The sequence below is a fragment of the Aeromonas sp. Y293-4 genome (genome assembly GCF_027705905.1).
In the GTDB taxonomy this organism is placed as follows: Bacteria; Pseudomonadota; Gammaproteobacteria; order Enterobacterales; family Aeromonadaceae; genus Aeromonas; species Aeromonas veronii.
The window spans coordinates 1-56,226 of sequence record NZ_JAPDCI010000021.1; the positions used below are offsets into that span (position 1 = coordinate 1).

Annotated in this window: 47 protein-coding genes; 24 read left to right on the forward strand and 23 right to left on the reverse strand. The window is 58.5% G+C overall.

The window, feature by feature from the left end; genetic code table 11:
• Window positions 1-274 precede the first annotated feature (274 nt).
• Window positions 275-2,098: a hypothetical protein gene (locus OKC31_RS18750; protein WP_270657392.1), complete on the forward strand. Its 1,824-nt coding sequence runs from the start codon at window positions 275-277 to the stop codon at window positions 2,096-2,098.
• Between the two features lie 70 nt (window positions 2,099-2,168).
• Here OKC31_RS18750 and OKC31_RS18755 read toward each other — a convergent pair whose 3' ends face one another.
• The 6 genes from OKC31_RS18755 to OKC31_RS18780 all read right to left on the reverse strand — a co-directional run bounded on the left by OKC31_RS18755 (window position 2,169) and on the right by OKC31_RS18780 (window position 9,661).
• Entirely contained in the window at window positions 2,169-2,813 is a 645-nt protein-coding gene (locus OKC31_RS18755; protein ID WP_270657393.1) for an MBL fold metallo-hydrolase, read from the reverse strand.
• Window positions 2,814-2,835: 22 nt separating this feature from the next.
• Window positions 2,836-3,951, reverse strand: coding sequence for a tRNA 2-selenouridine(34) synthase MnmH (mnmH, locus tag OKC31_RS18760; protein WP_270657394.1), 1,116 nt, complete (start codon window positions 3,949-3,951; stop codon window positions 2,836-2,838).
• Window positions 3,948-4,985, reverse strand: coding sequence for a selenide, water dikinase SelD (selD, locus tag OKC31_RS18765; RefSeq protein ID WP_270657395.1), 1,038 nt, complete (start codon window positions 4,983-4,985; stop codon window positions 3,948-3,950). Before selD ends, mnmH begins: the two co-directional genes overlap by 4 nt.
• 409 nt (window positions 4,986-5,394) lie before the next feature.
• The gene (locus tag OKC31_RS18770; RefSeq protein ID WP_247822759.1) at window positions 5,395-6,579 is read right to left on the reverse strand and encodes an acyltransferase family protein; all 1,185 of its coding nucleotides are present in this window, start codon (window positions 6,577-6,579) and stop codon (window positions 5,395-5,397) included.
• A 344-nt stretch (window positions 6,580-6,923) separates the two neighbouring features.
• On the reverse strand, window positions 6,924-8,117 hold the full coding sequence (locus tag OKC31_RS18775) for a class I SAM-dependent methyltransferase (protein ID WP_270657396.1): 1,194 nt from the start codon (window positions 8,115-8,117) through the stop codon (window positions 6,924-6,926).
• 113 nt (window positions 8,118-8,230) lie between these two features.
• The gene (locus OKC31_RS18780) at window positions 8,231-9,661 is read right to left on the reverse strand and encodes a methyl-accepting chemotaxis protein (protein ID WP_247822760.1); all 1,431 of its coding nucleotides are present in this window, start codon (window positions 9,659-9,661) and stop codon (window positions 8,231-8,233) included.
• A gap of 82 nt (window positions 9,662-9,743) precedes the next feature.
• On the opposite strand from OKC31_RS18780, the gene OKC31_RS18785 reads away from it, so the two are divergent.
• Window positions 9,744-10,016 (forward strand): acylphosphatase, encoded by a 273-nt coding sequence (locus tag OKC31_RS18785; protein ID WP_194496408.1) that lies wholly within the window; start codon window positions 9,744-9,746, stop codon window positions 10,014-10,016.
• A 27-nt stretch (window positions 10,017-10,043) separates the two neighbouring features.
• Entirely contained in the window at window positions 10,044-10,790 is a 747-nt protein-coding gene (locus tag OKC31_RS18790) for a CHAD domain-containing protein (RefSeq protein WP_247822761.1), read from the forward strand.
• A 109-nt stretch (window positions 10,791-10,899) separates the two neighbouring features.
• On the opposite strand, the gene metG is transcribed toward OKC31_RS18790, so the two are convergent.
• The gene (metG, locus tag OKC31_RS18795) at window positions 10,900-12,933 is read right to left on the reverse strand and encodes a methionine--tRNA ligase (protein ID WP_201932064.1); all 2,034 of its coding nucleotides are present in this window, start codon (window positions 12,931-12,933) and stop codon (window positions 10,900-10,902) included.
• Between the two features lie 186 nt (window positions 12,934-13,119).
• On the opposite strand from metG, the gene apbC reads away from it, so the two are divergent.
• The 4 genes from apbC (at window position 13,120) to OKC31_RS18815 (ending at window position 17,448) form a co-directional block, all read left to right on the forward strand.
• On the forward strand, window positions 13,120-14,202 hold the full coding sequence (apbC, locus tag OKC31_RS18800; RefSeq protein ID WP_124929465.1) for an iron-sulfur cluster carrier protein ApbC: 1,083 nt from the start codon (window positions 13,120-13,122) through the stop codon (window positions 14,200-14,202).
• 110 nt (window positions 14,203-14,312) lie between these two features.
• Window positions 14,313-14,957 (forward strand): uridine kinase, encoded by a 645-nt coding sequence (udk, locus tag OKC31_RS18805; protein ID WP_005345570.1) that lies wholly within the window; start codon window positions 14,313-14,315, stop codon window positions 14,955-14,957.
• Between the two features lie 63 nt (window positions 14,958-15,020).
• Window positions 15,021-15,602, forward strand: a complete 582-nt coding sequence (gene dcd, locus OKC31_RS18810; RefSeq protein ID WP_005336719.1) for a dCTP deaminase — start codon at window positions 15,021-15,023, stop codon at window positions 15,600-15,602.
• Window positions 15,603-15,978: 376 nt separating this feature from the next.
• A complete protein-coding gene (locus tag OKC31_RS18815; protein WP_019445142.1) occupies window positions 15,979-17,448 on the forward strand; it encodes an inorganic phosphate transporter in 1,470 nt (489 codons plus the stop codon).
• Window positions 17,449-17,580: 132 nt separating this feature from the next.
• Here the strand turns inward: OKC31_RS18815 and OKC31_RS18820 are convergent, their stop codons facing one another.
• Window positions 17,581-17,832, reverse strand: coding sequence for a DUF1289 domain-containing protein (locus tag OKC31_RS18820; protein ID WP_005336715.1), 252 nt, complete (start codon window positions 17,830-17,832; stop codon window positions 17,581-17,583).
• A 150-nt stretch (window positions 17,833-17,982) separates the two neighbouring features.
• On the opposite strand from OKC31_RS18820, the gene mltA reads away from it, so the two are divergent.
• A complete protein-coding gene (gene mltA, locus OKC31_RS18825; protein ID WP_021230068.1) occupies window positions 17,983-19,134 on the forward strand; it encodes a murein transglycosylase A in 1,152 nt (383 codons plus the stop codon).
• 119 nt (window positions 19,135-19,253) lie between these two features.
• On the opposite strand, the gene yfaE is transcribed toward mltA, so the two are convergent.
• The 5 genes from yfaE to ubiG all read right to left on the reverse strand — a co-directional run bounded on the left by yfaE (window position 19,254) and on the right by ubiG (window position 25,090).
• Entirely contained in the window at window positions 19,254-19,577 is a 324-nt protein-coding gene (yfaE, locus tag OKC31_RS18830; protein WP_005345363.1) for a class I ribonucleotide reductase maintenance protein YfaE, read from the reverse strand.
• Entirely contained in the window at window positions 19,574-20,707 is a 1,134-nt protein-coding gene (nrdB, locus tag OKC31_RS18835; RefSeq protein ID WP_005336708.1) for a class Ia ribonucleoside-diphosphate reductase subunit beta, read from the reverse strand. Before nrdB ends, yfaE begins: the two co-directional genes overlap by 4 nt.
• An 80-nt stretch (window positions 20,708-20,787) precedes the next feature.
• On the reverse strand, window positions 20,788-23,055 hold the full coding sequence (gene nrdA / locus OKC31_RS18840) for a class 1a ribonucleoside-diphosphate reductase subunit alpha (protein WP_019838757.1): 2,268 nt from the start codon (window positions 23,053-23,055) through the stop codon (window positions 20,788-20,790).
• 623 nt (window positions 23,056-23,678) lie between these two features.
• Window positions 23,679-24,374, reverse strand: a complete 696-nt coding sequence (locus OKC31_RS18845) for an HAD family hydrolase (protein ID WP_270657397.1) — start codon at window positions 24,372-24,374, stop codon at window positions 23,679-23,681.
• Window positions 24,374-25,090: a bifunctional 2-polyprenyl-6-hydroxyphenol methylase/3-demethylubiquinol 3-O-methyltransferase UbiG gene (gene ubiG / locus OKC31_RS18850; RefSeq protein WP_270657399.1), complete on the reverse strand. Its 717-nt coding sequence runs from the start codon at window positions 25,088-25,090 to the stop codon at window positions 24,374-24,376. Before ubiG ends, OKC31_RS18845 begins: the two co-directional genes overlap by 1 nt.
• 198 nt (window positions 25,091-25,288) lie before the next feature.
• Here ubiG and gyrA point away from each other — a divergent pair, with 198 nt between their 5' ends.
• The gene (gene gyrA / locus OKC31_RS18855; RefSeq protein WP_270657401.1) at window positions 25,289-28,036 is read left to right on the forward strand and encodes a DNA topoisomerase (ATP-hydrolyzing) subunit A; all 2,748 of its coding nucleotides are present in this window, start codon (window positions 25,289-25,291) and stop codon (window positions 28,034-28,036) included.
• 107 nt (window positions 28,037-28,143) lie between these two features.
• Here the strand turns inward: gyrA and OKC31_RS18860 are convergent, their stop codons facing one another.
• Entirely contained in the window at window positions 28,144-29,541 is a 1,398-nt protein-coding gene (locus OKC31_RS18860; RefSeq protein ID WP_247822772.1) for an alpha-amylase family protein, read from the reverse strand.
• 262 nt (window positions 29,542-29,803) lie between these two features.
• On the opposite strand from OKC31_RS18860, the gene OKC31_RS18865 reads away from it, so the two are divergent.
• Window positions 29,804-29,959 (forward strand): hypothetical protein, encoded by a 156-nt coding sequence (locus OKC31_RS18865; RefSeq protein WP_005345370.1) that lies wholly within the window; start codon window positions 29,804-29,806, stop codon window positions 29,957-29,959.
• A 158-nt stretch (window positions 29,960-30,117) separates the two neighbouring features.
• On the opposite strand, the gene OKC31_RS18870 is transcribed toward OKC31_RS18865, so the two are convergent.
• Window positions 30,118-31,173 (reverse strand): PA0069 family radical SAM protein, encoded by a 1,056-nt coding sequence (locus OKC31_RS18870; RefSeq protein ID WP_247822773.1) that lies wholly within the window; start codon window positions 31,171-31,173, stop codon window positions 30,118-30,120.
• A gap of 173 nt (window positions 31,174-31,346) precedes the next feature.
• Here OKC31_RS18870 and OKC31_RS18875 point away from each other — a divergent pair, with 173 nt between their 5' ends.
• The 14 genes from OKC31_RS18875 (at window position 31,347) to OKC31_RS18940 (ending at window position 48,299) form a co-directional block, all read left to right on the forward strand.
• Entirely contained in the window at window positions 31,347-31,934 is a 588-nt protein-coding gene (locus tag OKC31_RS18875; RefSeq protein WP_270657402.1) for a tetratricopeptide repeat protein, read from the forward strand.
• Between the two features lie 233 nt (window positions 31,935-32,167).
• Window positions 32,168-34,096 carry a threonine--tRNA ligase gene (gene thrS, locus OKC31_RS18880; RefSeq protein WP_005336690.1) on the forward strand — a complete coding sequence of 643 codons (1,929 nt, stop codon included), beginning with the start codon at window positions 32,168-32,170 and terminating at the stop codon, window positions 34,094-34,096.
• Window positions 34,097-34,117: 21 nt separating this feature from the next.
• Entirely contained in the window at window positions 34,118-34,648 is a 531-nt protein-coding gene (gene infC / locus OKC31_RS18885; RefSeq protein WP_196783562.1) for a translation initiation factor IF-3, read from the forward strand.
• 86 nt (window positions 34,649-34,734) lie between these two features.
• Entirely contained in the window at window positions 34,735-34,932 is a 198-nt protein-coding gene (gene rpmI, locus OKC31_RS18890; protein ID WP_005336688.1) for a 50S ribosomal protein L35, read from the forward strand.
• Window positions 34,933-34,947: 15 nt separating this feature from the next.
• The gene (gene rplT / locus OKC31_RS18895) at window positions 34,948-35,304 is read left to right on the forward strand and encodes a 50S ribosomal protein L20 (RefSeq protein WP_005336687.1); all 357 of its coding nucleotides are present in this window, start codon (window positions 34,948-34,950) and stop codon (window positions 35,302-35,304) included.
• A 379-nt stretch (window positions 35,305-35,683) separates the two neighbouring features.
• On the forward strand, window positions 35,684-36,667 hold the full coding sequence (gene pheS, locus OKC31_RS18900) for a phenylalanine--tRNA ligase subunit alpha (protein ID WP_005336686.1): 984 nt from the start codon (window positions 35,684-35,686) through the stop codon (window positions 36,665-36,667).
• Window positions 36,668-36,679: 12 nt separating this feature from the next.
• A complete protein-coding gene (gene pheT / locus OKC31_RS18905; protein ID WP_270657403.1) occupies window positions 36,680-39,067 on the forward strand; it encodes a phenylalanine--tRNA ligase subunit beta in 2,388 nt (795 codons plus the stop codon).
• A gap of 3 nt (window positions 39,068-39,070) precedes the next feature.
• The gene (gene ihfA / locus OKC31_RS18910) at window positions 39,071-39,367 is read left to right on the forward strand and encodes an integration host factor subunit alpha (protein WP_005300715.1); all 297 of its coding nucleotides are present in this window, start codon (window positions 39,071-39,073) and stop codon (window positions 39,365-39,367) included.
• A gap of 15 nt (window positions 39,368-39,382) precedes the next feature.
• Window positions 39,383-43,372 carry a response regulator gene (locus OKC31_RS18915; RefSeq protein ID WP_270657404.1) on the forward strand — a complete coding sequence of 1,330 codons (3,990 nt, stop codon included), beginning with the start codon at window positions 39,383-39,385 and terminating at the stop codon, window positions 43,370-43,372.
• Window positions 43,359-44,603 carry a response regulator gene (locus tag OKC31_RS18920; protein ID WP_247822775.1) on the forward strand — a complete coding sequence of 415 codons (1,245 nt, stop codon included), beginning with the start codon at window positions 43,359-43,361 and terminating at the stop codon, window positions 44,601-44,603. Before OKC31_RS18915 ends, OKC31_RS18920 begins: the two co-directional genes overlap by 14 nt.
• Window positions 44,604-44,606: 3 nt before the next feature.
• On the forward strand, window positions 44,607-45,248 hold the full coding sequence (locus tag OKC31_RS18925; RefSeq protein WP_164536856.1) for a GNAT family N-acetyltransferase: 642 nt from the start codon (window positions 44,607-44,609) through the stop codon (window positions 45,246-45,248).
• Window positions 45,249-45,308: 60 nt separating this feature from the next.
• Complete coding sequence (gene cobB, locus OKC31_RS18930) at window positions 45,309-46,082, forward strand: Sir2 family NAD+-dependent deacetylase (RefSeq protein WP_270657405.1); 774 nt, start codon at window positions 45,309-45,311, stop codon at window positions 46,080-46,082.
• Between the two features lie 91 nt (window positions 46,083-46,173).
• Window positions 46,174-46,650, forward strand: coding sequence for a hypothetical protein (locus tag OKC31_RS18935; RefSeq protein ID WP_270657407.1), 477 nt, complete (start codon window positions 46,174-46,176; stop codon window positions 46,648-46,650).
• Window positions 46,650-48,299: a GGDEF domain-containing protein gene (locus tag OKC31_RS18940; protein WP_270657409.1), complete on the forward strand. Its 1,650-nt coding sequence runs from the start codon at window positions 46,650-46,652 to the stop codon at window positions 48,297-48,299. Before OKC31_RS18935 ends, OKC31_RS18940 begins: the two co-directional genes overlap by 1 nt.
• Window positions 48,300-48,385: 86 nt before the next feature.
• On the opposite strand, the gene OKC31_RS18945 is transcribed toward OKC31_RS18940, so the two are convergent.
• From OKC31_RS18945 to OKC31_RS18980, 8 genes are all read right to left on the reverse strand, one after another.
• On the reverse strand, window positions 48,386-49,390 hold the full coding sequence (locus tag OKC31_RS18945) for a substrate-binding domain-containing protein (RefSeq protein ID WP_270657411.1): 1,005 nt from the start codon (window positions 49,388-49,390) through the stop codon (window positions 48,386-48,388).
• A complete protein-coding gene (rbsK, locus tag OKC31_RS18950; protein ID WP_247822780.1) occupies window positions 49,390-50,322 on the reverse strand; it encodes a ribokinase in 933 nt (310 codons plus the stop codon). Before rbsK ends, OKC31_RS18945 begins: the two co-directional genes overlap by 1 nt.
• A 108-nt stretch (window positions 50,323-50,430) precedes the next feature.
• The gene (gene rbsB / locus OKC31_RS18955) at window positions 50,431-51,306 is read right to left on the reverse strand and encodes a ribose ABC transporter substrate-binding protein RbsB (RefSeq protein ID WP_041207819.1); all 876 of its coding nucleotides are present in this window, start codon (window positions 51,304-51,306) and stop codon (window positions 50,431-50,433) included.
• A gap of 35 nt (window positions 51,307-51,341) precedes the next feature.
• Window positions 51,342-52,310: a ribose ABC transporter permease gene (rbsC, locus tag OKC31_RS18960; RefSeq protein ID WP_041207818.1), complete on the reverse strand. Its 969-nt coding sequence runs from the start codon at window positions 52,308-52,310 to the stop codon at window positions 51,342-51,344.
• On the reverse strand, window positions 52,307-53,836 hold the full coding sequence (gene rbsA, locus OKC31_RS18965; RefSeq protein ID WP_247822781.1) for a ribose ABC transporter ATP-binding protein RbsA: 1,530 nt from the start codon (window positions 53,834-53,836) through the stop codon (window positions 52,307-52,309). Before rbsA ends, rbsC begins: the two co-directional genes overlap by 4 nt.
• A 35-nt stretch (window positions 53,837-53,871) precedes the next feature.
• Window positions 53,872-54,291, reverse strand: coding sequence for a D-ribose pyranase (gene rbsD / locus OKC31_RS18970; RefSeq protein WP_247822782.1), 420 nt, complete (start codon window positions 54,289-54,291; stop codon window positions 53,872-53,874).
• 207 nt (window positions 54,292-54,498) lie between these two features.
• Window positions 54,499-55,116: a glutathione S-transferase family protein gene (locus OKC31_RS18975; protein ID WP_270657413.1), complete on the reverse strand. Its 618-nt coding sequence runs from the start codon at window positions 55,114-55,116 to the stop codon at window positions 54,499-54,501.
• Window positions 55,117-55,312: 196 nt separating this feature from the next.
• Window positions 55,313-56,125, reverse strand: coding sequence for an SIR2 family protein (locus OKC31_RS18980; protein ID WP_270657414.1), 813 nt, complete (start codon window positions 56,123-56,125; stop codon window positions 55,313-55,315).
• Window positions 56,126-56,226: the final 101 nt, after the last annotated feature.

Consider the following 56,226-nt stretch of genomic DNA (forward strand, 5'->3'; position numbering starts at 1 on the left):
AGAAGCGTACCCTAACTGGTAGTTGACCGCCTCTCTCCTATGCACCATGGGCATTGCACTTATTATCTGAATTCACGAAACAGCCTTACCTTATTTTCTGGATGAATTCCAACAACTGCTCCGCGATGCACTGGATCTGCAGCGTGAACTGAATGATGCCAGCGAGTATCAAGACTTTTCTTATTTTGTATTGCCTTCTGTTGCTCTATATGACTCCCATAGTGGCCACTATGACTGGCTTGTTCTTGTTGAATTACTGCGCGAAGCTTGGTTAATGGTACTGAAAAGTGATCGAGTACAAGCAATCAATATTGCGCAGTCTTGGTTCTCGTTACCTTATCCCCTCTTTAAACGTTTAGCCTTATTTGCAGCCAGCCAGGATAACTGCATCTCATCTGAACTGTGGTCGGAATGGCTACGCTCTGATAATGGACGGTGGCTTTGGGCCAGAGATACTGAATCCGAGCTCTTCAACCTATTTGAAACGCAAGGACTGTTACTGACAGGAAATGCTCAAATACAGCTGGAGGCGGCTATTTTGGCTGGGCCACCATCTGAGTTGGAATCAACACGAATATATATAGAATACGCCATTTGGCAGCTATTGGCAAAGTTGAATGATTCAGGGCTTGTGTTGGGAAAAGAGGCAGCAGAACACTTCGCCATGCTATCCGACATTCATCCCGAATGGGGGGCGGAGGAATGTAATAGTTTCACTGGTGATAGCAGAGATGATGATATTGTTCCCCGAAAGCGTAAGTTATTGGTCGACTGGCTGAAGCAACAATCATCTGGAAGGACCGATTCTTATCGAGATGGATGGTACGATGTGTGCCGTACCCGTTTCTTTCACAGCCTGTTAGCCCTGTATGACCTTTCGCAAGAGGGGGAGTGGCCTGTCGACCGATGGCGAGTCGCTCTGCAATGTTGGTCTGATGAAAAAATGCTGCTTCGTTCATGGCGATTCGTTGCTCCATTAGTGCTAACAATGCCCGAGCCTGTGTTGCTACAAATAATCCATGCAGTAACTTGGTGGATAGAGAGGGCAAGCACCCAAGAGCATAACGACAAATCCATCATTGCCATTTGTCGTCGTATATTGGTGCTTCCAATGGAGGTCGATGCTGGGAGTCGTACCATTCGTAATGGAATTGAGGTTGATGATCCACTTGGTTCTGCCATTAACCATCCCGTTGGGCATATTACTCAAGCATTATTGAACCAGTGGTTTAAACAGCAGCTGAACGATAATGACGGACTGCCTGCCGATTTGGCTCCAATATTTACAGAGTTATGTGATACCACTGTTGCGGTTTTTCGTCATGGTCGCATAGTACTCTGTTCTCGATTGATTACATTTTTCCGTGTGGATCAAGAATGGACGACTCAAATCCTGTTGCCTCTGCTTGATTGGGAGAATCAAGCTGATGCCAATGCATATTGGCAGGGTTTTCTCTGGTCACCCCGTCTTTACCTTCCTTTATTAATGGCCTTTAAACCACATTTGCTCGCCTGTGCTGGCCATTACAATCAACTGGGCGAACACAGTCAGCAATTCGCAACATTTATGACGTATGTCGCCTTGGCACAAGCTGATGGTTATAAACCAGAAGAGTTCCGTGCAGCGATTGAAGTTATGCCACCTGAGGGATTCCAAAGTGTTTTGCATGCACTGGTTCAAGCGCTTGATGGCGCGGGTGAGCAGCGTGAGGAGTACTGGATAAACCGAGCCAAGCCTTTTTGGCAAAATATCTGGCCTAAATCTAACGCATTCTTCACGAGTACAATCGCTGAAACTTTGGCCAGATTGGTCATTGCCGCTCGCGGTGAGTTTCCGGATGCATTAACGACAGTTCATGCTGGATTACAGCCGATTCAAAACACTCATTACGTTATACACCTTCTGCATCAATCAGGCTTATGCAAACAATTCCCTACACATGCATTGTCTTTGCTGAACGCTATTATCGCTGAGCCGCAGTGGGTATCAGACGAGTTGGGTTTATGTCTGACAGCGATTGTGCAAAGCGATCCGCTTCTTGAGGAAAATCGTGATTACCAGAGGCTTCTCGGTGTCGTCCGGATAAAGACATTGTGAGTGATACGCACCGGGAGATTGCAGCGTAACGAATTGAAAAGGCAGCGGCTAATACCGCTGCCTTTTTTGATCACCAGATAGGCTGGGTCAGGTAGGGGTTGCTCACCTTCTCGCGACCGAAGGTGGAGCTGGGGCCGTGGCCCGGGATAAAGACGATCTCGTCGCCAAGGGGCAGCAGGGTCTCGGTGATCGACTTTATCAGCGTCCCGTGATCGCCACGGGGGAAGTCGGTGCGGCCGATGCTGCCGGCAAAGAGCACGTCGCCAACCCAGGCGAGCTGCTCGGCTTGGGAGAGCAGCACGATATGGCCCGGGGTGTGGCCGGGGCAGAAGTAGACATCCAGCTCGCACTGGCCAAGCTGCACCTTGTCACCCTGCTCAAGCCAGCGATCCGGCGTGAAGGCGGGGGTATGGGCGAAGCCGAACATCTGGCTCTGCTGGGGCAGCATGTCGAGCCAGAAGGCATCCTCTTTGTGGGGGCCCGTGATGGCGACGCCGGTTTTTCCCCGCAGCTCGGCGGCGGCACCGACGTGATCCAGATGACCGTGGGTCAGCAGGATGTGGGTCAGGGTCAGGCCGCGCTTGGCGATGGCGGCCAGCAGTTTGTCCGCTTCGCCGCCCGGATCGATCAGGGCCGCCTGATGGGTCTCGTCACACCAGATGAGGGAGCAGTTCTGGGCGAACTGGGTGACCGGGATCACCTCGAATTTCAACATAGAGTTCCTCTCTTGGGATGGGTCAACCGTGCAGTGCGCTGGCATGCTGCTCGGCGAAATAGTCGAGGCAGGCCTGCTTGTCACCGCGAAACACGATGCGCTCCTGCTTGTTGCCAAGCTGGTAGAGATACATGGGGTCGTAGTAGCGGGTCAGCAGCAACGTGATCCAGGCCAGATGCAGCGCGGTATCGCCGCTCTTTTCCTGCTCGGTGAGGGCGGTCTGCATCAGGGCATCCAGCTCGCGGTGGGCCTGATCGCCAAGACGGCGCTTGAGGCGGGCCAGCGCATCGGTGAGGTAGGCAGCAAACAGCGGCCAACCGGCTTCCTGGCCATACATGGCTTGATAGCGCAGCCAGAGATCGTGCACGTAATCTTCGCGGATTTGCTCGGCCCGATCGATTTGCGGAACATCCACCACCACCAGCGGTGCCTGACTCATTGCCTCATGGAGGGAGAGGGGTAGACAACAGCGGCCAATCAGGCGGCTCTCATCCTCGACCACGAAGGCGTGTTCGCCGCGATGGCGGCGCTTGAGCAGTTCGATGGCGAGGTTGTTTTCAAAGTTGATGTTGCTGGGCTGGCCGCCGGGCAGTTGACCGAAGGAGGAGCCCCTGTGATGGGCGTGCCCCTCCAGATCCACCGCCTGGGTCACCTGATCGAGCATATGGGTCTTGCCGGAGCCGGTCATGCCGGTCAGCACGCTCCAGTGACACTCGGCAGAGGCCTTGTCCTGGGTGTCGATCAGAAAACGGCGCAGCTCCTTGTAGCCACCGGCGACGCGGGGGCGAGTCACCCCCGCTTCAGCCAGCCACTGTTGTACGGTTTGCGAGCGCAGGCCGCCGCGAAAGCAGTAGAGCAGGGCATCGGGCTGCTGGCGCAACTGCGCCAGCCAGCCTTCGAGTCGCTCGGCACGTACTGCTCCCCCCACCAGCTTGTGTCCAAGCTCAATGGCGGCGGCCTGACCCTGCTTCTTGAAGCAGGTCCCCACCTGGGCGCGCTCATCGTCTGTCATCAAGGGCAGATTGGTCGAGCAGGGGAAGGCCCCCTCCTTGAACTCGATGGGGGCGCGCACATCAATCAACGGCACATCGTCCAAAAAGAGTTGGGCGTAGTCCGTGGCCAGTGGCAATTCACTCATTGGACAATCTCGATAAAGCGGGAGCCCTCAAGGGGCTTGATCTGGCCGATGGGCGAGAGCGCAAGGCCAGCTTCGCGCGCGATGGCGAGCAGCTCGGCTTCGCTCTCTTTCCCCACTGCGACCAGCAGGCCGCCACTGGTTTGCGGGTCGCACATGATGTTGCGGGTGCGATCGTCCATGGCATCGAGCTTGTGGCCGTAGGAGTCGTGATTGCGCAGGGTGCCACCCGGTACGCAGCCCTCGGTGAGGTAGTAATCCACCTCGTCCAGCAGCGGCAGCGCCTTGAAGTCGAGGCGGGCGCTGACATTGGATCCTTCGCACATCTCCAGCAGATGACCCGCCAGACCAAAGCCGGTGACGTCGGTCATGGCGTGGACACCCGGCAGCTCGGCAAAACGCTGGCCGATCTTGTTGAGGGTGCACATGGCGTTGGGGGCCAGTTGCTCGTGCTCGGGCTTCAGCTTGCCCTTCTTCTGGGCGGTGGTGAGGATACCGATACCGAGGGGCTTGGTCAGATAGAGGGTGTCACCCACCTTGGCGGTATCGTTCTGCTTGATGGCATCCAGAGGCACGATACCGGTGACTGCGAGGCCGAAGATGGGCTCGGGGGCATCGATACTGTGACCACCGGCCAGCGAAATCCCCGCTTCGTGGCACACCTGACGGCCGCCGTCGATCACCTGCTGGGCCACTTCGGCGGGCAGGGTATTGATGGGCCAGCCGAGGATGGCGATGGCAACGATAGGCTTGCCGCCCATGGCGTAGATATCGCTGATGGCATTGGTGGCGGCGATGCGGCCAAAGGTGAAGGGGTCATCGACGATGGGCATGAAGAAGTCGGTGGTGGAGACAATGCCCTGACCGTTGCCGATATCGACCACGGCCGCGTCATCCTTGCTGCTGTTGCCAACGATCAGGGTCGGGTCGTTGAAGCCCGGGATCTGGCTCTTGAGAATGGTGTCGAGCACCTTGGGAGAGATTTTGCAGCCACAGCCAGCGCCGTGGCTGTATTGGGTCAGACGAATGGAAGACATACTTACCCCTTGTTTGTGCACCGTGTGCAGAGGCTCTGTGGGAGCCATCTTGGTCAATGCGCGGCCATCTACCGTCATGTAAAGAGCCGCAAAAATAGGTGGCCTTGGCTGCTTCTGGAAGCAGTGATGTCAGGCAGTCACGCAGGGCTGCCGGGTAGGACGGGGAAGAAGAGGCGACAGATGCGCCAACACAGCCCCGCCAAGGGCCACAGGACAGGGCATTATGCCACAAATGCCCCCTCCGGTTCGAACAGGAATTCACACAAAGCGAAGGGGATTGGCGGGTGGAGGGTTAGGGAAGAGGGCGCTGGCATGAGCCGCTCAGTTATCGGCAGGGGGTGAGCTCTCGTGGATTTGCCCCGCAGAGCTTGGTTTAACCTCTGCGGGGCAATCAGCGGGCGAAAACGGGTTAGCCGGTTTGCTCCAGCACCCGCTGGCGAGCCTTGCCCCAGCGGCGCAGGCGCCGTTGCAGTGGCCGCTCCAGCAGGTTGTAGCTCAACGCCGAGAGCCCGATCAGCACCGCCAGCATCAGCAAGGTGGCCACTACCCCCAGCAGCGGGTTGGTCTGGCCATACCACCACTCGGTGATCCCCGGTGCCAGATAGTGGATGAGCTCGCAACCGGTGAGCAGCACCAGCGCATGGAGCAGGTAGATGGAGTAGGAGAGATCCCCCAGCCAGTTGGTGAAGCGGTTATCCATGAGGCGCAGCAGCGGGCTTTGGCGATTGCCCTGGCAGGCGGCAATCCAGATCAGCAGCACGTAGGAGCCGATCAGCAGCAGAGTCAGTGGTGGCGTCATGGTGAACTGCATCAGCGCGAAGGGCACCACAAAGGCGACCAGCAGCGGCAGATCTCGCTGCATCATGGGCAAGCCTTTTGCGGCCTTGACCCTCGGCAACAGCCAGAGGCCGAGCACAAATTCACTCACCCCGCGCCCCACCGCCAAGGCGCCGCTGGTGACATCCAGGGTGCCGCGACTGTGCACGATAAAGGCCAGCACCGTCAGCGCCAGCAGGGGGGCGAGATGGCTCCAGCGACTGCGGGTGACCGCCAGCGGAATCAGCAGCGGGAACAGCAGGTAGCTGATCCACTCCACGCTGAGCGACCAGGCGGCGAAGTTCCAGGTCAATCCGTGATCGGTTACCACCTGCAGCAGCAGGAAGGCGCTCGGCAGCGCCTCGGCCGGGGTGAAGGGGGAGCCGAAGGGGGGCATCCCTTCCCACTCCCACATCTTGAACAAGGGGCCGGCGTAGAAGCCCACCCCGTGCTGCGCCTTGTAAAGCTCCCAGCCGACCAGCAGCAGCAGGGTCACCAGATAGAGGGGATAGACGCGGGTCAGCCGCAGCCAGAGAAAACGGCCATAGCTCACGGTGCGGGGCGTGCGGGTGAAGGCCTCGCCATAGACATGGGCCAGCACCACGCCGCTCAAAATAAAGAACAGGTCGACCCAGAGGTAGCCATTCTCGATGAGTTGGGTGTGGCCTGCGATCGACTCCATCCATTGGGGAAAGAGCAGCAAGCGGGCATGGAACAGCACCACCATCAGGGCAGCTATGCCCCGCAGCGGCGTTAACAGCGGCAATGATTGATTCATAACGGGATCCCTTGTGATGTTCAGCTTGGCCTGACATCGATTTTTGTTGTTGTACCGTCCATCAATCCTGATGGGACGGTTGCCCCGGCTTGGCTGCCGCAGGTGGGATCACACTACGGAAAAGAGAGCCATACGGGTGTGATTTAAATCATGAATGTGCAGTTATTGTGCAAAAAATTTAAACAGATAAAGACGTGGGACACAGGCAGGGAAAGAGGAGGAGAGAGAACACCCATAAAGCAGAGAGGGTGGTCAACGGGGCGAGGGTCAGGTCTATAGGCGTTAAGCAAAACAATCAGGCCCGCAAGGGGCCTGATTGATCACAAGGGGAGGGTGGTTGCCGATCAGCGGGCGCGTACCACCAGACCCTTGAGGTAGAAGCCTTCCGGATAGGCGGTACCGATGGGGTGATCAGAGGCCTGGGAGAGCAGCTCCAGGATCTGGGCATCGCGACCGGCATCGAGCGCCGCATCGGCAACGATCTTCTGGAACAGGCTCTGCTCCATCAGGCCGGAGCAGGAGTAGGTCAAGAGCACGCCACCCGGTGCCAGCAGCTGGAACGCCAGCATGTTGATGTCCTTGTAGCCACGGCAGGCACCCAGCAGCTGCGCCTTGCTCTCGGCAAACTTGGGCGGATCCAGCACGATGACGTCGAACTTCTCGCCCTTTTCGCGGTATTCACGCAGCAGCTTGAAGACGTCGTGACGGACAAACTGGGTATTGCTGGTATCCAGCCCGTTCAGCTCGGCGTTCTGGCGGGCGATATCCAGCGCATTCTGGGAGAGATCGATGTTGACCACTTCCTTGGCGCCGCCCTTGAGGGCATAGACGCCAAATCCACCGGTGTAGCAGAAGCAGTTGAGCACCCGCTTGCCTTCGGTGTACTTGGCGGCAGCCTGACGGTTATCCCGCTGATCCAGATAGAAACCGGTTTTGTGACCGTTGCGAATATCCACCAGGATCTTGACGCCGCCATTCTCCTCGATGACCACCGGCTCGTTCGGGGTCTCGCCATAGATAACGCCAGTGCGCTCTTTCAGCCCTTCCTTCTTGCGCACTGCTACATCGGAGCGCTCATAGATGCTGCACTCGGGGTAGAGGGTACGCAGCGCCTGCGTTATCAGCTCGCGCTGGAACTCGGCACCGGCAGAGAGGATCTGGCACACCAGAAAATCGGCGTAACGATCGATGGTCAGACCCGGCAGACCGTCGGATTCGGCGGCGCAGAGGCGATAACCGGTGAGGCCCTGACGCTTGATGAGCCCGTCACGGGACTCTTGTGCGTATTTGAGGCGACGGATAAAGAAGTCGAGATCGACGGTTTCATCCTTGTCGAAGGTCCAGACCCGGGCACGGATCTGGGAGCTGCCTGACCAGGCGCCACGGGCGAGCCACTTGCCATCGTTGGCATAGATCTCGACGGTATCGCCGTCAATGGGGTTGCCCTGAACCCGCTCAATCCCCTTGGAGAAGATCCAGGGGTGGCGACGCAGCAGGGATTTTTCGCGGCCTTTGACGAGATAGATGGAAGCGCTCATGGATGTTTGCCGATGGTAGAAAGAAAAGGGGCCACATTCTATGTGGCCCGCAGGTAAAACTCAAACAACCCTGTGTAATGGATGGGGTTGCCCTGATCTGACACCTCATACGGTCAGAGCTTAATACCCTTGAGCGCCTGGGTCAGCTCGCTGGCGGTGGCTTTCAGCCCCTGCGTACCGGCTACCGAGGCGCTGGCGGACTCTTCCACCTGCGCCGCTTCATGGCGCACTTGATCCAGATTGTGGGTGATCTCGGCGGCGACCGAGCTCTGCTCCTCGCTGGAGGTGGCGATCTGGGTGCTCATCTCCAGTACCGCATCGCTGTGGTTGCTCAGCTTCTCGATATCGAGCCCCACCTCGCTGATGAGCTGCTGGCTGCTGGCGGCGCGGCCCACGGTTTTTTCCATGATCTCGTTCAGCGCCCCGGTACCGGTTTGCAGCTCTTCGATCATCTGCTGGATCTCCACCGTCGCCTGCTGGGTGCGGCTGGCGAGGGTGCGCACCTCGTCCGCTACCACCGCAAAGCCGCGACCCTGCTCACCGGCCCGGGCCGCTTCGATGGCGGCGTTGAGCGCCAACAGGTTGGTCTGCTGGGAGATGGCGTTGATGACGTTAACTACTTCGTTGATCCGGTTGGCGTTGTGGGTGAGCCGTTCGACCGCGCCGGAGGCGTTGCCAATCTCGTCGGCCAGGGTACGGATCGCCTCTATGGTGCGTGCTACCCGGTTGGCGCCATTGGCCGCCTCTTCGCTCGACTGACGGGTCTGCTGCAGGGTGTCGTTGGCATTGCGCGCCACTTCGCGGATTGCCGCCGACATCTGCTCCATGGCGGTGGCCAGTGAATCCATGTGCTGGCGCTGGGAACGCGCCATGGTCTCGCCTTCGCGGGCATGGTCACGAAACTCGTCGGCGGCCATGGTCAGCGCCTCGGCAGACTCTTCGACCAGCTTGACGATCTGGTGCTGGCGGTCAGTAAAGCGGTCGATGCTGCCCGCCAGGGTAGAGAACTCGTCCCGTACCGGGAAGAAGTTGAGGCGGAAGGTGAGATCGCCGTCGGCCACGGTTTGCAGCGCCTTGTTGGTGGAGTACAGGGCGCCGGAGACAAAGGTCATCATGTAGTGGATCACCAGTGCCATCAGGGCAGCCAGCGCCCCAATCATGGTGAGCGTGGTGCCCTGATCATCCCACATTGAGGAGGTACTGGTGTCGAGCTCGCCGGTCACATAGCCAGCCTGACCCGCTGGTGCGGTGAAGCGGTAGCGATCGCCCTGTTGTTCGAGTCCGCTCACCCCTTGTGGCTGAATGCGCAGATCGGCTGGCAGAGTGAGCGTTGGCTGCTGGTTGACCAGTTGTGCCGTGGTCTCGACCCGCTGCTGCAACTGCTCAACCTTGAGTTTTATCTCCTGCTCGTGGCTGTTTGCCAGCAGATACCAGCTGAGAAAGGCGATGATCAGCAGGGGAAGCCAGAAGGCGATGTGGAATTTTTCACTGATGGTGAGGTGAATGAGATAGCGGTCAACCCACCGGAATTTAACTTCTTTCATAATGGAGCTGCATCCTGCAGAGATAGAGTGTCGGGCACATTATCGTCTCGGGAATTTTTTTTTTAAGCAGAAGGTGTGAGAAATGGGAGAGCAATCGTTTGTCATTCGGGTGTGGGGGCAGGTGCAAGGGGTCGGATTTCGCTACTTCACCCGTGAGCGAGCCTTGCAGCTGGGGCTGCGCGGCCATGCCTACAACCTGGAGGATGGCTCGGTGGAGATCCTCATCAGCGGGCCGACGCAGGGGGTACAGATGATGCTGGGCTGGCTGGAACATGGCCCGCGCACCGCTCGGGTGACCCGGATGGAATATGAAGAGGCGCTACCGCCCACCGGTCAGGGATTTCATACCAACTGAGCTGCCGGGGACATCATGGTTGCCAATATGCTTGATCCCTTGCTGGTGCAGGCCCGGGTACTGGTTGCCAGCTACCGCCATGCCGCTCGTGCAGTGTGCCGCGAAGCGAGCGAACCCCATGTCCATGGTTACCGCATCGCTGCGCGCCGTATGCAGGCACTGCTCGCATTGTGGCGACCCGCCCTTTGTCATCCAAAACTGGAACGACGGCTGCAGCGGGCCATTGGCCGACTCTCGGCCCTGCGCGATGCACAGGTTTACGCCGCGCGCTTTGGCGCGTCATCCACAATCGTCTTGCCCAAGGTGACGGTTCCCCTTTTTTCGGGCCTGCTTGCCCACTGGCTGTATGAATTAGAGCAAATTCCCGATACCTCAGGGCTGGCTCGTCACTACCGACGCCAACTTGCCCGCCGCCTCGATGGGGCATTGAGCCGACTTGATGAGAACCAAGTTGGCAACGTCTCCCATCGCCAGCAGCTGCGTCGCTGGCATCATCTGCGCCTTGAGATAAAACAGGCGCGCTACGGCGCCGAGTTACTGCTGGAGCTGGGGGCGGGGGAGGCACAGTGGGTCAGCGCCTTTAGTCATTGGCAGGAGCGGCTCGGGCAGTTGCAGGATTGGCGTCAGTGGCGGCGCGCCCTGAAAGGAAACAAACAGCAACGCAGAGTAAGGCGCAAACTCAAGCGCAAGATAGTGACGCAGTTACGCCGCCTCGATTGCCAGCAGGCTGAACTGGTGGGGCTCAAGGTGGCGATGCTGAATAGCCCGCTCTAACCATCCTGCTGGATGGTCAATGGGAGCAATCCGCAGAGTCGCAGAGACGAAAAGAGTGCAGAGACAAAAAAAGAGGCCCAGAGGCCTCTTTTTTATCGGTTCGATGCGCTTACTTGACGCGCATGCCAGGCTGGGCGCCTTCCTGCGGCTCCAGGATCCAGAGATCCTTGCCGCCCGGGCCTGCAGCCAGCACCATGCCTTCGGACATGCCGAAACGCATCTTGCGCGGCGCCAGGTTGGCCACCATCACGGTCAGCTTGCCTTCCAGATCTTCCGGGTTGTAAGCGGACTTGATACCGGCAAACACCTGACGGGTTTCGCCGCCGATATCCAGTTGCAGCTTGAGCAGCTTCTCGGCTTCCGGTACCGCTTCGGCCTTCTTGATCAGCGCGACGCGCAGGTCAATCTTGGCAAAATCGTCATAGGTGATGGTTTCGCTGATGGGGTCATCAGCTAGCGGACCGGTCACTTTCGGTGCCTGCTCCTTGGCCAGGTCTTCCTTGGATGCCTCGATCATGGCTTCAATCTTCGCCGGCTCGATGCGGGAGAAGAGGGCCTTGAACGGCGCAACGGTGTGATTGACCAGCGGCATCTCGATGCCATCCCAGCTGAGGGTTTCGGCCAGGAAGGCTTCGGCACGTTCGGCCAGCAGCGGCATGACGGGCTTGAGGTAGGCCATCAGCACGCGGAACAGGTTGATGCCGACCGAGCAGACCGCCTGCAGCTCGGCGTCAGCCCCTTCCTGCTTGGCGATAACCCAGGGCGCCTTGTCGTCCACGTAGCGGTTGGCCTTGTCGGCCAGCGCCATGATCTCGCGGATGGCGCGGCTGAATTCGCGGCTCTCATAAGCCTCGGCAATGGCGGTACGAGCATTGGCGAATTCGGCGTAGAGCTCGGGTTCGGCGCAGGTTGCCGCCAGCTTGCCGCCAAAACGCTTGGCGATAAAGCCGGCGTTGCGGGAGGCAAGGTTGACCAGCTTGTTGACCACGTCGGCGTTGACGCGCTGCACGAAATCTTCGAGGTTCAGGTCCAGATCGTCGATGCGGCTGTTGAGCTTGGCGGCGTAGTAGTAACGCAGGCACTCCGGATCCAGGTGGTTCAGGTAGGTGGATGCCTTGATGAAGGTGCCCTTGGACTTGGACATCTTGGCGCCGTTGACGGTCACATAACCGTGCACGTTGACCTTGGTCGGCTTGCGGAAGTTGGCACCTTCCAGCATGGACGGCCAGAACAGGCAGTGGAAGTAGGCGATATCCTTGCCGATGAAGTGGTAGAGCTCGGCGTCGGAGTCCGCTTTCCAGTAGCTGTCAAAGTCGATATCGCCACGCTTGTTGCACAGGTTCTTGAAGGAAGCCATGTAGCCGATGGGGGCATCGAGCCAGACGTAGAAGTACTTGCCCGGGGCGCCGGGAATTTCGAAACCGAAGTAGGGGGCGTCACGGGTGATGTCCCACTGCTGCAAGCCGCTTTCGAACCACTCCTGCATCTTGTTGGCCATCTCTTCCTGAATGGCGCCGGAGCCGCGCACCCACTCAGAGAGCCATTTTTCAAACTGCGGCAGGTCGAAGAAGAAGTGCTCGGAGTCCTTCATTACCGGAGTCGCGCCGGAGACGGCAGATTTCGGATCGATAAGCTCAGTCGGGCTGTAGGTGGCGCCGCAGCTGTCACAGTTGTCGCCATACTGCTCCGGAGATTTGCACTTGGGGCAGGTTCCCTTGACGAAACGGTCCGGCAGGAACATCGATTTTTCCGGATCGAACAGCTGGGAGATGGTGCGGCTCTTGATAAAGCCACCATTTTTCAGGCGGCCGTAGATCAACTCCGCCAGCTCGCGGTTTTCGTCGCTGTGGGTGGAGTGATAGTTGTCAAAGCTGATGTTGAACCCGGCGAAGTCGGCCTGGTGCTCCTTGGAGACTGCGGCAATCATCTCTTCCGGGGTGATCCCCATCTGCTGTGCCTTGAGCATGATCGGGGTGCCGTGGGCATCATCGGCACAGATAAAGTGCACCTGATGACCGCGCATTCGCTGATAACGAACCCAGATATCGGCCTGGATATGTTCCAGCATGTGGCCAAGGTGAATGGAGCCATTGGCATAGGGGAGGGCGCAGGTTACCAGCATTTTACGAGGATCAGTTGCCATATTACGTTCTTGATGTGCTTGTTGGGATGATAGAGTGCCGTGCATGTTACCCGAATTGGGGGTAGCCTGCCTAGGGTTGTGGCTGTGCCGGGCTTGGCCGGATACACCATCTGTACTGCAGGCAAGCCACTGATTTGTGTGCGGTAACCGTTCACCTCAAGATAATGACAACATAATGAGGAGTTAATGGTGATTGATTCAGTAAAACAGATCCTCGCCGAATTTAAGCCGGCAGGCTGGAGCAAGGATCTGGTGGATGCCGGATTCGTTCGCGAGATCATCAATCAGGGTCAGGGGCTTACTATCCGGCTGGTATTGCCGTTTGCCGGTCTCTCGCTGCTCGATCAGCTTAAAGAGAACTACGATGCCAGACTGCGCAGCGCCACCGGTGCTGCCCGTATCGACTGGGCATTGGAGATTGACGTCGCCAGCATGCCGCGGGCGCAGGGCCTCAATGCCGTGCAGGGCATTCGCAACATCATCGTGGTTGCTTCCGGCAAGGGGGGGGTAGGCAAGTCCACCACCGCGGTCAATCTGGCGCTGGCGCTGCAAAAAGAGGGGGCGCGGGTCGCTATTCTCGATGCCGATATCTATGGCCCCTCCATTCCCACCATGATGGGCACCCTCAAGGAGCGTCCCGTCAGCCATGATGGCAAGCTGATGGAGCCGGTGATGGCCTGTGGCCTCAAGAGCAACAGCATCGGCTATCTGGTCTCCGAGCAGGATGCCACCATCTGGCGCGGCCCGATGGCGAGCAAGGCGTTGGCGCAGATCCTCCATGAGACCCGCTGGGGCGAGGTGGATTATCTGGTGGTGGACATGCCGCCGGGTACCGGCGATATCCAGCTCACCATGGCACAGCAGGTGCCGACGTCGGCGGCGGTGATCGTTACCACCCCGCAAGATGTGGCGCTGGCCGATGCCCGCAAGGGGATCGCCATGTTCAACAAGGTCAATGTGCCGGTGCTCGGTATTATCGAGAATATGAGCTACCACGTCTGCAGCGCCTGCGGGCATCACGAGCCGCTGTTTGGTACCGGTGGCGGCCAGAAGATGGCAGAGCAGTATCAAGTGGCACTGCTTGGTCAATTACCACTGCACATCGATATCCGCCAACACATGGATGATGGCTGTCCGACGGTGTTCGGCGCACCGGAAGGAAGCCTGGCTCAGGCCTATTTGAAGCTAGCGCGCAGGGTAGGGGCTGAACTCTTTTTCAGCGCAAAACCGATTGCGACCCCCCTCTATGCCATGGCGCTGGATGAATAATCGGCGGTCGGTCACTTGAAAGGGAATTGAGGGTGGGCATGACCCACCCTTTTTTATATAATGGATCGGTTTAAACCATCCCCACTGCTCTTCTCTTTTAGGTATTTGTCATGTCTGATACTCAACATTCGTGTGTGATCATCGGTATTGCGGGCGCATCTGCGTCTGGCAAAAGTCTTATAGCCCAGACCATTTATGAAGAGCTGGTGGCCGAACTGGGCGCAGGTCAGATTGGTGTGATCACCGAAGATTGCTACTACCGTGATCAGACCCACCTGACCATGGAAGAGCGGGTCAAGACCAACTATGACCACCCCAACGCGCTGGATCACGACCTGCTGGTACAGCACCTTAGTCAGCTGGTCAAAGGTGACGCGGTTGCCATTCCCCAGTACTCCTACACCGAACATACCCGGATGAGCGAAGTGACCCCGTTTGCCCCGCGCCGGGTGATCATTCTGGAAGGGATCCTGCTGCTGACCGACAGCCGTCTACGGGATCTGATGGATGCCTCCATCTTCATGGATACCCCGCTCGACATCTGCCTGCTGCGCCGTCTGGTGCGTGATGTGCAGGAGCGTGGCCGTACCATGGACTCCGTGCTCAAGCAGTACCAGAAGACGGTGCGTCCGATGTTCCTGCAGTTTATCGAGCCGTCCAAACAGTATGCCGATGTGATCGTGCCCCGTGGTGGCAAGAACCGCATCGCCATCGACATGCTCAAGGCGCGTATCCGCCACATGTTGATCGGTTAAGATGAAACAAGCCGGGTGATGCCCGGCTTTTTTAAAAGCACAATTTGTCAGGAGAGTCGCCCAATGCGTCTGTGTGATACCGATATTGAACGCCATCTGGATGAAGGCAAGATCGTCATTGAGCCACGGCCCGGGGTAGAGCGGATCAGTGGTGTCAGTGTCGATGTGCTGCTGGGTAACGAGTTTCGGGTTTTTCGCGATCATACCGCACCCTATATCGACCTGAGCGGCCCGAGCAGCGAGATGGCCGATGCCATCGATCGGGTGATGAGTGACGAGATCCACATCCCCGATGGTGAAGCCTTCTACCTGCACCCGGGTCAGCTGGCGCTGGCGGTGACCTACGAATCCGTCACCCTGCCGGCCGATATCGTCGGCTGGCTGGATGGCCGCTCTTCATTGGCGCGCCTGGGTCTGATGGTGCACGTGACGGCGCACCGGATCGATCCGGGTTGGTCCGGTCGCATTGTGCTGGAGTTCTACAACGGCGGCAAACTGCCGCTGGCACTGCGCCCGAAGATGAAAATTGGCGCCTTGAACTTCGAGATGCTCTCCGGCGTCGCGGCCCGTCCCTACAACAAGCGGGAAAATGCCAAGTACAAGAGCCAGCAGGGCGCCGTTGCCAGCCGTATCAATCAGGACTGATAACTGGCAACACGGCAACGATTCAAGGGAGCACAAGGTGCTCCCTTTTTGCATCTGGAATCAAACGGATATGGGGCTGATGGTGCTGGTCGGATGAGATTGGCGGGGCAGGGACGTTTTATCACCACTTTCGCCTGTCTTCTGTCATAAAAACGTCATAAAAATGAAATTATTGGCTTAATTGTCAGCTATTTTTGCCCTTTCCCGCAATCATTGGCGGCTTTAATTAATCGATGGCAAGCCGCATGATGACTGGCTCTAGGATATTTTTTTCCAAAAAGCTCTTTTTTTTTATGGCTGAAATATTTCAATGGTGGCTATGGTGTTGGCCGCCATCTGGCATAATCCGCCGCAACTCATAAACAGGCTTTTTTTTATGTTTGAAATGTTTAGTGGTTTGGGTTTGTGGTGGTCAATCGGTTTGGTATTGGCCGTTTTTTTTGTGCTTGCCTATGAATTTATCAATGGCTTTCACGATACCGCCAACGCGGTAGCAACGGTTATCTATACCAAGGCGATGCCAGCTCACCTGGCGGTCGTCGCATCGGGGATCTTCAACTTTTTTGGCGTCATGTTCGGCGGACTGGGTGTGGCCTATGCCATTGTCCATCTGCTGCCCATCGACCTGCTGCTTGGGATGGACTCCACCCAAGGGTTGATCATGGTCTTCTCGCTGCTCTTTTCCGCCATCGTGTGGAATCTGGGAACCTGGTTCTTCGGGATCCCGGCCTCCAGTTCACATACCTTGATCGGTTCCATTCTGGGGGTAGGCGGCGCCTATGCCTGGATCACCCATAAACCGGTGACAGAAGGGATCAACGTGGGCAAAGCGATCGACATCATGCTTTCCCTCATCATCTCTCCCACCATCGGTTTCATCATCGCGGCACTGCTGCTGCTGGCAATGAAACGCATCTGGACCAGCAACAAGATCCACAAAACACCGGAAGAGCGTCAGCTGGTGGATGGCAAGAAGCACCCGCCGTTTTGGGCGCGTCTGACCCTGGTGGCCTCGGCCATGGGCGTCAGCTTCGTGCACGGTTCCAACGATGGCCAGAAGGGCATCGGTCTGGTGATGCTGGTGCTGATCTGCATGGCACCCGCCTATTTCGCGCTGGACATGAACAGCCGCTCTTATGACCTGGATCGGACCCAGGATGCCAACCAGCGCATTATGGAGATCTACCAGCGCAACCAGTCCGCCCTCTCTGGCGTCATCAACTTCTCTGCACCTGCAACGGCTCAGGAAGAGCTGATGACTCACTGCTCCGCCGATGGCGTGCTGCAGGCGATGGCCACTCTGGATGCCCGTCTGGGGGCCGTGCGTACTTATGATCAGATGAGCCTGACCGACCGCCGCGAAGTGCGTCGTCTGCTGCTCTGTATCGATGACACCGCCCGCAAGGCTGCCAAGCTGCCGCTGCCAGCCAAGGAGCTGACTGATCTGGCCAAATGGCGCAAGGATCTGACCGCGACCGCTGAATACGCACCGACCTGGGTGATCGTCTCCATCGCGTTGGCGCTGGGTTGCGGCACCATGGTGGGCTGGCGTCGTATCGTTCATACCGTGGGCGAGAAGATCGGCACCACCGGCATGACCTACAGCCAGGGCATTGCGGCCCAGATCACGGCAGCAACCTCCATCGGGGTCGCCAGTCTGACCGGTATGCCGGTGTCCACCACCCACATCCTCTCTTCTGCGGTGGCGGGGACCATGATTGCAAACAAATCCGGCCTGCAGAGCCAGACCATCAAGACCATCCTGATGGCCTGGGTATTGACTCTGCCGCTGACAATGCTGCTCTCCGGCGGCCTGTTCATCGTCAGCCACCATCTTTTTGGTTGATCTGCCGCGCTCATAACGCGCATCACAATGACAATGCCGCCCGGTCGAAAGATCGGGCGGCATTTTTTATATGCAGGATAGGTCGTGTCTCGTGAGCGCAGGAATATGGCTTGCAGGGATGTTAGGAGCGGGTCAGAAATCCCAGCCAGATTGAGGTATTGGTTCGGGTTGATCGCCTTCGCGAGCCTTGCGCCGCGCAGCCTCGACCCGGCGTTTGCGATCCCGGCACAGGCGCATCACCTCTTGTTGCTGGGCAGGGGTCATAGTGAGCCAGTTGAAACGCTCTTCGCGATTGCGCAGGCACCCCTTGCAGTAGCCTTTGTTGTTCACTTCGCAGACCCCGATGCAGGGGCTCTGCAGCGGGAATATTTCGAGCTGTTCCATCCATCACCTCGCACACCCTGTCACCTTGTTATAACCCAGCGGATCCCCTTTGGAGAAATCCTGCTTCAAGTGATTGATGTCGTTTGCTTTCCCCCTGCAAATTTGGCATCTTCCCCGCCGAGCATGGCTCTTGGCGTTATATGAGGACATATGAACAAACACGCGTACTGGCTGACCGCCGCAGTGCTGGGACTGGCCGGTTGTGCGGGCAACTCTGACAAAGCAGAAGTGCCCAAAAAACAGACCGACAACAGATGCTTTCTTAACTGCGAGGTGCCGGAAAATCTGGGCAAGCAGTATCTGGACGGGACCTTGCCAGAGGATCTGGTGAGGGTGGAGCGGGTCAATAGCCGTGCGCATGCCGACTACAGCAAGTTTGGCCCGCAAAGCAGACTGGTATTGGAGCGCTCCGGCAAGATGACCCGCCGTTATGGCGAGCTCTATCACCAGCTCTCCCGCTGGGTCGCGGGCGGTGGCAACCCTGCCGACATCACCCGTTACGGTATCAGCCTGGCTCAGCTGGGCGGCGCCGATCGCATGGGGAACGTGCTGTTTACCGGTTACTACTCGCCGGTGCTGGAGGTGCGTCACCGCCCGGATGCCAAATACAAATATCCCATCTATGCCATGCCCAAATGTGGCGGTCGCTGTCCGACCCGGGCCGAGATCCATCAGGGAGCACTGGCCAACCGCGGGCTGGAGCTGGGTTACAGCAAATCCCTTATCGACAACTTCCTGATGGATGTGCAGGGCTCGGGCTTTGTCCACTACGGGGATGACGATCGGCTGCAATATCTGGGCTACAGCGGCAAGAACGGCCACGGTTACGTCAGTATCGGCCGGGTACTGATCGACCGCGGTGAAGTGCCCAAAGAGCAGATGTCGATGAAGGCCATCAAGGAGTGGGCCAACCGTCAACCGGAGGAGAGCGTCAAGGAGCTGGTGGAGCAGAACCCCTCCTATGTCTTCTTCGAGCGCCGACCGACCAATGATGTGATCGGCGCGGCCGGTATCCCGCTGCTGCCGCTGGCGGCCGTTGCTGCCGACAAGACCCTGTTGCCGATGGGTACCCCGATCCTCGCCGAAGTTCCCTTGCTCGACAAAGAGGGCAACTGGACCGGCAAGCACCAGCTGCGGCTGTTGATTGCGCTGGATGTGGGCGGGGCGGTGAAGAAGGGCCACCTCGACCTCTACCACGGTATGGGCGAGAAGGCTGGCGTCGCGGCCGGTCATTACAAGCACTTTGGCCGGGTCTGGAAGCTGGGCCTGCACCACGGGCCGACTGCCGCCCCCTGGTTGTAATCCTCTGATGGATTGGGCGTCTGTTATCGTGTGCCCGAGCAAAGATGAAGAGACAAAAAAAGCCGCCGGATTGCTCCGGCGGCTTTCTATTTTGTGCGAGTTGCCAGTCTTTGGCTGCGTCAGCTCTTCTGGATATCCAGCCGGATAGCGCCGACCGGTTTGCAGCAGCAGGGTAGGCACTCCCCCTGAGCGACAAATGCCAAGGGCACCGCAGGATAGTGCACCTTGCCAGCCATCAGCGGAGTGCGGCAGGCGCCGCAATAGCCGCTGCGACACTGGAATTCCACATGATGACCGTGGCGCTCCAGGGTCTCCAACACGCTTTCGCCGGGATGGGCGTGCAGCACGGCACCATCCCGGGTATGTACCCGTGGTGCCACGACCGCATGCTGTTCGGCAGGTGCGTGCGGGGCAGGGGTCAGCGTGTTGGTGGCGTCACTCACAGCTCGAAATCACCCAGGTCGTCGGCATTGACTTCGCTGTCGATTTGGCCGACCAGATAGGAGCTGACCTCTACCTCTTGCGGGGCGACCTGTACGTTGTCGGATGACAGCCAGGTGTTGATCCAGGGGATCGGGTTCTGCTTGGTGCCGGCAAAGGCTGGCTGCAGGCCGACTGCGCTCATGCGCAGGTTGGTGATGTACTCCACGTACTGGCAGAGGATGTCCTTGTTCAGGCCGATCATGGAGCCGTCCTGGAACAGGTACTCGGCCCACTCTTTCTCCTGAATGGCCGCTTCCTTGAAGATCTCGAAGCAGGCCTGTTCGCACTCGGCGGCGATCTCGGCCATCTCCGGGTCATCCTGGCCGGTGCGCATCAGGTTCAGCATGTGCTGGGTGCCGGTGAGGTGCAGCGCTTCGTCGCGGGCGATCATCTTGATGATCTTGGCGTTGCCTTCCATCAGTTCACGCTCGGCGAAGGCAAAGGAGCAGGCGAAGCTGACGTAGAAGCGAATTGCCTCCAGCGCGTTGACACTCATCAGGCACAGATAGAGCTTCTTCTTGAGCTCGCGCAATGTGATGGTCACTTCGCGGCCCGCGACAGTGTGGGTCCCTTCACCGTGCAGGTTGTAGAGGGCGGTCGCTTCGATCAGGTCGTCGTAGAAGTGGCTGATGGAGCCGGCGCGCTTCAAGATCTGCTCGTTGGTCACGATGTCGTCGAACACCTGGGCGGGGGTGTTGACGATATTGCGGATGATATGGGTGTAGGAGCGAGAGTGGATGGTCTCGGAGAAGGCCCAAGTCTCAATCCAGGTTTCCAGCTCCGGAATGGAGACCAGCGGCAGCAGGGCCACGTTGGGGCTGCGACCCTGAATGGAGTCCAGCAGAGTCTGGTACTTCAGGTTGGAGATGAAAATGTGCTGCTCGTGGGGCGGCAGGGCCTGATAGTCGATGCGATCACGGGAGACATCCACCTCTTCCGGGCGCCAGAAGAAGGAGAGCTGCTTCTCGATCAGCCGCTCGAACACTTCGTGCTTTTGTTGATCATAACGGGCTACGTTGACCGATTGGCCAAAAAACATCGGCTCTTTGAGCTGGTCGTTTTGGGTTTGGCAGAAAGTTGAATAGGCCATGGTTACCAGAATATGTGAATAGAGAAAACAGGAGAGCGGGAGCTTGTCGCTCCCGCCCGGTTATCAGTTCTTGCCGTGACTTAGATTTTGCAAGCCCCGCCAGCGCAACCGTCATCTTGCAGGTCGGTCTGGGCATCGTCTGCACCATCACGGGTGTTGTGATAGTACAGGGTCTTGAGGCCGTATTTGTAGGCGGTCAGCAAGTCCTTGAGCAGCTGTTTCATCGGGACCTTGTTGCCTTCGAAACGGGCAGGGTCGTAGTTGGTGTTGGCGGAGATCGCCTGATCCACAAACTTCTGCATGATACCGACCAGCTGCAGGTAGCCGTCAACGCTCGGTTGCTTCCAGAGCAATTCGTATTGATCTTTCAGGCGATCATACTCGGGCACCACCTGTTTGAGAATGCCATCTTTGGAGGCCTTGACCGACACCAGGCCGCGCGGCGGCTCGATGCCGTTGGTGGCGTTGGAGATCTGGCTGGAGGTCTCGCTCGGCATCAGGGCGGTCAGGGTGGAGTTGCGCAAGCCCACGGACTTGATCTCTTCACGCAGGCTTTCCCAATCCAGATGCAGCGGCTCGTTACACAGCGCATCCAGATCCTTCTTGTAGGTGTCGATGGGCAGGATGCCCTGGGCATAGGTGGTCTCGCCAAACAGCGGGCAGGGGCCGAACTCGCGGGCCAGCTGCACGGAGGCTTTCAGCAGATAGTACTGAATGGCCTCGAAGGTACGGTGAGTCAGGGCCAGACCGGAGCCATCGGAGTAACGGGCACCGTTTTTGGCCAGGTAGTAGGCGTAGTTGATGACGCCGATCCCCAGGGTACGACGACCCATGCTGCCCTTCTTGGCGGCGGCGATCGGGTAATCCTGATAGTCGAGCAGGGCATCGAGGGCACGCACGGCCAGATCGGCCATCTCTTCCAGATCTTCCAGCTTCTCGATGGCTCCGAGGTTGAAGGCGGAGAGGGTGCACAGGGCGATTTCGCCACTCTCGTCGTCGATGTTGTTGAGCGGCTTGGTCGGCAGCGCAATTTCGAGGCAGAGGTTGGACTGGCGTACCGGCGCCACGCTCGGGTCGAACGGGCTGTGGGTGTTGCAGTGATCCACGTTCTGGATGTAGATGCGACCGGTACCGGCACGCTCCTGCATCATCAGGGAGAAGAGATCGACAGCTTTGAGGGTCTTCTTGCGAATGGCCGGATCCTGCTCGTACTTGACGTAGAGCTCTTCAAACTTGTCCTGATCGGCGAAGAAGGCGTCGTACAGACCCGGCGCATCGGACGGGGAGAACAGTGTGATGTCACCGCCCTTGATGAGGCGCTGGTACATCAGCTTGTTGATCTGCACGCCGTAGTCCATGTGACGAACACGGTTCTCTTCCACGCCGCGGTTGTTCTTCAGCACCAGCAGGCTTTCCACTTCGGTGTGCCACAGCGGGTAGAACAGAGTGGCCGCACCGCCGCGCACGCCGCCCTGGGAGCAGCACTTCACGGCAGTCTGGAAGTATTTGTAGAAGGGGATGCAACCGGTGTGGAACGCTTCGCCACCACGGATGGGGCTGCCCAGACCGCGGATGCGACCGGCGTTGATGCCGATACCGGCGCGCTGGGAAACGTAACGCACGATGGAGCTGGCGGTGGCGTTGATGGAGTCCAGGCTGTCGTCGCATTCGATCAGTACGCAGGAGCTGAACTGACGGGTCGGGGTGCGCACGCCGCTCATGATCGGGGTCGGCAGGGAGATCTTGAAGGTCGAGACCGCATCATAGAAGCGCTTGATGTAGTCCAGACGGGTATCTTTCGGATACTTGGAGAAGAGGCAGGCCGCAACCAGCATATAGAGGAACTGCGGGCTCTCGTAGATCTCGCCGGTGACGCGGTTCTGGACCAGATATTTGCCTTCCAGCTGTTTGACTGCCGCGTAGGAGAAATCCATGTCGCGCCAGTGATCCAGATGGGTGTTCAGCTCTTCGAATTCAGCCTGGGTGTAGTCTTCCAGCAGGTGTTTGTCGTACTTGCCCATGTCCACCAGACGAGCCACGTGCTGGTAGAGGTGGGGCGGTTCGAACTGGCCATAGGCCTTCTTGCGCAAGTGGAAGATGGCCAGACGGGCTGCCATGTACTGGTAGTCCGGGGTCTGCTCGGAGATGAGGTCAGCCGTTGCCTTGATGATGGTTTCGTGAATGTCGGCGGTACGGATACCGTCATAGAACTGGATGTGGGATTTGAGCTCTACCTGGGAGACCGACACGTTGTCGAGCCCTTCGGCGGCCCAGTCCAGCACGCGGTGAATTTTATCCAGATCGATGGGTTCTTTGTGTCCGTTACGCTTCGTCACAAACAAGTTCATTGGCTGATGACCTTCAGTTGATTCCCGAAAAACCATCGCACAATGGCGCCACCCAGGCCCCGGCGGTGTGCGGGAGTTGGGTAGAGATTGTGCGATGAATCACAAGATGTAGTGTTATTTTAAGTTCGAGCTACAAGATAGTGAGGTCAGCCCGCCATTGCAATGTGTGGATAAGTGACGAGCTGTGGATAAATTGTGAGTCTTGCCCCATCAGTTAGTGACCGCTCACAGTGAGCGGGTTTTCATTCGTCCGCTCCGCTAAATGCAAGTCTCCCGATCGAAGATGGAAAATTTAAATAACTTTTTTTGCTTGCGAAACGGGGGGCTTTTTACTAGCAAACGGCGGCTGATTATCCCTTATGCAACAAGGGTCAAAAGCTGTCCAGTTGTCGCAGCCGCGGGCTCAGCGTGGCAAGGGCTTTGCATCAGACGATGGTGGTTTGTGGCCGCTTTGTGACGGCTGCGAGCTTGTCAAATGGGTATCCAACAGGCAGAAAGCTGCCTTTATTATCCATGAATAGACGAGTGATAGTGGCGCAGGAGGCAGGAGCGTAAAGGAAGAGATGCAAGGGGCGGAGAGTCTCTTCGCCCCGTTATCGCACGTCAGCCGGTAAGGCGGCGCGTTACACCTTGGCCGTCAACTCGTAGCGCAGCCAGTGGTGCAGGGCCTGCACGGTATCGAACTGTAGATCGGCGCCCCACTGGGCGGGATCTTCCTCATCATTGAGATAGCCCCAGCCAGCGACCGCGGTGCGCATGCCAGCATTGCGGCCCGCTTCGATATCCCGCACATGATCCCCCACATAGAGGCAGTGAGCTGCCTCGACCCCCAGCTTCTCACAGGCAAAGAACATGGGGGCGGGGTCGGGCTTGCGTACCGGCAGGGTATCGGCACTGACAGTGACGCCGCAGCTGGCAAGTTGTGGCAGGGCTGCCAGCAGCGGCTCGGTGAGAAAGCCCGGCTTGTTGGTGACTATGCCCCAGGGGAGCTGTTTCTCGTCGAGCCACTCGATAAGATCCACCATTCCCTCATAGGGGCGGGTACCGACGCAGAGATTGGCCGCGTAGTAGTCGAGCAGGGCATTGCGCAGGCGCGTGGCCCCCAGCTCCTCAAGCAGTTCGTCGCCAAGGCCCGCTTTCAGCAGCCCGAGCGCTCCGTGGGAGGTGGTCTGGCGAATGATGTCGTCAGAGAGCGGCGCAAAGCCTTCGCTGATCAGCACGTGGTTGACGGCAGCCCCCAGATCCGGGGCTGTGTCGAGCAAAGTGCCATCCAGATCGAACAGCACGCAACGAAGAGGCTGCAGGTGAGAGGCGCTCATCAAACGTGCTCCGGGCGGACAAACTCCACCATATAGTTGACGTCGACATTCTTGCCGAGCCTGAACTGGTTGGTGAGCGGGGCGTAGTGGACGCCGCTCATATCCCGCACCAGCAGGCCAGCTGCTTCACCCATGCGACACAGTTCGGCCGGGGTGATGAATTTTTTGTGATCGTGGGTCCCCTTGGGCACCATCTTCATCAGGTATTCGGCCCCGATGATCATCATCAGATAGGATTTGGGGTTGCGGTTGATGGTGGAGACGAACACCCGTCCGCCCGGGCGCACCAGGGTAGCGATGGCGCGCAGCACGGAGGCGGGGTTCGGCACATGCTCCAGCATCTCCATGCAGGTGACCACGTCATACTGGCCCGGCACTTCGGCGGCATGGGCTTCGGCAGTGATCTGGCGGTACTCGAGCTCGACACCCTGCTCCAGAGCGTGCAGGCGGGCGACGCCGAGGGGCTCCTTGCCCATGTCGATGCCGGTGACCTTGGCGCCACGGCGGGCCATGCTCTCGGAGAGAATGCCACCGCCACATCCGATATCGAGAATGCGCTTGCCAAACAGACCGCCACTTTTGTCGGTGATCCAGTCAAGGCGCACCGGATTGATTTGATGCAGGGGTTTGAATTCACCTTCCATGTCCCACCAGCGGGAGGCGATGGCTTCAAACTTGGCGATTTCTGTCAGATCGACATTGGCATCACTGTTCATTTTTCGAAGATCCTGTGGCAGGGCGCCCGCTTCTGAGTCATGGGCGCAATCTATTGTCCTGGCGGGCATTATAACGGACGGACTTTGTCACACCAGCCCGATCTGATACCCGATTTGTGGCTTAAGGTATTTGGCTCAGTGTGTTACCATGTCGCGCTGTTTAAGCCAAAGAACAACTAATTAGGGATAAGGCTTTCTATGAGCGATCTGGCCAGAGAGATCACGCCGGTCAACATCGAAGAAGAGCTCAAGAGTTCCTATCTTGATTACGCCATGAGCGTGATCGTAGGACGAGCTCTGCCGGATGTGCGTGATGGCTTGAAACCGGTTCACCGCCGCGTTCTGTTTGCTATGAACGAGTTGGGGAACGACTGGAACAAGCCCTATAAAAAATCGGCCCGTGTGGTCGGTGACGTAATCGGTAAATATCACCCGCACGGCGATATCGCTGTGTATGACACCATTGTCCGGATGGCGCAGGATTTCTCCATGCGTTACATGCTGGTCGATGGTCAGGGCAACTTCGGTTCAGTCGACGGCGACAGCGCCGCGGCGATGCGTTATACCGAAGTGCGGATGGCCCGCATCTCCCACGAGCTGCTGGCTGATCTGGACAAAGAGACCGTGGACTGGGTGCCGAACTATGACGGCACCGAGATGATCCCGGCGGTCATGCCTACCAAGGTTCCCAACCTGCTGGTCAACGGCTCCTCCGGTATCGCGGTGGGCATGGCGACCAACATTCCGCCTCACAACCTCACCGAGATTGTCAATGGCTGCCTGGCGCTGATCGAAAACGGCGACCTCACCATTGACGAGCTGATGACCTACATCACCGGCCCGGATTTCCCCACCGGCGGCATTATCAACGGTCGTTCCGGCATCGTGCAGGCGTACCGTACCGGTCGTGGCTCCATCTATGTGCGGGCCAAGGCTGAAGTGGAAGTGGACGAGAAGACCAGTCGCGAGACCATCATCGTTCACGAGATCCCCTATCAGGTGAACAAGGCTCGACTGATCGAGAAGATCGCCGAGCTGGTCAAAGAGAAGAAGATCGAGGGCATCAGTGCCCTGCGCGATGAGTCTGACAAAGACGGCATGCGCATCGTTATCGAGATCAAGCGCGGCGAATCCGGCGAGATTGTGCTGAACAATCTCTACAAGCACACCCAGATGCAGACCACGTTCGGCATCAACATGGTGGCGCTCGATAACAACCAGCCCAAGGTGATGAACCTTAAAGAGATCCTGGATGCGTTCCTGCTGCACCGCCGTGAAGTGGTGACTCGCCGGACCGTGTTCGAACTGCGCAAGGCGCGGGATCGGGCACACATTTTGGAAGGTCTGGCGGTTGCGCTGGCCAACATTGATCCCATCATCGAGCTGATCCGCCACAGCGCGACCCCGGCCGACGCGAAAGCGGGCCTGGTTGCCAAGGGCTGGGAACTTGGCAACGTGGCCGCCATGCTGGAAAAAGCGGGCGACGACGCGGCACGGCCAGAGTGGCTGGAGCCTGAGTTTGGTATCCGTGAAGGTCAATACTTCCTGACCGAACAGCAAGCCCAGGCCATCCTTGACCTGCGTCTGCACAAGCTGACCGGCCTCGAGCACGAGAAGATCCTGGAAGAGTACCAATCTCTGCTGGATCTGATCGCCGAGCTGCTGCACATCCTGGCGAGCCCGGCTCGTCTGATGGAAGTGATCCGCGATGAACTGCTGGCTGTGCGTGAGCAGTATGGCGACGAGCGTCGTACCGAAATCAGCATGTCCAGTGCCGAGATCAACATCGAAGATCTGATCACTCCGGAAGATGTGGTGGTTACCCTGTCTCACCAGGGCTATGTGAAGTATCAGCCGCTCTCCGACTACGAGGCCCAGCGCCGCGGTGGTCGTGGCAAGTCGGCCACCCGGATCAAGGAAGAGGACTTTGTGGAGCGTCTGCTGGTGGCCAACACCCACGACACCATTTTGTGCTTCTCCACCCGTGGCAAGGTCTACTGGCTCAAGGTTTACCAGCTGCCGGAAGCGTCCCGTGGTGCCCGTGGTCGTCCGATCATCAACCTGCTGCCGCTGGAAGAGGGTGAGCGTATCACCGCTATCCTGCCGGTGAAGGAGTATGACGCCGAGAAGTATGTCTTCTTCGCCACCGCCAATGGTACCGTGAAGAAGACCAGCCTCTCTGACTTCAGCCGTCCGCTCTCCTCCGGTATCCGCGCCATCAACCTCAAAGAGGGTGATGAGCTGATCGGGGTGGATATCACCGATGGCAGCAACGAGATCATGCTCTTCTCCGACGCGGGCAAAGTCGTTCGCTTCGCCGAAGGCAGCGGTCGCGCCGATGCGGATGTCAGCGATGACGTTGAAACCGACGATGACGCCGGTAACGACGATGATGGCAGCGACAACGGCGAAGGCACCGAAACCAAGGGTACCTTCAAGGGTGTGCGTCCCATGGGTCGTACCGCCGCCGGTGTACGCGGCATCAAGCTGGGCGCCGGTGACAAGGTGGTTTCCCTCATCGTTCCGCGCGGCGAAGGTGCCATCCTCACCGCCACCGAGAACGGTTACGGCAAGCGGACTGCGTTGGCCGAATACCCGACCAAGAGCCGTGGTACCCAGGGCGTTATCTCCATCAAGGTGGATGAGCGCAACGGCAAGGTGATCGATGCGATCCAGGTCGAAGATACCGATCAGATCATGCTGATCACCAACGGCGGTACTCTGGTGCGTACCCGTGTTGCCGAGGTGAGCGTCATTGGCCGTAACACCGGCGGTGTCCGTCTGATCCGTACCGGTGAAGACGAGACCGTGGTTGGCCTGCAGCGTATCGCCGAGAGCGACGAAGACGAAAACGACGCGCTGGCCGTTGACGGTGAGGTATCTGAAGGTACTGATACCGCGACCGGCACTGATGCGGTCGATGCTGGGGAAGCGGGCGACGAGTAATCGTCACCAGTTACCCGAGCAACGTCTCTGAGCAAAAAGAGCGACCCTGGTGGTCGCTCTTTTTATTTGTCTGCTGTTTATGACTCTACGCTGCTCTTACGGCTGGATCACTCCTGCAGCCACATTCTGGCGCTGCGGGCGGGAATGGCGACCCGTACCCACTGGCTCTGCACGTTGACCACGGCGCCTTGGTCGAGCACGTCCCGATAGTTGCGATACCAGTTCATCTCGAATTTGGCGGTATCGAGCCAATACTCCTGCTCATAGTCGCACTTGTTGATGCCGACCAGCCCCTGTTTGCCCCGTTTGAACAGCACGAAGCAGTCACCGCTGCCGATCAACTGCATGGGTTGACCCTGCACCGCATTGTGGAAGCGGATCATCCCCTTGAGATCGGCGCGCTGGTAGTAATCCTGCCAGCGTAGTCCATCCTTGGCCTGGGTCTCGCCATGATCGGAGTAGACCAGTGGCGAGCCACCATCGCGCCCAAGCAGGTAGGCATAGGCCAGCTTCTCGTCAGTCTGGCTTAAGATCTGATAGCGGAAGCCGTCGTTGGTGGGGATGTCGTGGGTCACGGCAAAGGTGACGGCGCGACTGCCCGGTAGCGCCTGACCATAGGCGCCCGGATCCGCCAGCAGGTTCATGCTGCCACCGTAACTGAAGGCACCGCGCAGGGAGGCAAACAGCGGAAAGTCATAGGCTCCCTGGCCGCTGCTGTCGAGGTAGGGTTTGAGGAAGCGCTCGTAATCGGTGCTGCCTGCGCCCCCAGTGGTGATCACCTCGCCAAACACGTGCATCCCCTGTTTGATCTCGGGGGTGAACACGGCATTGATCTGGTAATCGCTCATGTGTTTGACCGCATCGACCCGAAAACCCTTGATCCCCATCCCCTTGAGCGCCTTGAGATAGGCCTGCTGCTGGCTTACCACCCAGTTATTGGGATCCAGATCCGGCAGACCCTTGTCACCGGCACCACCACAGAGTCGCCAGTACTGGACGTGGCCCGGGTCGCTCCAGTCGCTAATGCACCCTTCGGGATGAAAATCGGCGGCAGCCAGCAGGTTTTGCCCCAGATCGCCAAACAGCTTCTGGCGCTCGAAATAGGCCGGGTTGGCGGCGTACTGACCAAGCAGTTCGCTGCCTGGGTAGTTGAGGTCCTGGCGCTTCCAGCTTTCGTTGGCCATGTGGTTGAGCACCACATCGGCATAGACGGCGATACCCTGCGCCTTCATGGCGGCGATCAGCTGCTCGAGATCCTGCTTGTTGCCAAGAGGGGAGTCGACAAGACGCAGATCCTGCGGCTGGTAACGGGCCCACCACTCGTTGCCGGATGACTTGAGGGGCGGCGAGATGAGTACCTGTTTGTAACCGGCCGACTTGATAAGGTCGGCTTTGGCGGTCACTTCACTGTACTTCCAGTTGAAGGCGTGCATTATGACGTCGGCGTGCGCCAAGGGGGCGATCAGCATGCCTGCGATCGCCCATATTCCCGCTGTGTGTTTCATTATTGTGTCCCTGTTTTTATAGATGCCTGAATGGGCAACCCAGCTTTGGCGGGAACAGGATGTGCTGCAATCCACAACCTGCAGATTTGTGACCGCTTTCAGGATGATTTCGCCGATTATGTGAGCTATTTCGGCTTTTCCTTGTCACGGCCAGTTGCCTTTTTACAAGTGGTTTTTTTGTCATTTCCCTGTCATTCCCAGTCGCTATCCTTCCGGGCGAGTGGTGCGTTGTTGCCATCACCTTCACCGTCAGGAGCTGCATATGACCAGTTGGATCACGTGGGAAATTTGGTGGAGCCGGGTATGGGGCGAGTCAGAGGTGCCGCTGTATGAAGAGGATGAGCACGAAGTGGCTCATGAGCCCTCGCGACTACCGGTTGAAATGGTGCAGCAGGGTCGGGATCAGCGCGCAGGCTAAGGCGTTAGCCCTCTCTTTACCGGGTAGCGCTTTCTTGTCGCGACATGGCTACTTCGTTGGAAAATTCTGAAAAGCGGGGTTTCCACAGGATGTGTTGCGGCAGGCCTTCCTCTCAACCTCTTGGCACGCCTGATGTGTGAAGGGCGTGAGCAGGGGGATTAGAAGAGCGACAGCTGCTCCCCGGGGCGGATAAACCCATCCAGCCTGAGCTGAATATGACGTTTGCCCAGATCGAGGCGCTTGCTGATAAGGCGAAAGCGCTGGGCCAGCAGATCGGCAAAGTGCCCCTCACCGCGCATGCGGGTACCGAAGGCGGTACTGTTGAGCCCGCCACCGCGGCTGGCTCGCAACTGATTCAAAATAGCCTCCTTCTGGCCCGGATAGTGGGTATCGAGCCAGTCATCAAATAGCGGCGCCAGCTCGTGGGGCAGGCGCAGCAGGATGTAATCGGCGCAACTGGCGCCAGCCTCGGCAGCCGATTTGATGATCTGCTCCAGCTCCGGTTCATTGAGCCGCGGGATCATGGGGGCGGCCAGTACCCCCACCTGCACGCCAGCGTTGGCCAGCTTCTCGATCACTTTCAAGCGGCCTGCACCCGTGCTGGCGCGGGGCTCCAGCTGTCGGCGCAGGGTTTCGTTCAAGGTCGTCACCGACACCATCACCTGACACAGTCCCTCTCTGGCCAGCTCGGTCAACAGATCGAGGTCGCGCAAGATCATGGCGCTCTTGGTAATGAGCCCGACCGGATGGCGGTGGGCCAGCATCACTTCCAGCAACTGGCGAGTGAGGCGATAGCGCTGCTCGACGGGTTGATAGGGGTCGGTATTGGCGCCAATGAAGATGGTCTGTGGCTGATAGGCCGGTTTGGCAAACTCCCGGCGCAGCAGGTCGGCTGCATTGCGTTTGGCAAACAGCTTGCTCTCGAAATCGAGGCCGGGGGAGAGCTCCAGATAGGCATGGCTGGGTCTGGCATAGCAGTAGATGCAGCCGTGTTCGCACCCCTGATAGGGGTTGATGGAGCGACCAAAGGGGACATCCGGCGAGCTGTTGTAGCTGATGATGCTGCGTGCATCAATCTCCCGCACCTCGGTGCCAGGCACAGAAGGAGTAAAGGCGGCATCCCAATCGGACGATTGCCAGCCGTCATCAACCGCTTCGACAAGGGGGCCGCTAAAACGGTGATCGATATTGTAGGGGCTGCCTCGTCCTGCCATGGTGTGCACCGATACTGTTTATACATACAGTCATTTTGCAGGTGCACCGGATAAATGACAACAACTGCTGATCGACCGGGTGCAAAAAGGGTTGTCGTAGGGATCTCTTGCTTGATCGCGGCGCTACATTTCGTTTACATAGACGAAATGAGAACTGGATCACGGAAATCATCATGAGACCCACCACTTCCCGCTGGCTGTTTATCGGTCTGCTTGCCCTTGTTATCTGGCGTCTGCTTCCGCTCTCCACCGAGCAGGAGATGGCTGCTGCCAACCGTGCCTGGCGTACCGGTCATTTCGATGAGGCGACCCGGATCTGGTCGCCACTGGCCGATCAAGGCCAACCTCGGGCGCAAGCCTTGATGGGCTGGAGCCATGAAGTGGGGCAGGGGAGCGAGCAGGATATCCATCAGGCCATCAGCCTCTATCGCCAGTCGGCGCTGGCAGGGGATCCTTTCGGCCAATATCGGCTGGCAGAGCTCTATCTGCGCGGTGTCGGGGTCAAGCGAGATCTGCGCCAAGCCTTTCACTGGATGGAGCAGGCTGCCCGCAATGGTGATGTCCCGGCCATGCTGAAAGTCGGTGTGCTTCATCTGATGGGGGTCAGCGGCAGGGTCGATCTGGCTCAGGCGAAACAGTGGCTCTATCAGGCGGCACAAAAGGGCAACAAGCTGGCGCTTCAGGTGCTGCAAGAGCTGGCGCTGGCAGAGGAGGGGAGCAGTGACTTTGACTTCAACTGGCAATCCCTGCTTGGCGAATAGTCGGTAGGCGACTAATTTGACTGTAGAAAATATCTGCAAATCCGATACAGCACGCCCGACTTCTGGTAGCATGGGGGCCGTTTTGGCTTGGTTTGTCATGTTAGACATGCTGTTTGCGTGTCAGGCCGTCTTCGCAAAGTGCTGTGGAGAACCAGAACATCACCTTTTTGAATCTCTTTTCCATCCCGCATGTGACCTTTGGTAGGGGTCACCACTGTATAAGGAAACACATAATGCCAATCATTACTCTGCCTGACGGCAGCCAACGTCAATTTGCCCACTCTGTTTCCGTCATGGATGTGGCTGCGGACATCGGTCCCGGTCTCGCCAAGGCGTGCATTGCCGGTCGGGTAAACGGTGAACTGGTGGATGCATGCGAGCTGATCGAAGCCGATGCTGCGCTGGCCATCATCACCGCCAAAGACGAAGAAGGTCTGGACATCCTGCGCCACTCCTGCGCTCACTTGCTGGGTCATGCTATCAAGCAACTCTGGCCCCAGACCAAGATGGCCATCGGTCCTGTCATCGACAACGGCTTCTACTATGACGTTGATCTTGACCGTACCCTGACCGATGAAGATCTGGCTGCCCTGGAAGAGCGCATGCTGGCGCTGGTAGCCAAGGATTACGACGTCATCAAGAAGAAAGTCTCCTGGCAAGAAGCGCGCGATGTATTCGAGGCGCGCGGCGAGTCTTACAAAGTCGAAATCCTGGATCAGAACATTGCCCGTGATGACCAGCCAGGTCTCTATCATCACGAAGAGTACATCGACATGTGTCGCGGCCCGCACGTGCCCAACATGCGTCACTGCCACCACTTCAAGTTGCTGAAGATGTCCGGCGCCTACTGGCGTGGCGACTCCAACAACAAGATGCTGCAGCGTATCTACGGTACTGCCTGGGCTGACAAGAAGCAGCTCAAGGCTTATCTGCAGCGTCTGGAAGAGGCCGCCAAGCGCGACCACCGCAAGATCGGCAAGCAGCTCGACCTGTATCACATGCAGGAAGAAGCACCCGGTATGGTGTTCTGGCACAACGATGGCTGGACCATCTTCCGTGAGCTGGAAACCTTTATCCGCGGCAAGCTCAAAGAGTACGACTATCAGGAAGTGAAAGGTCCGTTCATGATGGACCGCGTCCTGTGGGAGCGTTCAGGTCACTGGGAGAAGTATGCCCAGGCCATGTTCACCACCCAGTCCGAAAACCGCGAGTACGCCATCAAGCCGATGAACTGCCCGGGTCACGTCCAGATCTTCAACCAGGGTCTGAAGTCCTACCGCGATCTGCCGCTGCGGATGGCCGAGTTTGGTTCCTGCCACCGCAACGAGCCGTCCGGTTCCCTGCACGGTCTGATGCGGGTGCGCGGCTTCACTCAGGATGACGCTCACATCTTCTGTACCGAAGAGCAGATCATGGAAGAGGTCTCCGGCTGTATTCGTATGGTCTATGACGTCTATGGTACCTTTGGCTTCGAGAACATCGTGGTCAAGCTCTCCACTCGTCCCGAGCAGCGTATCGGCTCCGACGAGATGTGGGATCGTGCCGAGAAAGCCCTGGCCGAAGCGCTGGAACTCAACGGTCTGAAGTACGATCTGCAGCCGGGTGAAGGGGCGTTCTACGGTCCCAAAATTGAATTTACCCTGCACGATTGCCTTGATCGTGCGTGGCAATGTGGTACCGTGCAGCTCGACTTTGCCCTGCCTGGTCGTCTGGGTGCCACTTATGTGGGCGAAAACAACGATCGCCATGTACCTGTGATGATCCACCGGGCTATCTTGGGTTCTATCGAGCGCTTCATCGGTATTCTGACTGAAGAGTACGCCGGTCTGTTCCCGACCTGGTTGGCACCGACTCAGGCTGTGGTCATGAATATCACGGACAATCAGGCCGATTATGCGGTGAAAGTAGCCAAAGCATTGAATGATGCGGGCCTTCGCGCAAAAGCGGACTTGAGAAATGAGAAGATTGGCTTTAAAATCCGCGAGCATACTTTGAAGCGAGTACCTTTCATGCTGGTCTGCGGCGATAAAGAAGTTGAAGCCGGTAAGATTGCAGTACGGACTCGTAAAGGGGCTGACCTGGGCACTTATCCTGTTGAAGAGTTCATCGCTCTGTTGACCCAGGAAGTTCAGACCCGCGGACAAAAGAAAGTGGAGGAATAAGCTATAAAAGGCGGAAAAAAACTGGGCAAGCAACCGCAAGCCCGCGCTCACCGGATCAATGAAGAGATCCGTCTGAAAGAAGTTCGTCTGACTGGTCTGGATGGTGAAGCCATTGGCATCACCTCCATTCAGGATGCTCTGAACTTGGCCGCAGAGGCCGGAGTTGATCTGGTAGAGATCAGTCCAAATGCTGAGCCGCCCGTTTGCCGGATCATGGATTACGGCAAATTCCTCTACGAAAAGAGCAAAACAACCAAAGAACAGAAGAAAAAGCAGAAAGTCGTCCAGGTCAAGGAAATCAAATTCCGTCCTGGCACTGACGAAGGCGACTATCAGGTAAAACTACGCAACCTGGTTCGCTTTCTGGAAGACGGGGACAAGGCTAAGGTCACCCTGCGCTTCCGTGGTCGTGAAATGGCACACCAGGATCTTGGTATCAAGGTTCTGGAGCGCGTCAAGAACGATCTGGAAGAGTTGGCCGTAGTTGAGTCGTTCCCGAAAGTCGAAGGCCGTCAAGCTGTGATGGTCCTCGCACCTAAGAAGAAATCTTAAGGCCCACAAGAAATTGACTCATGGGGCTTGCCCCATGAGTTGGTTCGCCTTGCGATTTTGTTGTCACTCACAATGCGGAGTATGAAATGCCGAAGATGAAAACCAACCGGGGTGCTGCAAAGCGCTTCAAAAAGACTGGCTCGGGTCGCTTCAAGTGCAAGCACAACCACCTGCGTCACATCCTGACCAAGAAGAGCAGCAAGCGTAAGCGTCAGCTGGGGCCGAAATTCATGGTTTCTGCTGCCGACCACAAACGTGTTGTCGCTTGTCTGCCGTACGCATAAGGGGGGATGTGAAAAATGCCAAGAGTTAAACGTGGTGTGACTGCTCGAGCTCGTCACAAGAAAGTAATGAAAGCCGCCAAAGGTTACTACGGCGCCCGTTCCCGTGTTTACCGCGTAGCGGTACAAGCGGTAACCAAAGCTGGTCAGTATGCCTACCGTGACCGTCGCCAGAAAAAGCGTCAGTTCCGTCAGCTGTGGATTGCGCGTATCAACGCTGCAGCCCGTCAGAACGGTCTGTCCTACAGCCGTCTGATCAACGGTCTGAAGAAGGCTTCTATCGAGATCGATCGCAAGATCCTGTCCGATATCGCCGTTCACGACAAAATGGCTTTCACCGCCCTGGTTGAAAAAGCTAAAGCAGCTCTGGTTTAATCCAGTTCTGTTATAAACGCTAAAAGGAGGCTCAGGCCTCCTTTTTTGTATCTATAACCATCTGTTTTACATCATTTTTTCTTTTTCCTCGTCCATATTCTGTCCGCTGTTTTACACGCGCTACATATTTCTCCACATAAGGTGATAAGTGCGAGATGACCTGTTCTACAAAAGCTTCATATGCCAACAAACTAGATATTTGTTCTACTATTTCAAGAGTGACGGTGAGCCGATGAGACTCGCTTGATATAACAAAATGATTTGTAGGGAGAAAAGCCCACCTTAGCTATGGTCAGCGAAGGGGCTTTTTTTGTATTATTCCCCTCTTGACCTTATTTAGCCTAAAGGCTCCTGTACCGGGAGTGGTGACGAGGAAGACATGCAACAGCTTGAAGAAGTAGTCGGCCAAGCCAGAGCCGAAATTGAGGGCGTGAGCGATATCGCTACCCTCGACGAAATCCGGGTCAAATATCTGGGTAAAAAGGGCTTTTTTACCGAGCAGATGAAGGGCCTGGGTGCCTTGTCTGCCGAAGAGCGTCCCGCCGCGGGCGCCGTGATCAACCAGGCCAAACAGCAGGTTCAGGATGCGCTGAACGAGCGTCGTGAAGCGCTCGAAGTTGCTGTGCTGAACCAGAAGCTGGCTGCCGAGACCATCGACGTCAGCCTGCCGGGCCGTCGCATCGAGAATGGCGGTCTGCACCCGGTAACCCGCACCATCGAGCGCATCGAGCGCCTGTTTGGCGAGATGGGCTTCAAGGTTGCCCGTGGTCCCGAGATTGAAGATGGCTTCCACAACTTCGATGCGCTGAACATTCCGGCTCATCACCCGGCGCGTACCGATCACGATACCTTCTACTTCAATCCTGATCTGATGCTGCGTACCCACACCTCCGGTGTGCAGATCCGCACCATGGAGCATCAGCAGCCGCCGATCCGCATCATTGCACCGGGCCGCGTCTATCGTAACGACTACGACATGACCCACACCCCGATGTTCCATCAGGTTGAAGGCCTGCTGGTTGACGAGCATGCCAGCTTTACCGAGCTGAAGGGCATTCTGCACGACTTCCTGCGCAACTACTTCGAGGAAGACCTGACCATTCGCTTCCGTCCTTCCTATTTCCCGTTCACCGAGCCGAGCGCTGAAGTGGACGTGATGGGCAAGAACGGCAAGTGGCTGGAAGTGCTGGGCTGCGGCATGGTTCACCCGAACGTACTGCGTTCGGTCGGCATCGATCCGGAAAAATACTCGGGCTTTGCCTTCGGCATGGGCGTTGAGCGCCTGACCATGCTGCGTTACGGGGTCAACGACCTGCGTGCCTTCTTCGAAAACGACCTGCGCTTCCTCAAGCAGTTCAAGTAAGGGCGAGAGAACATGAAATTCAGTAAATCCTGGGTGATGGAGTGGGTCCGCACCGAGTTGAGTGACAACGCGCTGGCCGAGCAGATCACCATGGCCGGTCTGGAAGTGGACGCCGTGGAAGCGGTGGCTGGCCAGTTCAACAATGTGGTCGTGGGTGAAGTGGTCGAATGCGCCCAGCATCCTGACGCCGACAAGCTGCGGGTGACCAAGGTCAACGTGCGTGAAGCCGAGCTGCTGGACATCGTCTGTGGCGCGCCGAACTGCCGTCAGGGCCTCAAAGTGTGCGTGGCCAAAGTAGGGGCGACCCTGCCGGGTGATTTCACCATCAAGAAAGCCAAGCTGCGTGGCCAGCCGTCCCACGGCATGCTCTGCTCTTTCAGTGAGCTGGGTATCGACGTTGAAGCCGATGGCATCATCGAGCTGCCGGCCGATGCCCCCATCGGTACCGATATTCGCGACTACCTCAATCTGAACGACGTCTCCATCGATGTGGATCTGACTCCGAACCGTGCCGATTGCCTCGGTATCGCCGGTCTGGCCCGTGAAATTGGCGTGCTTAACAGCGTGGACGTGGTCGAGCCGACCTGGGCACCAGCTGTTGCCACCATTGATGCAACTTTCCCGATCCGGGTTGAAGCACCAGCTGATTGCCCCCGTTATCTGGGCCGCGTCATCAAAGGGCTGAACTTGCAGGCCCAGAGCCCGCTCTGGATGCAAGAGAAGCTACGCCGTGGCGGCATTCGTTCCATCGACGCCATCGTCGACATCACCAACTACCTGCTGCTGGAATACGGTCAGCCGATGCACGCCTTCGATCTGGCTACCCTGGAAGGGGAACTGGTGGTGCGTCGTGCCCACGCCGATGAGCCGATGACCCTGCTCGATGGCAACGAAGTGAAGCTCAAAGAGACCACCCTGGTGATTGCTGATGCCAAAGGCCCTGCCTGCATGGCCGGGATCTTCGGCGGTAACCGCACCGGTGTATCCGAGACCACCACCGACATCCTGCTGGAGTGCGCCTTCTTTGCGCCGCTCTCCATCACTGGCCGTGCTCGTGCTTACGGTCTGCACACCGACTCCTCCCACCGCTTCGAGCGCGGGGTGGATCCGCAGCTGCAAGCCAAGGTGATGGACCGTGCAACTCGCCTGCTGCTGGACATCTGCGGCGGCGAAGCGGGTCCGGTCATCGAGGTCAAATCCGATGCTCATCTGCCGAAAGCGGCACCCATCAAGCTGCGTCGCAGCAAGCTCGACAAGGTGATCGGTATCAGCGTGGCGGATGCTCAGGTGGTCGAGATCCTGACTCGCCTTGGCATGCAGGTTACTGTGGATGCTGACGGTTGGACTGCGCTGGCACCCTCCTGGCGTTTCGATATCGCCATCGAGGAAGACCTCATCGAGGAAGTGGCTCGCATCTACGGCTACAACAACATCCCGAACCTGAAACCGGCCGCCTCTCTGGCGATGGTGGAGCAGGCAGAAGGGCAGGTGACCCTGAAGCGCGTGCGCGACCTGCTGGTTGACCGCGGTTTCCAGGAAGCGATCACCTACAGCTTCGTCGATCCCAAGACCCAGCAAACCCTGTTCCCGCAGAGCGATGCCATCGTACTGCCGAACCCGATCTCGGTCGAGATGTCCGCCATGCGTGTCTCTCTGTTCCCGGGTCTGGTGCAGGCCGTCGTTTACAACCAGAACCGTCAGCAGCCGCGTGTGCGTCTGTTTGAACAGGGTCTGCGTTTCATCAAGGATGAAAGCGCCGAGAATGGCATCCGTCAGGAGCCGATGCTGGCCGGTATCATCACTGGCAACCAGAGCGACGAGCACTGGGACATCAAAACCCGCGCAGCCGACTTCTTTGATTTGAAAGGGGATCTGGAAGCGGTGCTGGATTTGACCGCCGAAGGGGCCACCTTTACCTTCGAGCGTACCGAGCACAGCGCCCTGCACCCGGGCCAGAGCGCAGCCATCCTGCGTAATGGCGAGATCATCGGCCACATCGGCGTGATCCACCCGAGCCTCGAGAAGAAGCTGGGTCTGAAGAGCCGCGCGGTGATGTTTGAGCTGGAGCTGGACAAGCTGACCCCGGCCAAGGTGCCTGTGGCTGCCGAAGTTTCCAAGTTCCCGGCGAACCGTCGCGACATCGCCGTCGTGGTCGATCGTCAGGTTCTGGCAGGTGATGTGCTTGCGGTAATTAAAAAAGTTGGCGGAAATCAGGTAGTTGGAATAAACTTGTTTGACGTATACCAGGGTGCTGGTATGGCAGAGGACAAGAAGAGCCTGGCCATCAGTCTTGTATTGCAAGACACCCAGCGCACCCTGGAGGAGAAAGAGATTGCCGAGACCGTAGACAATGTCGTGCGGGCCCTTGGTGAAGAGTTGAATGCATCCTTGAGGGATTGATCTATGGCGCTTACCAAAGCCGACATTGCAGAGCACCTGTTCACCCAGCTCGGGATGAGCAAGCGTGAAGCCAAAGATATGGTGGAAGCCTTCTTTGAGGAAATCCGACAGGCGCTTGAGCGTGGTGAACAAGTCAAGATTTCAGGCTTCGGTAACTTTGACCTTCGTGAGAAGAATCAGCGTCCCGGACGCAACCCCAAGACGGGCGAGGATATTCCGATCAGCGCCCGCCGCGTGGTGACCTTCCGGCCTGGCCAGAAGCTCAAGGCCAGGGTAGAAAATGTTGAACCCAACGAGTGATAAAAAGCCAGGCTGATGCCTGGCTTTTGTTTTCAGATGACCAAATTCCCCGTTTTTCTTCTGGGTGCCGTACTGGCACTGCCATTGCACGCCAAGCCTTTGCAGACCACAGTGCTGCCGTTGGCGCCGGCGACCCAAGCTTATGTAAATTCACTGAGTCAGCTTTCGCTCTGCTATCCTGCGACGCTTCCTCCACCATACCTGATGGCCGAGGGGGGACTGCTCAAGGATCGCCTCGCCCGGTTGCAGGAGCTATTCCCGGTTCCCCTCGTGCTCAAAGAGTTGCCCGATTGGCAGACATTGCGCAACGGGCTCGCAGAGGGTGACTGTGACATCATTCCCTATGTCGGAACCCGCAAGAAGGCCGTGGAGGGCATGCGGTTAAGTCGTCCGATGATGGAGACCGATGCCGCCATCCTCTACAAGGGTGAAAATCTCAAACAGGCCCGCTTTCTGGTCTACTCGGTGGCAGACTCTGCCCGCCTGCTGCACGAGCTCTATCCCCAGGCACGCATTATTTCCCTAAAAAGCGGAGAGAAGGTCTACGACGCGCTGCAGAGTGGCAAGGGTGATGCCTATCTGGGGGACTATCTGCAACTGCGCTATCTGATGCGCGAGTTTCCTGCCGATGGTTTGCGCCTGCGCCGCCTGTTTGGTGAGGATCGGATCATCAGCTATCGCCTGATGATGCGCGATCAGCCTGAGTTGGCCAATCTGGTGGACACCCTGATCCGTCATATGCCCGCCGGTACTATCTATACCGATCTGGCTCGCTATCTCGATCAGGGATCGCTCTACGTCAACCAACCCCACTTCAGCGATACCGAGCAGGCCTGGTTATCCGGCCGCGGTCGCACCATTCGCCTGGTGGTCAATCCCGAGTTGATGCCCTATAGCGGCGTCAATGATCTGGGGGAGGCGAAAGGGTGGAGCGCGGATGTGCTGCGCTGGGTCACCCAGGAGACAGGCCTGAAATACAAGCTGGTGTCTGCCGCCAGCAAGGCGGAGGCCGTAGAAAAGCTGCGCCGTGGTGAGGCGGATATGATGGCCGGCTTGCCGGAATCCCCGGCATTGACGGATCAGTTCATTTTCAGTCGGACGATCTCCACCAACCGGTTTGCCTTGATCAGCAAGCGCAAGCTGGCTGCCGATCGCATCACCCAACTCAAGCGGCAGCGTATTCTGGTGCCGGAGTCCCTCTACGATCCCTCCTTGCTCGCCCTGCTCGGTGATCAGGAGTGGGTTCGCACCGACGGCCTCGAGCAGGGGCTTGCCGCGATCAAACAGGGCAAGGCTGACGCCATGCTGAGCGAGCTATATCAGCTGCAATATCCCCAGCGTACCAACTTGCTGGAAGGGCTCGATATCGAGGAGCTGGAAGATCGCTTCAGTCTTGGCTTTGCCATCAACAAGAGTCAGACCGAACTGGCCGGGGTGATGGATCGCAACCTGATGGCGCTGACCAGCACCCAGATCGACGAACTTAACCAGCGCTGGCGCCGCTTGCTCGTCGTGCAGCAGCCCGGCGTGAGCTACGCCGCCTGGTTTGGCTCCATCGCCATGGCACTGCTGATCAGCGGCATTGTCATCGGCGGGATCTGGCGCTCCCGCCAGCAACTGGCGAGGGAAGTGGCCCAGCGTCACGCCGCCGAGAAGGCGCTGGCCATCGAGAGCGAGCTGCGGGAAACCATGTTTCAGGCGTTGCCGGTGCCCGTCTATCTGCGCAACAGCCAGGGCAAGGTGATCAAATCCAATAAACAGGGGCGACGTCTGGCCCTGCGCTATTCGCAGCAGTTGATGCTGCCGCCGGTGCAGCCGCAAAAGAGCGAAGGGGAGCTGGTGCTGGGGGATCAGGTCTTCGCCTATGCCCAGCATCCGCTGCGGCTGGACAAGCAAGCACCCGCCACCGATCTTATCGCCCTGTCGGATATCAGTGTGCTGCGTGAGCAGGCCCGTTTTCTGCGTCAGGCAGAGCGCCGCCTGCGCGCCCTGACCAATACCGTTCCCGGCGTGGTGCTGCAGTTTATGTTCGAGCGGGGACGGGTAGGGGGTATCGAGTTTATCAGCCGGGGCTGTTACGAGCTGCTGGGGCTGGCGAGTCAGCAGATCCGTCGTGAGCCCAAACGGGTGCTCACTATGCTGGAGCGCGAGGATCGCCGCCGGGTAAGCCGTGAGATGTTCGCCATGTTGCAGGCTGGCAAACCCTTCGCATTCACCATGCGCTACCACCATCCGACCAAGGGTCTGCGCTGGTTGCAGCTCTATGGCCGTGGCCGCAGTCAAACACAGGGTTGGCGAATTTATGCGGTGATGCAGGATGCCACTGCCCGGGTCGAGCAGGATCAGGCATTGCAGCACTCCCATGAGCAGGCGCAACAGGCAGTGCTGGCCAAGGGGCGCTTTCTGGCCGCCATCAGCCACGAGATCCGCACGCCGATGAACGCCATGCTCGGCTTGCTGGAGTGGCTGGCCAGCACTCCTTTGTCGAAAGAGCAAGACTCTGCGCTGGCGCGGGTGCGTCAGGCGGGGGATGAGCTGCTCGGCCTGCTCAACGATGTGCTCGACTTTAGCCGCAACGAAAACAGCAAACTCTCCCTCTCGCCCCAGCCCACCGATTTTGCCGAGCTGTGTGAGCACGTGGCGGCGGTGCACTGGACCAAGGCGCGGGCCAAGGGATTGCAACTGCGCCTTACGTTGGACCCGGCTCTGCCAGCCCTGCAGACCCTCGACCCTCACCGGGTACGGCAAGTGCTCCACAACCTGCTATCCAATGCCATCAAGTTCAGCCTGCGTGGGGAAGTGGTGCTGTGGGCCGAGGTGGCCGCATCAACCTTGCGCTTCGGTGTGGATGATCAGGGGCCGGGGATCACCGCCAAGATGCGCACCACGCTCTTTATGCCGTTCGAGCAGTTTGCCGTTGAAGGTCAGCTGCGGGCGCCGGGCACCGGTCTTGGTCTGGCGATCTGCAAGCAGCTGATCGAGCAGATGGGGGGTCTTATCGATGTCGAGGGGCGTGCCGGTGGTGGTAGCCGCTTCTATTGCGAGTTGCCCCTGAAGCGGGTGCAGCAGGAGCCGGACTGGCTGCCCAATGTGCGGCAGCTGGCACTCTCTTTACCCCACGATGAGGCGCAAGCGCTGTCGCCCTGGCTCAGTCGCTTGGGGATCTCCACCGTCAGCAACGCTGTTGATACGCTGCAAGCGGAGGTGGACGAGAAGGGGCTCTACTATTGGGCCTGGCAAGGGGAGTCCTGGGTTCCCGGGACCATCATCACCCTGCTGCAGCCACGGCTGACCCCGGATCAACCGGTCGCTGGCACCCAGCCCGGGCTCGGCATGCGGGTACTGCTGGTTGAAGATCACGATGTCAATCGCGAGCTGATCAGCCTGCAACTGGGGCAACTTGGTGCCAGCGTTATCACTGCCGCCAACGGGCAGCTGGCGCTGGAGATGCTGGCACAGCAGGAGGTGGATTTTGTGCTGACCGATCTGCAGATGCCGGTGATGAACGGGGCTGAGCTGTGCAGGCAATTGCGCCAATCCGCCCGTTGGGCCCGTCTGCCGGTCTATGTGATCACCGCAGATCTCAGTGATCAGGCGGCAAGGGAGCTGCAATCCTGCGGTTGCGATGGCCATCTGGACAAGCCGGTCGCTCTCAAGGAGCTGGCGACCTTGCTGCGCCATATTGCCAAAGAGGGGAGCAATGTTGTCTCCCCGACACCGGTTGCCTCGCTGCTGACCGATGAACTGGCCGCCCTTTATCTGAAGGCTACCCGTGATGATTTGGCCGAACTTGAGCGCTGCAGCACAGAAGAAGATGAAGTTGGCGTGAATGCTGCTTTACACAAGTTGAAGGGGGCCGCCAGAATGGTAGGGGCGACTGCGTTGGTGGCGGTCATTGAAGAGTGGCAACAGGCGCCCCATCCGATGCTGCAAGTCAGATTGAACCGGGCACTGGATGAGTTCAGCCAGCAGTTTTCAACGAGGGCTCAAGATGATCATCACTGATGAAGAATTACTGGCGTTGCTCGATTCGGAAGAGCATGAGGCGGCAGGATTTTGCCCCATTGTGCTCTATGCCCTCGACAGCACCGCCCATGAGTTGGCCAGCACCATGATATTGCCCTCCTATGTCACGCTGCACCGTACCCGACCGGATGCCTGCTGGCAGTGGGAAGGGCTGTTTGCGGCCGGCGCCATCGCACTTTACGACCCCGCCGCTCATCAGCAGGCGGACTACTTCCCCCAGTTGCAGCAGCATGAGGGAATTTACGCTATCGGCGAGGATTGGCTGGGGGGGCTTGCCGCCAGTTACCGTAACTGGTGCAACTGGCTGGCCGCTAACAAGGTGCTGCTGCTCGAGGATCACCCGTTTCAGGGGATGCAACTGCAACAGACCATCGCCGGGTTGGGGCTCTCCTGTCAGTGGGTACAGGATGAATCGGCCTGCCTTGCGGCATTGTCGGCGGGCGACATCAGCCTGCTGGTGTGCGATCTCAGTCTGGTGGAGCAAGATGCCATCAGTTTGCTGATGAACCAGCCCCAGTTGCAGAAGGCCGGGCTGCCCATTGTGCTGCTTTCGGCCCATGAGCAGACGCTGATCGACGGTGCCCGCCGCCTGCTGCACGATGCCGGTTTCAATATTCTGGCGGCGCTGGCCAAGCCGCTTGATTGCGACGAGCTGCTCAGGTTGCTGCGTCGACTCTATCTGGGCCCGCTGCGTCAACAGCGCTTGAGCGGCCAACGCCGCACCATCCGCCGGTGGCAGGGGGAGGTGCAGGGTCAGCTTGGGCTGCTCTCCAGTCCCGCGACCCCTCATCCGGTCTGGCTGGCGGTGACGGGTTTGCCCAGCCGCTGGGAGGCGCTCAAGGATTGGCTGACGGAGCAGTCGCGCACCCCAGCCGAACTGACCCTGCTGATCCACCGTCGAGACCACCTGCTCGGCAATGCCGATCGTTTCGCGCTGGTGCTGCAAGCCAGTCTGGCGGGGAGCAAGCTGGCGCTGCTGCTCGATAACAGCCAGCATCTGCCATTCGATCTGCTGGAGCGTTTGCCGCTGCAAGCCTTGCTGCTGGGGCAGGGGATCTTGCCGGAGATGGAGTCCTTGACCGGTGACTCCCTGCTGGGGCGTTTTATGGCCCGGGTTCGGGAGCTGGGGATCGCCGTCTATCTGGATGATCCTTACAACCTGCTCGACGTCGAGGTGTGGCGAGAGCGCGGTATGACGGGGCGCTGGTAAGCCATGCCGCGCTACCTCTGCTGGCCCATGCACCGGGAGCGCCTTGGCAAAGGGCTGGAGGGCTGGCCCCATCCGGTTTCCCGGGCCGAGCTGCCACTGGCTATGGAGGTCTCCGGGGTGCCTTGCCTGCTGCGCGAGCTACATGGTGTGGCGCCTGCCCGCATGCTGGCCGCTTACGATGCATTGAGTGAAGAGAGCATCTATCTGCGCTTTATGCGCCCGAAACGGACACCGCCACCGGAACAGGTGGCCCAATTTCTCAATTACCACCCCGAACAACAGATTTCGCTGCTGCTGACCGATCTGGCCGGTGAGCCGCTGGCTCAGGCGCAATCAATCCGCCGTCGCCTTCATCCCGATCGGGCGGAGTTCTCCTGCATCGTGGCGGATCACTTCCAGCACAAGGGGGCGGGGCGGCGCATTCTGCTGGCGCTGGCACTGCTGGCCAGGGCGGACGGGATCCGGGAGTGGACGGCGGAAGTGCTGGCCCAGAACCGGCCGATGCTGACCCTGCTCAAGCGCCTTGGCTTGCCGCTGACCCTGGTAACCGGGCGGGAGATGGTCTTTGTCAGGCTGGATCTGTCGGTACTGGATGCCTGGTTACCCGCACCGCCAGCGGCGCCGCTTAAGACCAAGGGCGAATAGTGACACTTTTTTCCCTGTGCTAAGGTCACATTTATTGTGCGGGGATAGACGGAGCAGCTTATGGCGCAGTCATATAAACATATCGTGATCCTGACCGGAGCGGGGATCTCTGCCGAATCCGGCATCAAGACCTTTCGTGCCTGCGATGGTTTGTGGGAAGAGCACAAGGTCGAGGATGTGGCGACCCCCGAGGGGTATGCCCGGGATCCCGAACTGGTGCTGCGCTTTTACAACTCCCGCCGCAAACAGCTGCAACAGCCCCAGGTTCACCCCAATCCGGCCCACTATGCGCTGGCCCGCCTCGAGCGACTGCTGCCCGGCACGGTCACCCTGGTCACCCAGAACATCGACAATCTGCACGAGAGCGCTGGCAGCAAGAACCTTATCCATATGCACGGGGAGCTGCTCAAGGCCCGCTGTCCCGAGTCCGGTCAGGTGATCGAGTGGCGCGGTGATCTCCATCAGGACGAGCTCTGCTCCTGCTGCCAGTTCCCTCAGCCGATGCGTCCCCATGTGGTCTGGTTTGGCGAGATGCCGCTCGGGCTGGATCGCATCTACAACGCGCTTGCCCAGTGCGATCTCTTTATCTCCATCGGCACCTCTGGCGCTGTCTATCCGGCCGCCGGGTTTGTCCATGAAGCGGGATTGAACGGAGCCCACACCATCGAGCTCAATCTCGAGCCGAGCGAGGTGGGTAGCCAGTTTGACGAAAAACGCTATGGCCCTGCCTCCCTGCTGGTGCCCGCCTATGTCGATGAGTTGCTGGAGGCGTGCGGCATTCATCAACCGAGGCAAGTCGAGGGGCACAACTGGATGGAGATGCGTGGTCCCTGAGCTACTGTGCTACGGGACAGTTGCAATGGTTCGGTGAAATCGCCACACTGGCAACCATTAAAAAAATGGGACGCAGTTGGCGCAAATTACCATGACCGCAGTAAAGCAATGGATCGCTTTTTTTCTCCTGATGCTGGCCAGTGCCAGTGCATCGGCCTCCATCCCCCTGATGACCCTGATACTGCCAGATGGCCAGCAGGTGACCCTCGATGAGGCGGCCCTCTCCGCCTTGCCACAGACCGAATTCACTACCACTACCCCCTGGACTCAGGGCGCCCACTACTATCGCGGGCCGACCCTGTCAGCCGTGCTGGCGGCGCAAGGGATCCCGGATGCTCGCAAGATCGCCATTTCGGCCCTCAACGGCTATCAGCAGGTGGTGGATCTGGCCCTGTTCGACGGCGTGCCGCTGACATTGGTGCGTCAGGAGGACGGCAAACCGCTGACCCGGCGCAACAAGGGGCCGCTCTGGCTGCTCATCCCGTTCACCACCTATCCCAAGCTGGACGTCCCTGCCATTCACAACTGCATGGTGTGGCAGGTGACCCGCATCGAGATCGTCGATTGATGGGGCTATCCCGCCAAAATCTGCTGTTGGTTGCGGTGTCGCTGCTGTTTCTGCTCTCGTCCGGCAGCAGCCTCTATCTGCAGTATCGGCAGGAGCAGCTGGTCGATACTTTCTACCGCAATGTCCACTGGAACATCAGCCAGGTGATGCTCGAATCCCAGCGTTTCCTCTACGATCTGCAGCTCTATCGGGCTGGCAGACTGTCGATGGAGACCCTGAGCCTCGATTACGATCTGCTGTGGAACCGGCTCGATATCTTCCTCATCAGCAGTGAAACCGCCGAGATGCGCCAGCGGCACGGGCTCGGCAAAGTGCTGGCCACCCTGTTCGAGCAGATCAAGCAGCTCGAACCCCAGATGGAGGCCGGTGCGCTGCGCGAGGGGGCTGAGCTTGCCCGCTTGCAGGAGGCGATCGCCAGCCAGACCCGTCTCGTCGAACAGATAGGGGATCAGATCCTCTCCGGCCAGGAGCGGGAGCATTCGGTCAGCCAGATCCGCAACAGCCTGTTCTGGCTGCAGATCTGGCAACTGATCCTGTTGCTGACCGGTGGCGCTCTGGTCGCAGCCCTCATTCGCGCCAATCTGGCGAACCGTCGGCTTGCCCTGCTCGATCCCCTGACCCAGCTTGGCAACCGCCGTGCCCTGCAGGAGCAGCTCTCTCGCGCTCAGCATGCCGGCGAGGTGAGCGCTTTGGTGGTGCTCGATCTCAAGCGCTTCAAGCAGGTCAATGATCTGCTGGGTTATCAGGTCGGTGATCGGTTGTTGCAGATGGTGGCCAACAAGCTGCAACAGGCCCATGGCAGTCACGCTTACCGGCTCGGTGGTGACGAATTTGCCGTGGTGCTGACCAAGGCGGATGATGCGCAGGAAACCGCCATTCATGAGCTGGTGGATCTGCTCCATTTCGAGTTCGTGACCCGGGAGTGCAGCTTCGATCTGGCCTGTCGACTCGGGGTCGCCAAGGCGCAGCAACAGGATGCCGCCCGGTTGCTGGATCAGGCCATCCTGGCCCTCAACCAGGCCAAGCGTAGCCAGGAGGGGGCGATCAGCTGGTTTGAGCCTGCCATGCTGCAGCAGTTGCAGTTGAGTCAGCAGCAGCTTCATCAGCTGCGAGAGTGGCTGGCGGGGCGCGAGCCTGCACCGCTGCGAGTGGCATTGCAGGCGCTGACGGACGGACAGGGCAACGAGATGTGGCAATTGGCGCTTGAGTGGCGTGAGCTGGGGGCGCCCTGCCAGATGCGCTGGCTGCAGGAGTGCGGCGTACTGGGGCCCGTGTTGGCCCGTGTGCTGCAAACACACGAGGCGCAGTATGCCGATGGTCGGGCACTGCTGGTCCCGCTCGACAATCAGGCCCAGCTGACCCATCTACTGGCCTATTTGCCGGAGGCTTCCCGTACGCCGCTGGTGTTGCTGATACCGACGCTGCAGCAGGATAGTGCCTTGCTGGCGGGATTGCGGCAGCAGGGTTGCACTCTGGCGCTCAGAGAGATTGGCAGTGCCACCTCGGCGCAGCTGGCAGCCGGCTGGCCTGTCCGCTACTGGCTGCCGCAGGGTGATGAAGATGGCGAGTTGCTGCAACCTCTGGCCAGACGATTGGGGCTGGTGCCACTGCAAGTGCTGGCAGCCAGGGAGACCCGGTCGCTGCCCTGAGGGCAAAAAGCGGTATTGCACTGGCAAGAGACAAAATGACACAAGGCGACCTCGGGGTCGCCTTGTTCTTTTATTGCCCCTGAACGTCAGGGGCAGGGCGCGCAAGATTGTCTGATCACCAGGTCGGGGTCGACAGTGATCAGGTGATTCTCCACTGCCTCGCCGTTGATACGCGCCAACAGGCGGGTGACGGCGAGGCGCCCCAGCTCCTCTTTGGGCTGGTTGACGGTGGTGAGCGGCGGCGACAAAAATTCGGCCAGCGCCACATTGTCATAGCCAACGATGGAGATATCCCGCGGGATCACCAGCCCGGCCTGATGGGCGGCACTGATGGCCCCCATCGCCATCATGTCGTTGCAGACAAAGAGGGCGGTGGGACGCTCGGGCAATGCCAGCAGACGAGTCATCGCCTGATGGCCGCTGGCGCAATCAAAGTCCCCCTCCTGGATCCAGTCAGGATTGAGCGTGAGACCTGCCTCCTGCAACGCCTGCTCAAAGCCAGCTTGGCGCTGGTTGGCGGGGGCGCGGCTGTGGGGGCCTGTGATACAACCGATGGCGGTGTGGCCCAGCTCAATCAGATGGCGGGTCGCGAGATAACCACCGTGGAAGGAGTTGTCGGCGATAAGATCCACATCCTCGCTGACCAGTCCCCAATCCATCACCACCACCGGCAGGCTCTTGAGCCAGTCGAGCTGGTTGAACACCTCTTGCTGTCCTTCGCTACACATGATCAGCAGGCCATCGACCCGCTTGCGCAGCATCATCTTGAGGTAGGAGAGGGCTGTTTCCGCCTGACCTTCGGTGTTGCCCAGCATCAGGTTGTAGCCCTGCTCGAAGCAGTAACGCTCCACCCCGCGTACCACCTCGGCAAAGAAGGGGTTGCTGGAGGTGGTGACCAGCATGCCGATACTGTTGGTCTCCTTCACCTTGAGGCTGCGGGCCACCAGGCTCGGGGCATAGTTGAGCTCGCGCATGGCCGCAAAAACCCGCTTGCGGGTCTCCTCGGCGACGAAGCGCGTCTCGTTGATGACGTGGGAGACGGTGGTGGTTGATACCCCCGCCAGCGCCGCCACCTCCTTGATATTGGCCATCAGTGCCCCTGCGCAGTCTGCTCAAGCAGGAAGGTGTCGACCTCCTGCTTGCTCGGGATGGAGCTCTGGGCGCCGAACCGGGTGACGGAGAGTGCCGCCGCCCCGTGGGCAAAGCGTACCGCGCTGTGGAAATCGGCACCGGCCAGTTCCGCCGCCAGCAGAGCGCCGTTGAAGGTATCGCCCGCGGCAGTGGTATCCACCGCCTTGACCCTAAAGCCCGGGATCAGCTGTTGTTGCTGGGCGTTGCTGCAATAGACCCCTTGTGCGCCCAGGGTGAGCATCACGTCCGCAATGCCCATCTGGTGGAAGCGGGCGGCCGCCTCGCGGGCGCTCGTTTCGTCGGTGACTTTTACGCCGGTCAACAGCTCGGCCTCGGTCTGGTTGGGGGTGATAAGGTCGACCAGTGCCAACAGTTCGCTTGAGAGCGGACGGGCAGGGGCGGGGTTGAGCACCACCCGGGTGCCGTGGGCGCGAGCCAGGCGTGCAGCTTCGTGGACGCTCTCGAGCGGCACTTCCAGCTGCAACAGCAGGGTGTGGGCGTCGGCGATCATCGCTTCGTGGTTTTTCACCACGGCAGGGGTGATGGCCCCGTTGGCTTCGGCGGAGATACCTATGCTGTTCTCCCCCTCATCGCTCACATAGATGATGGCGATACCGGTCGGGAGCTCGGGATCGAGCTCGACGGCACTGACGTCAATACCGTCTTTGGCAAAACCGCTCTTCATCTGGTGGCCGATGGCATCATCACCGATGCGGGCGATAAAGGAGACGGGGGCGCCAAGGCGTGCGGCAGCAACCGCCTGATTGGCTCCCTTGCCACCGGGCACCACCTGATAGCTGTGACCGGTCAGGGTTTCACCCGGGCGAGGAAAGTGGGGAACGCGCAGCACGTGGTCTGCATTGACACTGCCCAGAACGACGAGACGATTCATGTTGACTACTCCTGATGCATCTTGGCTTGAACACTGTGATGGAGTGAGCCCAAGCCGGGAGGCACGTTAACGAGAGGGAAAAGGGGAGGCGAACCTCCCCTCGAGAACTTACTTGCTAACTACTTGCAGCGGTACCGGAATAGATTTCTCCACCGGCTGACCCTTGAGCACCTTGTCGGCAGTCTCGACGCCGATGGCACCGATCAGTGCGGGCTGCTGGGCCACGGTGGCGGCCAGTTTACCCTTGGCAACGGCGGCTTTGCCATCGTCAGTGCCGTCGAAGCCGACGATCATCACCTCTTTACCGGCTGCCTGCACCGCACGGATGGCACCCAGCGCCATCTCGTCGTTCTGGGCGAACACGGCCTGTACGGTCGGGTGGGCCGCCAGCAGATTTTCCATGACGTTCAGACCCTTGGTACGGTCAAAGTCGGCCGGCTGGGAAGCCAGCACCTGCAGCTTGTTGGCCGCCACGGCCAGGGCAAAGCCTTCGCCACGGTCACGGGCGGCGGAGGTGCCGGCAATCCCTTCCAGCTGAATGACCTTGGCACCGGTACCCAGTTTTTCGGTGATGAAGTCACCGGCCAACTTGCCACCCGCCACGTTGTCAGAAGCAATGTGAGCCTTGACCTCACCCTGCGCGGCGCCGCGGTCCAGAGTCAGTACCGGGATGTTGGCGCGGTTGGCCAGACGGATGGCGTTGCCCACCGCTTCGGAGTCGGTCGGGTTGATCAGGATGGCGTTGACCTTGCGCACGGTGAGATCTTCCATGTTGGAGAGCTCTTTGGCCGGGTCATTCTGGGAGTCCAGCACCACCAGCTCGTAGCCAAGCTCCTTGGCCTTGGCTTCGGCCCCCTCCTTCATGGTGACGAAGAAGGGGTTGTTGAGGGTGGAGACCACCATCGCCAGGGTATGGTCGGCAGCCTGGGCGGTGCCCAGCACGGACATGATGGCGGCAGCGAGCAGGGTATTGAGCTTTTTCATCATTTCATTCCTTGTGTGTGGCGTGTTTTACGTTGTTATCGGGTACTTTTGTTGTCGACCATCACGGCAAGCAAGATCACGCTCGCCTTGGCGATCATCTGGTAATAGGAGCTGACATCGAGCAGGTTGAGGGCGTTGTTCAGGAAGCCGATGATCAAGGCACCTATCAGGGTGCCCATGATGCGGCCCTTGCCCCCCATCAGGCTGGTACCACCCAGCACTACGGCGGCGATGGCGTCCAGCTCGTAACCCATGCCGGCGGTCGGCTGGGCAGAGGAGAGACGGGAGGTGACGATAAGACCTGCCAGTGCCGAGAGCGCGCCGCACAGACCATACACCGCCAGCTTCACCCGATCCACATTGATGCCGGAGAGACGGGTGGCCGATTCGTTGCCGCCCAGCGCGTAGATGTAGCGACCGAGGCGGGTATGGTTGAGCATGAACCAGGCGAGCAGGAAGACGATGGCCATCAACCAGATGGGGACCGGCAGACCGAGCAGATAGCCGGTACCCAGCCAGGCGAAGTGATCGGCGCCATCACTGAAACCGGTGGAGATGGGGCGACCCTCGGTATAGACCATGGTGATGCCGCGCAGGGCAGTCATGGTGACCAAGGTGGCGATAAAGGCTTGCACCTTGCCCTTGGCAATGATGAGACCGCTGACGCCGCCAAGCAGGGCGCCGGCACCCAGAGTGAGGGGCACCACCAGCCAGATCGGCAGCTCCATCGCCACCATAGTCGCCGCCAGCGCACCGCACAGGGCCAGCACCGAGCCAACCGACAGATCGATACCGGCGGTGAGGATAACCAGCGTCATGCCGACCGCCATGATGGCGTTGACCGAGGTCTGGCGCAGGATGTTGAGCAGGTTGTCGACGCTGAAGAAGTTGGGATTGAGCGCGGAGACGACACCAATCAGCACCAGCAGGGCGACCAGGGATTTGTTCTCGATCCACCAGGCCTTGTTCATGATGCCGCGGCGGGGAAGGGTTTGGGTTGTCATTGTGCTGCCTCTTGCTCTGCTTGCCACTGTTTACCGACTGCCGCCGCCATCAGCTTCTCCTGATTGGCATCGCGGGTGTTGAACTCTGCGCTGATGCGCCCTTCGTGCATCACCATGATGCGATCGCTCATGCCGAGCACTTCCGGCATTTCGGAGGAGACCAGAATGATGCTCATCCCCTCCTTCTTGAACTGGTTGATCAGCTGATAAATTTCCTTTTTCGCCCCCACGTCGACGCCGCGGGTCGGCTCGTCGAGGATCAGCACCTTGGGCCGGGTCAACAGCCCCTTGGCGATGGCCACCTTCTGCTGGTTGCCGCCGGAGAGCAGCTTTATCAGCTGATCCTGACTCGGGGTCTTGATGTTGAAGAGGCGCACATAGTCGCTCACCGCCTGCCGTTCGGCCTTGCCGTCGATCTTGCCGTTGCTGATGAACTCGTCGAGGGCGCAGAGACTCATGTTTTCGCGCACCGACAGCTCCAGCACCAGGCCATCACCTTTGCGATCTTCGGAGATATAGGCGATGCCAGCGGCCAGTCCATCGGCCGGACTGGTTGGCACCAGCGCGTGGCCATCTACCGTGATTTCGCCGCTGCTGACGGGGCTGGCGCCGTAGATAAGCTTCATCAGCTCGGTACGGCCGGAGCCCATCAGGCCGCTAAAGCCCAGAATTTCCCCCTGACGCAGGGAGAAGCTCACCCCGCGCACGCCGGGACCGGCCAGATCCTTCACCTGCAGGCTGACAGGGCCAAGTTCGCGCTCAAGGCGCGGGTACTGCTCTTCCAGTCGGCGACCCACCATCATCTCGATGATCCTGTCTTCATCCAGATCGCTCACCGCCTTTTCGCCAATCCACTTGCCATCGCGCAGCACGGTGACCCGATCGCAGATCTCGAAGATCTCCTTGAGGCGGTGGGAGATATAGACGATGCCGCAACCTTGCTCACGCAGCTCGCGGATAACCTTGAACAGTTGCTCGGTCTCGGTATCGGTCAGCGCATCGGTCGGCTCGTCCATGATGATGACGCTGGCATCGAACGACAGCGCCTTGGCGATTTCCACCATCTGCTGTTCGCCGATGGAGAGATCCCCGAGCCGGGTATCCGGCCCATGTTTGACGCCAAGTCGCGCCAGCAGGCCGCTCGCCCGCTCGCGCAGCTGTTTGTGGTCGATGCTGCCAAAACGGGTGCGGGGTTCGCGACCGAGGAAGATGTTGGCGGCAATAGACAACTCCGGCAGCAGGTTCAGCTCCTGATGGATGATGCTGATCCCCTGATCCTGAGAGTCGCGCGGCCCCTTGAAGTGAACCGATTGACCGCGATAGCTGACGCTGCCCGCATCGGCCTGATAGATGCCGGTCAGCACCTTCATCAGGGTGGATTTGCCGGCGCCATTTTCACCGAGCAGGGCCATCACCTGGCCCGGATAGACCCGCAGACCCGCTTCGTCGAGGGCGCGTACACCGGGGAAGGTCTTGACGATCCCGGTCAGCTCCAGAATGGGTGAGAGGGGGGGGGTTGTGCTCATTTGCAGCTTCCTTGAAGAGGCCTTCTTTGAAGGATTCAGAACGCCACACCGGCGCAGAGGATCAGGTTGGCGTAGGGAGTCACCTCGCCGCTGCGCACGATCGCCTTGCTTTGGCGGGAGCGGGTTTTGAACTCCTCGTGCAGGCAGTATTCGATGGCGATGGGCTTGCCCTGGGCGGCTGCGTGGGCTTCAAGCTGATCGACCAGTGCCTGATGGGCGACGGGGCTGATCTGTTTGATCTCGGTCGCCATGATCACCTTCTCCACCACCAGATCGGTGAGCAGGGCGGTCAGCACGGTTTCGAGGCTGGGGGTGCCCGCCATCAACGCCAGATCGATCCGCTCCGGCCCTGCCGCAATGGGCAGCCCCGCATCGCAGACGGTGATCTCGTCGGTGTGGCCCATCTGTGCCACCAGAGCACTCAGGGGAGCATTGAGCAGTACGCCTCGTTTCATACAGCACCTCATCAGGCTTTCGCCATCGCAGTTTCTTATCAGGCAACCGGTTACGCAACCGGTTGCGTTATGGCGCAAAGATAGGCTTTTTAGGATGGAAGGGCCACGGCAAAACCACGGAAATGTGAAAACGATCTCAAAGGCGGGGGAGGAAAGAGAAAGAAGGGTGCCAGCAGAGCCTCGGTACCCTTTCTATTGATTTTTTACTTAGTTGGAGAGGGCTTTGTTGACCGCCGGACGGGTCAGCATTCGGCGATAATGATCGGCCACTTTGGGGAATTCACTGATCTCGACCCCATCGCTTTTCAGCCAGCCCGCGACCACGAACAGATAGATGTCCGCCACGCTGAACTGCTCGCCGAGTACCCAGGGACCGGCCAGATAGTGCTGCTCAATCTGGGCAAAGCCATCGCGCATATTGCTGGCGACTTTCTGCTGCATGGCGGCAATGGCCTGTTCGTCATCGGCCCAGCGGCTGCCACGGCGACCGTGGGCGTGTGAGACATGCACGGTGGAGGCGAGGAAACTGTTGACCTCCTGCATGCGGGCCAGCAGGAACGGGTTGTCCAGCGGTGCCAGCTTGGCTGCGGGGAAGCGCTGCGCCACATAGAGCAGCAGGGCCGGGGTCTCGGTCAGGGTGCACTGATCGGTGACAAGGGCAGGCACCCGCCCTTTGGGGTTGATGGCAAGATACGCAGGATCACGCTGCTCCCCTGCGGCTAGGTTGACGAGACGGGGTTGAAACGGGGCATTCGCTTCCAGCAGGGCAATTTGCACGGCCATGGCACAGGTGCCGGGAGCGAAATAGAGGGTCAGATCGGACATGAATACTCCTGATTGGCTCAGGCCACCCGCGATATCGGCGAAAGATTGCTTCGCGGAGCACCACGGGCAGTCATGAAAAAAGAGAGGGGGCAACGTTTGCCCCCAACCAATCTACACCCCTGAGGGGTAATGAAAAAGCGCAGAATTAATCGGCTTTGGCAGCCTTATCGATAGCTGCGGCTCATTTATGCTTCTCTCACCAATTTAGTGAATCTCGTAGCTCACTGGTTCTATATTCTTCAACTTTTTCAACGAGTTCTGCGAGTGACTCTGTAAGTTCAGCATGCCCATTATCAGGTAGATATTCTAGGAACTTTATTCTCATAGAGTCTGATGCAATAGATAAAACATCAGGATGAACTTCTCCTGCAGGAATAGTCATAAAATGAAATGGTGTACGGCCATGAGCAAACTTAACATCTTCAAAAAGCGTTCTTATGTCTGGGTCATCTGTTCCACACCCTAAAAATAGAAATGTGTGTGTTAAGACGAGGGATTTTAAAATCTCATAGAATAGGATGTATTTCGTCCTTGCCTCAGCATAATCTTGTCGTGTAAATATAAGGTTTTCTGGATTGTTTGCTGAGCCATGAGTTTTCAATATTAGTCTGTTGTTGCCACCTAATAAATAGTTGGCCGTGTCCGGACTAGTGTGATCTTTGATTACAACAGTGCCAGAGGATACGCTAGATGCATAATTATCATAAATACAGTCAAAGTTAGGGCTGGCAACAATAGGGACATCTAGGTTATATATGTGTTCATGAATTTTTGCTGGACGGTAGCCAGCTCGCTGATATTCATGCTGAACTTTATCAATGAATGCATCTCTTGAAAGTTTCTTTTTAATTATTTCGCAGGCAGTGAGATAATCTTTATTTTTAATTAAATTTGAAATACAACCATCATCTTCGATTTCTACAGCGCAAATCTTCAAAAACTCTTCCCATGTCGATGGTCTTTTGCCATCTTTGTTGGAAGAGTTTTTAGAAACTCCAGCCCCGATCATTATTACACAACGACGCCGAGCAATCAGGGTGAGAGCGTGAACAAATTGTTAAATTGAGGTCAATTTAGCCAACCCAGCATCCAGTACCTTTTCCAGATAGG

Excerpts from the sequence above, each read along its gene's own strand:
- cobB (WP_270657405.1), top strand. The coding sequence starts at position 45,309 with ATGGCGCAGTCATATAAACATATCGTGATCCTGACCGGAGCGGGGATC.
- OKC31_RS18865 (WP_005345370.1), top strand. The coding sequence starts at position 29,804 with ATGACCAGTTGGATCACGTGGGAAATTTGGTGGAGCCGGGTATGGGGC.
- udk (WP_005345570.1), top strand. The coding sequence starts at position 14,313 with ATGTCTGATACTCAACATTCGTGTGTGATCATCGGTATTGCGGGCGCA.
- rbsD (WP_247822782.1), bottom strand. The coding sequence starts at position 54,291 with ATGAAACGAGGCGTACTGCTCAATGCTCCCCTGAGTGCTCTGGTGGCA.
- OKC31_RS18755 (WP_270657393.1), bottom strand. The coding sequence starts at position 2,813 with ATGTTGAAATTCGAGGTGATCCCGGTCACCCAGTTCGCCCAGAACTGC.
- OKC31_RS18925 (WP_164536856.1), top strand. The coding sequence starts at position 44,607 with ATGCCGCGCTACCTCTGCTGGCCCATGCACCGGGAGCGCCTTGGCAAA.
- metG (WP_201932064.1), bottom strand. The coding sequence starts at position 12,933 with ATGGCAACTGATCCTCGTAAAATGCTGGTAACCTGCGCCCTCCCCTAT.
- OKC31_RS18945 (WP_270657411.1), bottom strand. The coding sequence starts at position 49,390 with ATGGCCAATATCAAGGAGGTGGCGGCGCTGGCGGGGGTATCAACCACC.
- mnmH (WP_270657394.1), bottom strand. The coding sequence starts at position 3,951 with ATGAGTGAATTGCCACTGGCCACGGACTACGCCCAACTCTTTTTGGAC.
- OKC31_RS18975 (WP_270657413.1), bottom strand. The coding sequence starts at position 55,116 with ATGTCCGATCTGACCCTCTATTTCGCTCCCGGCACCTGTGCCATGGCC.
- OKC31_RS18940 (WP_270657409.1), top strand. The coding sequence starts at position 46,650 with ATGGGGCTATCCCGCCAAAATCTGCTGTTGGTTGCGGTGTCGCTGCTG.
- OKC31_RS18935 (WP_270657407.1), top strand. The coding sequence starts at position 46,174 with ATGACCGCAGTAAAGCAATGGATCGCTTTTTTTCTCCTGATGCTGGCC.
- OKC31_RS18875 (WP_270657402.1), top strand. The coding sequence starts at position 31,347 with ATGAGACCCACCACTTCCCGCTGGCTGTTTATCGGTCTGCTTGCCCTT.
- thrS (WP_005336690.1), top strand. The coding sequence starts at position 32,168 with ATGCCAATCATTACTCTGCCTGACGGCAGCCAACGTCAATTTGCCCAC.
- ihfA (WP_005300715.1), top strand. The coding sequence starts at position 39,071 with ATGGCGCTTACCAAAGCCGACATTGCAGAGCACCTGTTCACCCAGCTC.
- rbsB (WP_041207819.1), bottom strand. The coding sequence starts at position 51,306 with ATGAAAAAGCTCAATACCCTGCTCGCTGCCGCCATCATGTCCGTGCTG.
- OKC31_RS18915 (WP_270657404.1), top strand. The coding sequence starts at position 39,383 with ATGCCTGGCTTTTGTTTTCAGATGACCAAATTCCCCGTTTTTCTTCTG.
- ubiG (WP_270657399.1), bottom strand. The coding sequence starts at position 25,090 with ATGAACAGTGATGCCAATGTCGATCTGACAGAAATCGCCAAGTTTGAA.
- gyrA (WP_270657401.1), top strand. The coding sequence starts at position 25,289 with ATGAGCGATCTGGCCAGAGAGATCACGCCGGTCAACATCGAAGAAGAG.
- OKC31_RS18785 (WP_194496408.1), top strand. The coding sequence starts at position 9,744 with ATGGGAGAGCAATCGTTTGTCATTCGGGTGTGGGGGCAGGTGCAAGGG.
- OKC31_RS18920 (WP_247822775.1), top strand. The coding sequence starts at position 43,359 with ATGATCATCACTGATGAAGAATTACTGGCGTTGCTCGATTCGGAAGAG.
- nrdA (WP_019838757.1), bottom strand. The coding sequence starts at position 23,055 with ATGAACTTGTTTGTGACGAAGCGTAACGGACACAAAGAACCCATCGAT.
- selD (WP_270657395.1), bottom strand. The coding sequence starts at position 4,985 with ATGTCTTCCATTCGTCTGACCCAATACAGCCACGGCGCTGGCTGTGGC.
- OKC31_RS18870 (WP_247822773.1), bottom strand. The coding sequence starts at position 31,173 with ATGGCAGGACGAGGCAGCCCCTACAATATCGATCACCGTTTTAGCGGC.
- OKC31_RS18775 (WP_270657396.1), bottom strand. The coding sequence starts at position 8,117 with ATGAGCGCTTCCATCTATCTCGTCAAAGGCCGCGAAAAATCCCTGCTG.
- rbsK (WP_247822780.1), bottom strand. The coding sequence starts at position 50,322 with ATGAATCGTCTCGTCGTTCTGGGCAGTGTCAATGCAGACCACGTGCTG.
- OKC31_RS18860 (WP_247822772.1), bottom strand. The coding sequence starts at position 29,541 with ATGAAACACACAGCGGGAATATGGGCGATCGCAGGCATGCTGATCGCC.
- rplT (WP_005336687.1), top strand. The coding sequence starts at position 34,948 with ATGCCAAGAGTTAAACGTGGTGTGACTGCTCGAGCTCGTCACAAGAAA.
- OKC31_RS18815 (WP_019445142.1), top strand. The coding sequence starts at position 15,979 with ATGTTTGAAATGTTTAGTGGTTTGGGTTTGTGGTGGTCAATCGGTTTG.
- mltA (WP_021230068.1), top strand. The coding sequence starts at position 17,983 with ATGAACAAACACGCGTACTGGCTGACCGCCGCAGTGCTGGGACTGGCC.
- pheT (WP_270657403.1), top strand. The coding sequence starts at position 36,680 with ATGAAATTCAGTAAATCCTGGGTGATGGAGTGGGTCCGCACCGAGTTG.
- OKC31_RS18820 (WP_005336715.1), bottom strand. The coding sequence starts at position 17,832 with ATGGAACAGCTCGAAATATTCCCGCTGCAGAGCCCCTGCATCGGGGTC.
- apbC (WP_124929465.1), top strand. The coding sequence starts at position 13,120 with ATGGTGATTGATTCAGTAAAACAGATCCTCGCCGAATTTAAGCCGGCA.
- OKC31_RS18750 (WP_270657392.1), top strand. The coding sequence starts at position 275 with ATGGTACTGAAAAGTGATCGAGTACAAGCAATCAATATTGCGCAGTCT.
- OKC31_RS18780 (WP_247822760.1), bottom strand. The coding sequence starts at position 9,661 with ATGAAAGAAGTTAAATTCCGGTGGGTTGACCGCTATCTCATTCACCTC.
- nrdB (WP_005336708.1), bottom strand. The coding sequence starts at position 20,707 with ATGGCCTATTCAACTTTCTGCCAAACCCAAAACGACCAGCTCAAAGAG.
- OKC31_RS18790 (WP_247822761.1), top strand. The coding sequence starts at position 10,044 with ATGCTTGATCCCTTGCTGGTGCAGGCCCGGGTACTGGTTGCCAGCTAC.
- dcd (WP_005336719.1), top strand. The coding sequence starts at position 15,021 with ATGCGTCTGTGTGATACCGATATTGAACGCCATCTGGATGAAGGCAAG.
- OKC31_RS18980 (WP_270657414.1), bottom strand. The coding sequence starts at position 56,125 with ATGATCGGGGCTGGAGTTTCTAAAAACTCTTCCAACAAAGATGGCAAA.
- OKC31_RS18770 (WP_247822759.1), bottom strand. The coding sequence starts at position 6,579 with ATGAATCAATCATTGCCGCTGTTAACGCCGCTGCGGGGCATAGCTGCC.
- pheS (WP_005336686.1), top strand. The coding sequence starts at position 35,684 with ATGCAACAGCTTGAAGAAGTAGTCGGCCAAGCCAGAGCCGAAATTGAG.
- rbsC (WP_041207818.1), bottom strand. The coding sequence starts at position 52,310 with ATGACAACCCAAACCCTTCCCCGCCGCGGCATCATGAACAAGGCCTGG.
- rbsA (WP_247822781.1), bottom strand. The coding sequence starts at position 53,836 with ATGAGCACAACCCCCCCCCTCTCACCCATTCTGGAGCTGACCGGGATC.
- OKC31_RS18845 (WP_270657397.1), bottom strand. The coding sequence starts at position 24,374 with ATGAGCGCCTCTCACCTGCAGCCTCTTCGTTGCGTGCTGTTCGATCTG.
- rpmI (WP_005336688.1), top strand. The coding sequence starts at position 34,735 with ATGCCGAAGATGAAAACCAACCGGGGTGCTGCAAAGCGCTTCAAAAAG.